Genomic DNA, 57,671 nt, shown 5'->3' with positions numbered 1-57,671 from the left:
TATTATTATTTGGCAGATATCCCTGGTGATAAATTACCGATAATAAAAACGTATAATAATTTATCAGACGCTATGAAACCGTGATTTAGTATAATCAGCAGCGCAACGTTAATCATTGTGCAAGCGCTCATTAAACATGCGTTATGAAAATAATGTTTTGGGCATATGCACACATGCATGGGCGCTAATCCACACATTTACGTATTGCTACCCCTGCTGGTGCGGTCTTGCTGAGTTTAAGTGATCATTGTCACATTTTTCACGATAAACTCCTGACATTCTTATTTCACGATACCGAATCTTTATTACTGATAATGAGATTCGAAATATAAATATCCACACTATTATCACCACTTGTTGGAGAATACTGGACAATGGCCGACATCGAAATTAGACAAGAATCGCCAACGGCGTTTTATATTAAAGTTCACGACACAGATAATGTGGCGATTATTGTCAATGACAATGGTCTGAAAGCCGGGACGCGTTTTCCGGATGGACTGGAGCTAATTGAACATATTCCCCAGGGACATAAAGTGGCGCTCGTGGATATTCCTGTTCACGGTGAAATCGTACGTTATGGCGAAGTGATAGGCTATGCCGTTCGCGATATCCCACGCGGCAGCTGGATCGATGAATCGATGGTTGAACTGCCAAAAGCCCCGCCGCTGGAAACATTACCGCTGGCAACCAAAGTCCCGGAACCGCTGCCGCCGCTGGAGGGGTATACCTTCGAAGGGTACCGCAATGCTGACGGCAGCGTCGGCACCAAGAATCTGCTCGGCATCTCCACCAGCGTGCACTGCGTGGCGGGAGTGGTGGACTATGTAGTGAAAATCATTGAGCGCGACCTGCTGCCCAAATATCCGAATGTCGACGGCGTAGTCGGGCTCAATCATCTGTACGGCTGCGGCGTAGCGATTAACGCGCCAGCCGCCATCGTGCCGATTCGTACAATCCACAATATTGCGCTGAACCCGAACTTCGGCGGTGAAGTAATGGTCATCGGCCTCGGCTGCGAAAAACTCCAGCCTGAGCGTCTGCTGGAGGGTACTCACGATGTAAAAAGTATTCCGGTCGACAGCGCCAGCATCGTCAGCCTGCAGGATGAAAAACACGTTGGTTTTAAATCCATGGTAGAAGACATTTTGCAGGTCGCTGAGCGCCACCTGGCAAAGCTCAATCAGCGCCAGCGTGAAACCTGCCCGGCATCTGAACTGGTGGTCGGCATGCAATGCGGCGGCAGCGATGCGTTTTCTGGCGTAACGGCCAACCCGGCGGTAGGTTATGCCTCCGACCTGTTAGTTCGCTGCGGTGCGACCGTAATGTTCTCGGAAGTGACCGAAGTCCGCGATGCGATCCATCTTCTGACCCCGCGGGCAATTAACGAAGAGGTGGGCAAGCGCCTGCTCGAAGAGATGGCCTGGTACGACAACTATCTCGATATGGGGAAAACTGACCGCAGCGCTAACCCCTCTCCGGGTAACAAGAAAGGCGGTCTGGCAAACGTGGTGGAAAAAGCGCTGGGTTCTATTGCAAAGTCGGGCAAGAGCGCGATTGTCGAAGTCTTGTCGCCGGGTCAGCGTCCAACCAGGCGCGGCCTGATTTACGCAGCCACCCCGGCAAGCGATTTTGTCTGCGGCACGCAACAGGTTGCTTCCGGGATCACCGTACAAGTCTTTACCACTGGTCGCGGTACGCCGTACGGTCTGATGGCCGTGCCGGTGATAAAAATGGCGACGCGTACCGAGTTGGCCAATCGTTGGTTTGACCTGATGGATATCAACGCAGGCACCATCGCTACCGGAGAAGAAACCATTGAAGAAGTGGGGCTGAAACTGTTCGAGTTTATCCTCGACGTCGCCAGCGGACGTAAGAAAACCTTCTCAGATCAGTGGGGACTGCATAACCAGCTGGCGGTATTTAACCCGGCACCGGTAACCTGATTCCTGAAAGTTAAATTCGATTACAGGTCGGGGAAGTTCGCAAACTTCCCCGACTTTTTTATCAGATACTCACCAGAACAACCTCAATGCCATGCTTACGTAATCCTTCCAGACTCTCCTCTGGAATACCTTCATCGACAATAATCATATCAATCCGCTGTGTATCAATGATCTTATGCAGACTGGAGCGGTCAAACTTCGTCGAGTCGGTGACGACGATAATACGCTCAGCCACTTCACACATTCGGCGGTTAAGACGCGCTTCATCTTCGTTGTGCGTGCTAACACCACGCTCCAAATCAATCGCATCAACGCCAAGAAACAGCATGTCGAAGTGATAATTTTGTAGCGATTGCTCAGCCTGATCGCCATAAAAAGATTGCGACTGACGACGCAAATGGCCGCCGGTCATCAGCAGTTCAACCCCCTCGGCTTCCAGTAACGCATTGGCGACATTCATACCGTTGGTCATGGCAATGACATTGGTATGCTGGCGCATCAGACGGGCGATTTCATAGGTCGTGGTGCCGGAGTCAAGGATCACGCGGTGCCCCGGTTTTATCAACTCTGCGGCGGCCCTGGCAATACTACGTTTTACCGCCGTGTTAAGTGAGCTCTTATCTTCTACGGAAGGCTCCACAACAGGCGCATTGCCTTCGCAAATCAGTGCTCCACCATAGGCGCGTACCGCAATCCCTTGCTTTTCCAGAAAAGCGAGGTCGTTACGAATAGTGACCGTGGAGACGCCAAAAAATAAGGAAAGATCGTTAACCTGAACGCTTCCCTGCTGCCGTAACCGCTGGATGATCTGCTCACGTCTTTCGCTGGTGCCTATAACGCGCTTGTCTGCAGAAGACTCGGTGTTACTCATAAGAAATCCTTTAGTTGAATCTTTCGTTTTATTTCGTTTTTCCTATTAACGCCTTTCCTTTACGCGAATGCAAGCCCCACAAACGGGTAAGAACCGAACGAGCTTACGCTGAAACCTTTCATTATGTTTCTTTTGTGAAACAGATCGGAAAACCATTATCTTTCGTTTTATTTTTATAACACCATGATGCAATATTAAATGAAACAAAACGAAAGATTGATGTCGCAGTTATCTGACCTGGAGAGGAAAGTGAAACATCTAACTAAAATGGTCGAGCAGCATAAACGGGGGAAGGCAAACGGGATTTATGCCGTTTGTTCCGCGCATCCAATCGTACTGGAAGCCGCAATACGCTACGCCCATGCAAACCATACACCGCTGTTGATCGAAGCAACCTCTAATCAGGTTGACCAGTTTGGCGGCTATACGGGTATGACACCAGCCGATTTTCGCAGCTTTGTCTGCCGTTTAGCCGACTCGCTTAATTTTTCTCAGGATATGCTGGTTCTCGGCGGAGACCATCTCGGGCCCAACCGTTGGCAAAATCTGCCTGCAGAACAGGCAATGGCCAACGCTGACGATCTGATCAAAAGCTATGTCAGTGCAGGTTTTAAAAAAATCCACCTCGATTGCAGTATGTCGTGTGCTAACGACCCGGTTCCACTGACAGATGACATCGTCGCGGAACGCGCCGCGCGTCTGGCAAAAGTAGCCGAAGAAACCTGTATGGCACATTTTGGCGAGTCGGATCTGGTCTATGTAATTGGCACAGAAGTGCCGGTTCCAGGTGGCGCCCACGAAACGTTAACCGACCTGGCGGTAACAACGCCCGATGCCGCACGCGCAACGCTGCAGGCTCACTATCACGCCTTTGAAAAGTGCGGTCTGGAAGGTATCTGGCCGCGTATTATCGCCCTGGTGGTGCAACCTGGCGTTGAATTCGACCACACACACATCATTGATTATCAACCACAGAAAGCTGTGGCACTCAGCAAAATGGTTGAAGACTACGACACACTGGTGTTTGAAGCGCATTCTACCGATTACCAAACGCCACAGTCCTTGCGCCAACTGGTGATAGATCACTTCGCTATCCTGAAAGTGGGACCCGCGTTGACCTTCGCTCTGCGCGAAGCGCTGTTTTCACTGGCCGCGATTGAAGAAGAATTACTGCCTGCAAAAGCCTGTTCAGGCCTGCGACATGTGCTGGAAAGCGTAATGCTTGATCGACCAGAGTACTGGCAGAGCCACTATCACGGCGATGGTAATGCACGCCGTTTGGCTCGCGGATATAGCTACTCCGATCGGGTTCGTTACTACTGGCCGGACAGCCAGATTGATGAAGCATTCGAACGGCTGGTGCGCAACCTGGCTGATGACCCCATTCCCCTGCCGCTGATTAGCCAGTATTTACCCTTGCAGTACGTAAAAGTGCGCGAGGGAGATCTCAGCGCCACACCGCGAGAACTCATCATTAACCATATTCAGGACATACTGCAGCAATATCACTGCGCCTGCCAGGCGTGCTTGAGATCGTAACGCATAACAAAAAAGAGAAAAAAATACCATGCCAAACATTGTATTAAGTCGCATTGATGAACGTCTGATTCACGGTCAGGTTGGTGTGCAATGGGTTGGGTTTGCGGGGGCAAACCTGGTGCTGGTCGCGAATGATGAAGTGGCTGAAGACCCCGTGCAGCAAAACCTGATGGAAATGGTACTGGCAGAAGGGATCGCCGTACGCTTCTGGTCGCTACAAAAAGTGATCGACAATATTCACCGTGCCGCCGATCGCCAGAAAATTCTGCTGGTCTGCAAATCGCCTGCGGATTTCTTCCGTCTGGTCGAAGGCGGTGTTCCTGTTAACCGCATCAACGTTGGCAATATGCACTACGCCAACGGCAAGCAACAAATCGCCAAAACGGTTTCTGTAGACGCTGCCGATATTACGGCATTCAACGGGCTAAAAGCCGCTGGGGTGGAATGCTTCGTTCAGGGCGTTCCAACAGAACCCGCCCAGGACCTCTATAAACTTCTCTGAGGGATTCACAATGGAAATCAGTCTGTTGCAGGCTTTTGCGTTGGGTATTCTCGCCTTTATTGCTGGGCTGGATATGTTCAACGGGTTAACGCACATGCACCGCCCGGTTGTTCTCGGGCCACTGGTCGGCCTGATTCTGGGCGATCTGCATACCGGTATTTTGACAGGGGGTACGCTGGAACTGGTGTGGATGGGTCTGGCCCCGCTGGCTGGAGCTCAGCCGCCAAACGTGATTATCGGTACTATCGTAGGAACCACGTTTGCCATAACGACCGGGGTGAAACCCGAAGTTGCCGTAGGTGTGGCGGTACCGTTCGCCGTAGCGGTACAAATGGGGATCACCTTCCTGTTCTCTGTGATGTCAGGGGTGATGGCTCGGTGTGATCGCATGGCAGCGAATGCCGATACCGCAGGGATTGAGCGGGTCAACTATCTGGCGTTGCTCGCACTGGGGATCTTCTACTTCTTATGCGCGTTCCTGCCGATTTACTTTGGTGCGGAACATGCCAAAACCGCTATAGATGTTCTGCCAGCTCGTCTGATTGATGGCCTCGGTGTGGCAGGCGGCATTATGCCCGCTATCGGCTTCGCCGTACTGCTGAAAATCATGATGAAAAACGTCTATATCCCTTACTTCATTCTGGGTTTTGTGGCCGCAGCCTGGCTCAAACTCCCGGTGCTAGCGATTGCCGCAGCTGCACTGGCCATGGCGTTGATCGATTTTCTGCGTAAATCACCTGAACCTACAGCTCCTGCAGCACAAAAAGAGGAATTCGAAGATGGCATCTAATCAAACGACTCTGCCAAACGTTTCCGAAACCGAAGAAACGCTGCTGTCCGGCACAAATGAAAACGTCTACGAAGACCAGAATATCGGTGCCGAGCTGACAAAAAAAGATATCAACCGTGTCGCCTGGCGTTCAATGCTGTTACAGGCTTCTTTTAACTACGAACGTATGCAGGCGTCAGGATGGTTGTACGGCTTGTTACCTGCACTGAAAAAGATCCATACCAACAAACGCGACCTGGCGCGTTCGATGACAGGTCATATGGGCTTCTTCAACACCCACCCTTTTCTGGTCACGTTTGTTATCGGGATTATCCTGGCGATGGAACGCTCCAAGCAGGATGTGAACAGTATTCAAAGCACCAAGATTGCTGTCGGCGCGCCGCTTGGCGGCATCGGTGATGCCATGTTCTGGTTAACGTTATTGCCTATTTGCGGCGGTATCGGGGCCAGCCTGGCGCTGCAAGGTTCTATTCTTGGCGCAGTTGTCTTTATTGTTATGTTTAACGTGGTTCATCTTGGTCTGCGCTTTGGACTGGCACACTATGCTTATCGAATGGGCGTTGCTGCCATCCCGCTGATTAAAGCTAATACCAAAAAGGTTGGACATGCGGCATCCATCGTAGGGATGACGGTGATCGGCGCGTTGGTAGCAACCTATGTTCGCCTGAGCACTACCCTGGAAATCACGGCTGGTGATGCGGTTGTAAAACTGCAAACGGATGTTATAGACAAGCTGATGCCTGCTTTTTTGCCGCTGGTCTACACATTAACTATGTTCTGGCTGGTCCGTCGTGGCTGGAGTCCTTTGCGCCTTATCGCCATTACCGTGGTGCTCGGCGTCGTGGGCAAGTTCTGTCATTTCCTGTAAATACGAGGGGTTGTAGATGTTAGGTATTATTTTGACCGGCCATGGCGGGTTTGCCAGCGGAATGGAAAAAGCGATGAAACAGATTCTGGGTGAACAATCACAGTTCATCGCCATCGACTTTCCGGAAACCTCAACCACCGCCTTACTCACCTCGCAGCTTGAACTAGCGGTGAGTGAACTGGATGCGCAGCAAGACATCGTGTTTCTGACAGACCTGTTAGGCGGGACGCCGTTTCGCGTCGCTTCCACGCTAGCGATGCAAAGGCAAGGCACTGAGGTGATCACCGGCACCAATCTGCAACTACTGCTGGAAATGGTGCTCGAGCGCGATGGCCTGACCAGCGAAGCATTTCGCTTGCAGGCGCTGGAGTGCGGGCATCGTGGCTTAACTAGCCTGGTAGACGAACTGGGACGCTGTCGTGAGGAAAAGCCCGTTGAGGAAGGGATATGACACAGCTACTGCGCGCCAGACGCCTGCTGACAGAACGGGGCTGGCTGGACGATCATCAATTACATATTGAAGATGGCTTCATTGCAGAAATAGAGCCCATCCCCTCCGGCGTTATGATCCGCGACGCAGAGCTGCTTTGTCCGGCTTACATTGATATCCACGTACACGGCGGCGCGGGCGTCGATGTGATGGATGAGGCACCGGATACGCTCGATAAACTGGCGATGCACAAAGCACGTGAAGGGGTAGCCAACTGGCTACCCACCACCGTCACCGCTCCACTACCGGATATTCACAAGGCGCTGGAGCGTATTGCCCATCGCTACCATTCCGGTGGACCTGGCGCGCAGGTGCTGGGCAGTTATCTTGAAGGCCCGTACTTTACGCCGCAGAACAAAGGGGCGCATCCGCCTGAGCTTTTCAGGGAACTGGAGCTCAGTGAACTGGATGAACTGATTGCAATTTCCAGGCAAACATTACGCGTCGTTGCACTGGCACCAGAAAAACCAGGTGCATTACAAGCAATTGCGCATCTTAAGCAACACAACGTAAGGGTTATGCTGGGTCATAGCGCAGCCACCTGGGAACAAACCCGCGCGGCCTTCGATGCCGGTGCAGACGGGTTAGTGCACTGCTACAACGGGATGACCGGCTTACATCACCGGGAGCCAGGAATGGTTGGCGCTGGGTTAACAGATCCACGCGCCTGGCTGGAGCTTATCGCTGACGGGCACCATGTCCACCCGGCAGCCATGAAGCTATGCTGCTGTTGCGCAAAAAACAGACTGGTGCTGATCACCGATGCCATGCAGGCTGCTGGAATGCCAGATGGTCGCTATACGCTCTGTGGCGAGGAAGTGGAAATGTGTAGTGGTATTGTACGAACCGCCTCTGGAGGCCTGGCGGGTAGTACGCTTTCGGTTGATGCGGCCGTACGTAATATGGTCGAACTCACCGGGATAACGGCAGAAGCGGCAATTCATATGGCCTCACTCCACCCTGCGCGTCTGTTGGGTATTGATCGTCTGATGGGATCATTAGCGGTGGGCAAACGTGCCGACACGATCGCGCTTAATAGCGGGCTGCATTTACAACAGATCTGGATTCAGGGTCAGGTTCCCCCCCTTTAGACCTTTCATTTTATCTCCTGTTGGCCTGCGGTCTTCGATCGCAAGGCCTTTCTTTTCCTTTCGTTTGTGGAAATACCGATCCATATTGCAATCAATCTCTTCATTATAGATCAATAAGATAACTGCAACCTTCGTTCTAACGATCACAATTTTCGTTTTATTTCATTTTGGATTATTGATCTTTCGATTTCTTTTCTATAGATTTTAATCAATCGACAAGATGAACAAGTGAAACGAAACGAAAGATAGCGACATTTTCGCCAGCGTCTTATGTGGAATTTACGAGACTAAGGACTTAAGTTATGCCAGAAACCTATACCCCTGTTACTGCGGTAACAGGCACCTGGACCGAAGAAGAGATCCGTCAACAGCCAGCCAGTTGGATCCGCTCCCTCACCAATATCGACAACATTCGATCTGCCATTGACAACTTTCTCGCGCCATTGCTGCGCAAAAACGATCTGCGGATCGTACTGACCGGGGCCGGAACCTCAGCATTCATTGGCGACATCATTGCCCCCTGGCTGGCAAGCTATACCGGAAAAAACATCAGCGCTGTGCCGACCACCGACCTGGTGACCAATCCGATGGATTATCTGAATCCCTCACATCCGCTGTTGCTAGTCTCTTTCGCTCGCTCAGGTAACAGCCCGGAAAGCGTTGCGGCAGTGGAGCTGGCTAATCAGTTTGTACCTGAGTGCTATCACCTGCCAATCACCTGCAACGAAGCAGGTAGCCTGTATCAAAACGCAGTCGCAAGCGACAACGCTTTTGCTCTGTTAATGCCCGCTGAAACACATGACCGCGGTTTTGCCATGACCAGCAGCGTTACCACCATGATGGCCAGCTGTCTGGCAGTATTCGCCCCGGAGAAAATCAGCAGTCAGACCTTCCGCGATGTGGCCGATCGGTGCCAGGCGATCCTGACTTCACTTGGCGATTTCAGCGACGGTGTGTTTGGCAATGAGCCCTGGAAACGGATCGTCTACCTCGGTAGCGGTGGATTACAGGGAGCTGCGCGAGAATCGGCACTGAAAGTCCTGGAGCTGACAGCGGGCAAACTGGCTGCATTCTATGACTCCCCGACCGGTTTTCGTCACGGTCCAAAGTCGCTGGTTGATAACGAAACGCTGGTCGTGGTCTTTGTTTCCAGTCATCCCTATACACGTCAATACGATCTCGATTTGCTGGCAGAATTACGCCGCGATCGGCAGGCGCTGCGGGTGGTCGCGATTGCCGCACAAACCCATGAGGTGATTGAAGCGGGTCCACATATTTTGCTGCCGCCAGCACGCTCTTTCATCGATATGGAATTGGCGTTCTGCTTCCTGATCTACGCCCAGGTCTTTGCTTTGACGCAATCCATCAATATCGGTAATACGCCGGATACACCTTCCGCCAGTGGCACAGTGAACCGTGTTGTACAGGGCGTTGTTATTCACCCCTGGAACGCCTAAGAGGATCGTTTTATGAGCATCATTTCCACAAAATACCTTCTGCTGGATGCGCAAAAAAAGGGCTACGCCGTACCCGCCTTCAACATCCACAACGCCGAGACGATCCAGGCAATCCTTGAGGTGTGCCATGAAATGCGATCGCCAGTGATCCTCGCCGGAACGCCTGGCACCTTTAAGCATATTGCACTGGAAGAGATCTATGCGCTGTGCAGCGCGTATTCCACCAGCTACGACATGCCGCTGGCGTTACATCTCGATCATCATGAGTCGCTGGACGATATCCGCCGCAAAGTGAATGCTGGCGTTCGTAGCGCAATGATCGACGGTAGCCACTTCCCGTTTGAAGAAAACGTAAAGCTGGTGAAATCTGTCGTCGATTTTTGCCATGCCAAAGATTGCAGCGTGGAAGCAGAGTTAGGTCGCCTCGGTGGTGTTGAAGATGACATGAGCGTGGATGCTGAAAGCGCCTTCCTCACCGACCCACTAGAAGCCAAACGGTTTGTTGAGCGTACCGGCGTAGATAGCCTTGCCGTTGCCATCGGCACTGCGCACGGCCTGTACACCAAAACGCCTAAAATCGATTTCCAGCGCCTGGGTGAAATTCGTGAAGTGGTGGATATTCCGCTGGTGCTGCATGGCGCAAGCGATGTCCCTGACGAATACGTTCGCCGCACGATCGAGCTTGGTGTGTGCAAAGTTAACGTCGCCACGGAGCTGAAAATTGCCTTTGCCGACGCGGTCAAAGCATGGTTTGCAGAAAATCCGCAGGGCAACGATCCTCGCTACTACATGCGGGTTGGTATGGATGCAATGAAAGAAGTGGTGCGCAGCAAAATCAATGTATGTGGCTCGGCAAATAAATTGATGGCTACCTGCGAATTATCGTGACCGTCGTTAGATTTCAATTTTTATTCACGAGTGCTATCTGCGTAATGTCAGGTAGTGCTCATTGTTCAAATAAAATAGAGGTATGATTTTTAAATCATGCTGAATAAATTTATGAATTCAATGCTGCAAAAATAATATATTTCAATCATCTATGTCATTCAATCTTTTTATGGTGAGGATTTAAGTATGAGCAGTCCAAATATTCTATTAACCCGCATTGATAACAGATTAGTCCATGGACAGGTTGGCGTGACATGGACATCAACAATTGGAGCTAACCTGTTAGTCGTTGTTGATGATGACGTTGCTCAGGATGAGATCCAGCAGAAATTAATGGGCATCACCGCTGAAACCTATGGCTTTGGCATCCGTTTCTTTTCTATAGAAAAAACCATCAACGTTATCGGTAAGGCCGCACCACACCAGAAAATATTCCTGATTTGCCGAACACCACAAACGGTCAGAAAACTGCTTGAAGGAGGCATTACGCTGAAGGATGTCAATGTAGGCAATATGCATTTTTCAGAAGGTAAAAAGCAGATCAGTAGCAAAGTTTACGTTAACGATCAGGATCTTGAAAATCTTCAATTTATTAAGAAACAAGGCGTTAATATTTTTATTCAGGATGTCCCTGGCGATCAAAAAGAACAGATCCCTGAGTAAGGGATAAATCAGATTTTTCATAATAAAAGGATTTATTTATTTGAGGTATCCGACATGCATGAAATAACACTACTTCAGGGCATATCCCTGGCTGCATTAGTCTTCTTCCTTGGAATAGATTTTTGGCTGGAAGCCTTGTTTTTATTTCGGCCAATCATTGTATGTACTCTAACCGGCGCTATTCTCGGCGATATTCATATTGGCCTGATAACGGGTGGTCTGACAGAACTGGCCTTTGCCGGTTTGACACCCGCAGGTGGTGTACAGCCGCCGAACCCCATCATGGCCGGTTTAATGACCACGGTGATCGCATGGTCTACCGGTGTGGATGCTAAAACAGCTATCGGTCTTGGCTTACCTTTCAGCCTCTTGATGCAGTACGTCATATTGTTCTTTTACTCAGCATTCTCTTTATTCATGGCGAAAGCAGATAGCTGTGCGAAAGAAGCAAACACAGGCGCATTTACACGTTTGAACTGGCTGACAACGCTGATAGTGGCTTCTTCTTACGCCATCATCGCCTTCCTGTGTACGTATCTGGCACAAGGCGCTATGCAGTCTCTGGTAAAAGCCATGCCTGCCTGGTTAACACATGGATTTGAAGTGGCCGGTGGCATTTTGCCCGCAGTCGGTTTTGGTTTGTTGCTCCGCGTGATGTTTAAAGCACAGTACATTCCATACCTGATTGCTGGCTTCCTTTTCGTTTGCTACATCCAGGTTAATAACCTTTTGCCCGTCGCCGTATTAGGCGCAGGCTTCGCCGTATATGAGTTTTTCAATGCGAAAGCCAAACAGCAGGCTCAACCTCAGCCTGTCGCCAATAAGAACAATGAAGAAGAGGACTACAGCAATGGGATCTGAAATCAGTAAAAAAGACATTACTCGCCTGGGGTTTCGATCGTCCCTTCTTCAGGCCAGCTTTAACTATGAAAGGATGCAGGCAGGTGGTTTTACCTGGGCGATGCTCCCGATCCTGAGAAAAATCTATAAAGATGATAAAGCCGGTCTGAGCGCGGCGATGAAAGATCATTTGGAATTTATCAATACCCACCCGAACCTGGTAGGCTTCCTGATGGGACTGCTAATCTCAATGGAGGAGAAGGGAGAAAATCGCGACACGATTAAAGGCTTGAAAGTAGCATTGTTTGGACCCATCGCCGGGATCGGCGATGCCATTTTCTGGTTCACCTTGCTGCCCATTATGGCGGGGATCTGCTCCTCTTTCGCCAGTCAGGGGAACATCCTGGGGCCAATTCTGTTTTTCGCCGTTTATTTGATGATCTTTTTCCTACGTGTCGGTTGGACGCACGTTGGTTACTCGGTCGGAGTTAAAGCTATCGATAAAGTACGGGAAAACTCGCAGATGATTGCCCGCTCAGCGACGATCCTCGGGATAACCGTTATCGGTGGGCTCATCGCCTCCTATGTGCATATCAATGTTGTAACTTCCTTCGCGATCGACAGTACCCACAGCGTGGCCTTACAGCAGGATTTTTTCGATAAAGTATTCCCGAATATTTTACCTATGGGCTACACGCTGCTGATGTACTACCTGTTGCGGGTGAAAAAAGCACATCCAGTACTGTTAATCGGCGTAACGTTTGTACTGTCAATTATCTCGTCAGCACTTGGCATTCTTTAAACGAAAAGAGGATGAAGCTGCCTGCAACATCCTCCTTCAAAAGGACTCGATAAATGCAATATACCCAGTACTGCGACAATTATGACGTATTGAGCGAACGCGCCAGCGAGCAGTTAATTACGCTGATACAGAAGAAACCTGATGCCACCATCTGTCTGGCAACCGGAGGCTCGCCGCTTCTCACCTATCGCTACTTTGTCGAGAAAATTAACCAGCGTCAGATCGATATTGAGCGGGTAGTTTTCGTGAAACTGGACGAGTGGGTTGGCATTCCCCTGAACTCTCCAGCAACGTGCGAATCTTTCCTGCAACAACACATCGTTCAACCATTGGGTTTACGAGCAGAACAGCTGGTCGGTTTTCAATCCGAAAACATTGATGAGCAAGAGTGCGAGCGCATCACAGATATTATTGCCAGCCGGGGCGGCCTCGATTTATGTCTGCTTGGAATCGGCAAAAATGGTCATTTGGGGTTGAATGAACCTGCCGAGTCACTGGAACCGTTTTGCCATATCAGCGTACTTGATGAGAAAACGCGCCATCATGACATGTTAAAAACGGCCGCTAATCCTGTAACTCGCGGCATTACGCTCGGGTTGAAGGACATTCTGAATGCAAAAGAGATCTTGTTGTTGATAGCAGGTGAAGGGAAGCATGATGCGGTAGAAAAATACCTGGCCGCCACCGTTACAACAGCTATTCCTGCTTCATTTTTATGGCTGCACAGCAATGTGGGTTGCCTGATTGACGGCTCACAATACTCTGATAAATAAAATTTACAGCACCCGCCACATCCCTCCTTTCGTCGCGCCAACGCGTTGCAGTTTACCTTTTAGCTGCAACGCTTTCAGATAGCGTTCAACTGTTCGGGGTGAGATTTCACACTCATCAGCGATACTTTTGGCAGATCTACCAGGCTGATGCGACAAGATTCGTAGAATGCGTTTTTCTATATCCAGTAAATCAGACGCCATTTCTTCCGACATTTCTTCCGACATTTCTTCCGACATTTCTTCCGACATTTCTTCCGACAGGGTTGCTGATTTTCCTAATCCCTCTTGCAAAGCAGAGATAATATTTTCCAGAATAAATTCTATAAATGGCGTGCAGTTGCTTTGCCGATCGCACACTCCTAGTACCTGATAATAGCGATCCTGCTGGTAGTGGATCAGCGTTTCCACCGGCAACCAGGCTAATTCTGAACGCCACTCACGCAGGATTAATGTCTGCCACAATCGCCCCATCCGTCCATTGCCGTCGGCAAAAGGATGAATAAATTCGAACTCATAATGGAATACAGCACCCGCGATAAGCGGGTGAAGTTCTGTCGTCTTTAACCAGTCCAGTAAGTCATTCATCAAACGAAGAACTTGTGAAGCCGGTGGGGCCATATGAATAAGCTGCTTTTCCCTGTAAACACCGACATTGCCGGCTCGCAATTGGCCCGGGTTATCGACAAGCCCCATCATCAGGATTTGATGTGCCTGTAAAAGATCGGAGAGTTTTTCACTTTTCCACTCCGACATTTTTTCATAGGCCAGAATCGCATTTCTGACTTCCTGTATATCTTTAGCCGGAGCCAAAATACGCTTACCGTCCATCAGGGCTGTAACCTGATCCGTCGTCAACGAATTATGCTCAATCGCTAAAGAAGCCTGGATAGTACGAATACGGTTCTCTTTACGCAACAGAGGAGATGTCCTGCCCGCCATCGCCGCCCAATGCCCCATCAGCTCACCAATCTCAATGACTTGATTGAGGATCAATGGCGTAACGGTAAAAGGCGGTTGGTAGGTGCTCACGTTTACTCTCCCTGCTGTTCCAGCGCGTGTTTGTACAACGCATTCTTCTTCACGCCATGGATTTCAGCGGCCAGCGCGGCGGCCTTTTTCAGCGGCAGTTCGGCCTGCAGCAGCGCCAGGGTTCGCAGCGCATCGGCAGGCAGATCGTCTTCTTGCGCTTTATGCCCTTCAACAATCAGCACCATTTCGCCTTTGCGACGGTTTTCATCTTCCTTGATCCACGCCAGCAGTTCGCCGACCGGTGCGCCGTGAATGGTTTCCCAGGTTTTGGTCAGCTCGCGCGCCAGCACCACGTAACGGGATTCGCCCCAGACGGCAACCATGTCTTCCAGGCTATCCAGCAAGCGGTGGGTAGATTCATAAAAAATAAGCGTACGCGGCTCTGCCTCAATGGCTTTCATCGCATCACGACGCCCTTTCGATTTGGCAGGCAGAAAACCTTCATAGCAAAAACGGTCTGAAGGCAGACCAGCAGCGCTCAGCGCGGCAATGGCGGCGCAAGGGCCCGGCAGAGGAACAACGCGGATCCCCGCTTCGCGACAGGTGCGCACCAGATGGTAGCCAGGATCGTTAATCAGCGGCGTTCCGGCATCGGAAACCAGCGCAATGTTTTGCCCTTCTTTGAGTTTCGCCACCAGCGTTTCCGCTTTTTGTTGCTCATTGTGATCGTGCAACGCAAACAAACGGGCGTTTATCGCGAAATGTTGTAACAACAATCCGGTATGACGGGTGTCTTCAGCGGCAATCAAATCAACGGCTTGTAAAACTTCGAGCGCTCGTTGGGTAATATCAGCCAAATTTCCTATAGGAGTAGGTACAATAAAGAGTTGGCCTTGAGAATTATCCGCCGATTCGTGTTGTTTCATTGTGTCGTCCGTATTGCCGATTTAATATTGAGCATTGAGTAAAAAAATATCACTGGATACAGTATGGTACCCTCAACATTTTCTCGTTTGAAAGCCGCGCGCGCGCTGCCAGTCATTCTGGCTGCACTGATTTTCGCAGGCTGTGGCACCCAGGCGCCAGACCAGAGTGCAGCCCATATGCAGGGCACTGCGCAGGCTGATTCCGGCTTTTATCTGCAACAAATGCAGCAAAGCTCAGATGATAGCAAGACCAACTGGCAATTACTCGCCATTCGTGCACTGCTGAAAGAAGGCAAGAGCCAGCAGGCTACCGAGCTGTTCAACCAGCTACCGCAGAAACTCAGCGATACTCAGCGTCGTGAGCAGTCTCTGCTGGCCGTCGAGATCAAGCTCGCGCAGAAAGATATCGCTGGCGCTCAGGCCCTGCTGGATAAACTCACTCCTGCCGATTTCGATCAAAACCAGCAGGCCAGATACTGGCAGGCGCAAATCGACGTCAACCAGGGTCGCCCATCACTGACGCTACTGCGCGCCCTGATCGCTCAGGAACCGCTGCTGGCCGCGAATGCTAAGCAGAAAAACATCGATGCCACCTGGCAGGCGCTGTCATCCATGACCCAGGAGCAAGCGCAGGCGCTGGTCATCAATGCAGATGAAAACGTGCTGCAAGGCTGGCTGGATCTCCAGCGCGTCTGGTTCGATAACCGTAACGATCCGGACATGATGAAAGCCGGTATTGCTGACTGGCAGAAACGTTATCCGCAAAATCCTGGCGCAAAAATGCTGCCAACGCAGTTGGTTAACGTGCAGAGCTTTAAGCCCGCCTCCACCAGCAAAATTGCGCTGCTACTGCCGCTGAACGGTCAGGCCGCTGTATTTGGCCGTACTATTCAGCAAGGCTTTGAAGCGGCGAAAAATATGGGTACTCAACCCGTAGCGGCCCCTGCTGTAGCTGCGCCTGCTGTGGATACAACAGCTGCAACGACCATGGAACAGCCGCAAACGACTGACGGCGTTGCCAGCCCTTCTCAGGCGTCAGTCAACGATCTGACCAACGAGACGCCAGCACAGCCGGAAGCTGCGCCTGCACAGCCAACGACCGCCAGCGCGCCGGCGAATCCGTCCGCAGAGCTGAAAATCTACGACACGTCATCACAACCGCTGAACCAGATCCTGACTCAGGTCCAGCAGGATGGCGCCAGCATCGTGGTTGGTCCGCTGTTGAAAAACAATGTTGAAGAGCTGATGAAAAGCAACACTCCATTAAACGTGCTGGCGCTTAATCAGCCGGAGTCGGTGAAAAACCTGCCGAACGTCTGCTACTTCGCTTTGTCGCCAGAAGATGAAGCACGCGATGCCGCGCGTCACATCCACGACCAGGGCAAACAAACGCCACTGCTGCTGATCCCGCGCAGTTCGTTAGGCGATCGCGTGGCCAATGCCTTTGCTCAGGAATGGCAAAAACTGGGCGGCGGCGTAGTGTTGCAGCAGAAGTTCGGCTCCACCGCCGAGCTGAAAATGGGCGTCAACGGCGGCTCGGGGATTTCCCTGACGGGCAGCCCGATGGCGTCCTCTGTACCTGCGCAACCTGGCGTGACGATTGGCGGCCTGACGATACCGGCTGCGCCAACCGATGCCCAAATCACTGGCGGCAGCGGTCGTGTTGATGCCGTGTATATTCTGGCAACGCCGGAAGAAATTGCGTTTATTAAACCGATGATCGCCATGCGTAACGGCAGCCAGAGCGGTGCGACGCTGTACGCCAGCTCCCGCAGCGCGCAGGGTACCGCTGGTCCTGATTTCCGTCTGGAGATGGAAGGCCTGCAGTACAGCGAAATACCGATGCTGGCAGGCGCTAACGCTCCTCTCATGCAGCAAGCGCTTGGCGCGGTTCGTAACGACTACTCGCTGGCGCGTATGTACGCGATGGGCGTCGATGCCTGGTCGCTTGCCAACCACTTCTCGCAGATGCGTCAGGTGCAGGGTTTCGAAATTAACGGCAACACCGGGGCCTTAACCGCAACGCCGGATTGTGTGATTAACAGGAAGTTATCATGGCTCAAATACCAGCAAGGACAAGTCGTCCCCGCCAGTTAACAAGTAAACAGACCGGTGACGCGTGGGAATCCACCGCGCGTGACTGGCTGCAGAGCAAGGGATTGCATTTTATCGCCGCCAACGTGCGTGAGCGTGGCGGCGAAATCGACCTGATAATGTGTGAAGGCAACACCACCGTATTTGTTGAAGTCCGCTTTCGACGCTCGACCCAGTTTGGCGGTGCAGCGGCAAGTGTGACCCGGAGCAAACAACACAAATTATTACAGACCGCCCGCTTGTGGCTTGCGCGCCACAATGGGAGTTTTGATACTGTGGATTGCCGGTTCGATGTGTTAGCCTTCACCGGAAATGATGTTGAGTGGTTTAAGGACGCGTTCAACGACCGCTCATAGTTGAAGATTCAGAGCCTGGTTCTTAAGGATTAGCGTGTTAGATAGAATTAAAGTCTGCTTTACTGAAAGCATTCAAACGCAGATAGCTGCGGCTGAAGCACTTCCGGATGCGATCTCCCGTGCAGCCATGACGCTGGTTCAGTCCTTGCTCAATGGCAACAAAATTCTCTGTTGTGGTAATGGGACGTCCGCTGCCAACGCACAGCATTTTGCTGCCAGCATGATCAATCGTTTTGAAACAGAACGCCCAAGTTTACCTGCGATTGCACTAAATACTGATAATGTGGTCTTAACTGCGATTGCCAACGATCGCCTGCACGATGAAGTTTATGCAAAACAAGTCCGTGCGCTGGGACATGCAGGTGATGTTCTACTGGCAATCTCTACGCGTGGTAATAGCCGTGATATCGTAAAAGCCGTTGAAGCCGCCGTGACACGCGACATGACAATCGTCGCGCTGACCGGGTATGACGGAGGAGAGCTGGCCGGATTACTGGGGCCGCAGGATGTTGAAATCCGTATCCCCTCGCACCATAGCGCCCGCGTTCAGGAAATGCATATGCTAACGGTCAACTGCCTTTGCGATCTCATCGACAACACGCTTTTCCCTCACCAGGATGATTAAGGAGTACACATGAAGGCATTTTCGCCGCTTGCTGTGATTATCGCTGCACTGCTGCTGCAAGGCTGTGTCGCTGCTGCCGTTGTCGGAACTGCTGCTGTCGGCACCAAAGCCGCGACGGACCCTCGCAGTGTCGGCACCCAGGTAGATGATGGAACCCTGGAGTTACGTGTCAATACGGCGTTGTCGAAAGATGCCCAGATCAAGAAAGAAACGCGAATCAACGTCAGCGCGTATCAGGGTAAAGTGCTGCTGGTCGGTCAGTCGCCAAATAGCGAACTGTCTGCGCGGGCAAAACAAATTGCGATGGGCGTAGAAGGTACGACTGAGGTCTTTAATGAGATCCGTCAGGGCCAGCCAATCGGCCTGGGCGAAGCATCCAACGATACCTGGATCACCACCAAAGTACGTTCCCAGTTGCTGACCAGCGATCAGGTGAAATCCTCTAACGTGAAAGTCACGACCGAGAATGGAGAAGTCTTCCTGCTGGGTCTGGTGACCGAGCGCGAAGCGAAAGCGGCGGCGGACATCGCCAGCCGGGTAAGCGGCGTGAAACGCGTCACGACGGCCTTTACGTTTATTAAATAATATTGATGCCGGATGGCGACGCATGAGCGTCTTATCCGGCCTACAGGACGTAATCGTTTGTAGGTCGGATAAGCGTCAGCGCCATCCGGCATTTTATTTCGCCCTTTCGCGCAGCTCGGAAGAGGTCAGTACCGTCACGCCCTCCGGTCCAGGCGCCAGCGCCTCTGCCAGCATAGCCCGCGCCACATCGCGCGCTTCAATCGACTTCCAGTTACCCGGCAGCAACCGAAATAATGGCGCTAAAAACATTTCATTCGCCCGCTGTTTATCCCGATCGCCCAGTAGCATAGAAGGCCGGGCAATCGTCAGCCGAGGCCAATTCTGCGCGATCAGCGCCTGCTCCATTTCACCTTTCACCCGGTTATAAAAAAACGGCGAATTGGCATTAGCGCCCATCGAACTCACCACCAGCATATGCTGTGCCCCCAGCCGACGCCCTGTCAGGGCCGTATCCACTACCAGCGTATAGTCAGCGTGGATAAATGCTTCTTTGCTGCCCGCTTCACGTCGGGTCGTTCCCAGACAACAAAAGACAATATCGACCGGATCGGTAACCTGTGCCAGAGCATCGGTTAGCTGCGGATCGTGGGGATTATAGATGCCAACCGTATCAGCCAGCGGTCGACGCGTCGGCGCCGTAATGGCATTGATCCGGGGTTCATTCAGTAGCATCCGCAATAAATGTCCACCCACCAGACCCGTTGCACCGGTTATTAACACCTGGCTCATCGTTTATTTTCCCCTGACGCTTCAATCACTCTTTTAACTATAGATCACGTAGCCAGTGCATCTTTTTACCGAAGCCCAGCGTATTGTCCGTGAATTTGACTTCATCCAGTCGAATCTCCCACACGGGCGCTGGCAACATTCTGGCGACAGGGAAACGGCGGTTGTAAGCGTTACGCGCGGCTTCACTCTCCTGCCCTTCAAGGCGGCGAATCTCCCCCTTAAACTGCACGCCACGAATCAGGGCGACCGTTTTGGGCTGACCATTTACCGTGCCGGCAATCGGCGCGCGCGGCCCCGACATCTGCGCATGGCGCGTTTTATCTTCGGTCAGCACATAGAATGCCATCTTCTGCGCATCAAACAGGTAAAACGCATTGGCGCACCACAATTCACCTTCATGATGAACGCACCAGGTCACGACGTGCTGCTTTGCCAGCCAGCGGGTCACCGCAGTCAGTGTTTCCATGTCTGTTCTCTTTTATACTGTAGGCCTGAAAATTATCACGTCGATGGTGACAATGACACCCTGGTATCTGTACCTGATCCGTACCGCGGACAACGCCTTATACACCGGTATAACCACCGATGTGCAGCGCCGCTATAAGCAGCATCAAAGTGGGAAAGGTGCGAAGGCGCTACGCGGAAAGGGGGAACTCACGTTGGCATTTACGGCGCAGATCGGCGATCGTTCGCTGGCTCTGCGCATAGAGTATCGCGTCAAACAGCTCACCAAGCGGCAGAAAGAGCGCCTTGTAGAAGGCGAAGGGTTTGAGGCGCTACTGAGCAGCCTGCAAACCCCGGAGCTTAAAAACGATTGAAGTGATCGTGGTATTCCACAAGACCCGTCACGCCTTCCAGCGCGTCATCCGCCAGGCGATGGACCTGGAACGCGCTTTCGGTGCCTGGCCAGCGGCAATGCAGATCGTGATGCGCAGCCAGCTCAAAGCCAAAACGGCTGTACAGAGCCGGATCGCCCAGCGTCACCACCGCGGCGTAGCCAAACTCGTTCAGGGAATCGAGCCCTTCATAGACCAGTTGACGCGCCAGACCCTGCCCACGGTAGTTTTCATCTACCGCCAGCGGCGCCATGCCGACCCATTGCAGATCTTCGCCCTGGACATCGACAGGACTGAACGCGACATAACCCACGACCTGACCTTCGTCATCGGTAGCAACCAGACCCAGCGTCAAGAACCCGTCTTCACGCAGGTCGTGTACTAGTTTAGCTTCCGCATCGCTTTCAAACGAACGGCGCAGCAGTGCATCAATACCAGGGGCATCAATGGGAATTTCAACTCGAATCAGCATGGCTCACCTACCGAAGTCTGTTTGGTTTCTGGCGTAGTTTTCATTCCCGCCTCAACAAAATCCGCCAACTGCATCAGCATGATGCGCAGCGCCTTAGGCATCTGCTCCAGTTCGATGGCGTCCATTAGATTTTTTACATACAGCCCTAATTCTGTATCACCTTCAATCACCAGGCGACGTTGGAAGAAAAGCGTATCCGGATCCTGCTTACGCGCCGCGATCATCAGAAGATCGCTGGCATCGGCGCTAAAACTGACATCCGCATCTGCATTCTGGCTGACGATCAGTTTATCGTTTTCAACAGAGGTATACCATTTAAGGCCAATGTCACGTACATGAATGCTCAGCCAGCGACCGTCGAGAAACTCCAGCTCCCCATCGGCCAGCGCCTGACTAAACTGCCAGCTCAGGACCTGTTCCAGAACCTGGCGCTTCAGCGCAAAGGGCGTCAGTTTAACCGGTACACTCATCAGAGAAGGACCAAAATGTACTAAGCGTGAACGCAGTTTATCCAACACGAGCTTTACTCCCTGTTTCAATAGTCCTGCTATTTTGCCATATCAAATAAACGACATAGCGGCATAAATCAACAATTCGCTACGAAATTGTTACCTCTTTATTGGTGTCATCAATACGACTTTAACTGCCTCAAATCAAAAATTGTCTCAGCAAGGTTAACTAAAATCCCTCTTCGTTAACATTTCTGCGCCCTACATGGCGCAACGTTCAGGATAAATTATGGAGCTGCTCTGCCCTGCCGGAAACCTCCCGGCGCTTAAGGCGGCCATCGAGAACGGCGCTGATGCTGTCTACATCGGGCTGAAAGATGATACCAACGCCCGTCATTTCGCCGGCCTTAATTTTACCGAGAAAAAATTGCAGGAAGCGGTGAATTTTGTCCATCAGCACCGCCGTAAGCTGCACATCGCAATTAACACCTTTGCGCATCCGGATGGTTACGCGCGCTGGCAACGTGCCGTAGATATGGCGGCGCAACTGGGTGCGGATGCGCTGATCCTCGCCGACCTCGCCATGCTTGAGTATGCCGCAGAGCGCTACCCGCATATTGAGCGCCATGTCTCTGTTCAGGCATCTGCAACCAATGAAGAGGCGATTAATTTCTACCATCGCAACTTTGACGTTGCCCGCGTGGTGTTGCCGCGCGTGCTGTCTATTCATCAGGTGAAGCAGCTTGCTCGCGTCACGCCAGTTCCCCTGGAAGTGTTCGCCTTTGGCAGCCTGTGCATTATGGCGGAAGGCCGTTGCTATCTTTCGTCCTATCTGACGGGCGAGTCTCCTAACACGGTGGGGGCCTGCTCCCCTGCTCGCTTTGTGCGCTGGCAACAGACCCCGCAGGGACTGGAGTCACGGTTAAACGAAGTCCTGATCGATCGCTATCAGGACGGAGAAAACGCCGGTTATCCGACGCTGTGTAAAGGCCGCTATCTGGTTGATGGCGAGCGCTACCATGCACTGGAAGAACCCACCAGCCTGAATACGCTGGAGCTGCTACCAGAACTGCTGGCGGCCAATATTGCTTCGGTAAAAATCGAAGGGCGCCAGCGTAGCCCGGCCTATGTCAGCCAGGTAGCGAAAGTGTGGCGCCAGGCAATCGACCGCTGTATGGCCGACCCGCAAAACTACACCCCGCAGGACGCGTGGATGGAAACGCTCGGTTCAATGTCCGAAGGCACGCAAACCACGCTTGGCGCGTATCACCGTAAATGGCAGTGAGAGAAGCAATGAAATATTCCTTAGGGCCGGTGCTGTGGTACTGGCCGAAAGAAACGCTGGAAGATTTTTATCAGCAGGCCGCCGTAAGCCAGGCCGACGTTATCTATCTTGGCGAGGCGGTATGCAGTAAACGCCGCGCCACCAAAGTGGGTGACTGGCTGGATATGGCGAAATCACTCGCTGGCAGCGGTAAACAGGTGGTGCTGTCGACGCTGGCGCTGGTGCAAGCCTCCTCTGAGCTGGGAGAACTGAAGCGCTATGTTGAAAACGGCGACTTCCTGCTGGAAGCCAGCGATCTCGGCGTGGTAAACATGTGCGCCGAGCGTAAGCTGCCGTTTGTCGCCGGGCATGCGCTCAACTGCTACAACGCGGTAACCCTGCGTTTGCTGCTCAAGCATGGCATGACGCGCTGGTGTATGCCGGTAGAGCTGTCCCGCGACTGGCTGGTAAACCTGCTCAATCAGTGTGATGAGTTGGGTATTCGCAATCAGTTTGAAGTCGAGGTGCTGAGCTACGGGCATCTGCCACTGGCATACTCCGCCCGCTGCTTTACCGCACGCTCTGAAGATCGACCAAAAGACGAATGTGAAACCTGCTGTATCAAATACCCGAACGGGCGCGATGTGCTGTCGCAGGAGAATCAGCAGGTCTTTGTGCTCAACGGGATCCAGACCATGAGCGGCTATGTTTACAACCTCGGCAACGAGCTGACATCCATGCAGGGGCTGGTTGATATTGTGCGCCTTTCCCCGCTGGGGACAGAGACATTCGCCATGCTTGACGCCTTCCGTGCCAACGAGAATGGCAGTGCTCCATTACCGCTTGCCGCCCACAGTGACTGCAACGGCTACTGGAAGCGACTGGCTGGTCTGGAGCTGCAGGCCTAGCCGGATGGCGGCAAATTGCCTTATCCGGCCTACAAATAGCGATCCCGTAGGCCCGATAAGCGCAGCGCCATCGGGCATTGTTTTTGCCGTCAGTCTCATAAAGCTCACTTTGTTAACAACGGTAATCAAATTTTAATGCAGTATTAAAAGATTAACCGGTAACAAAGTGAGCCGTTATGACTGACAAAACTATTCCGTTCTCGGTGCTGGATCTGGCGCCGATCCCTGAAGGTTCTTCGGCAAAAGAGGCCTTCACGCACTCGCTTGATCTCGCCCGACTGGCCGAAAAGCGCGGCTACCACCGCTACTGGCTGGCAGAACATCACAACATGGTCGGTATCGCCAGCGCCGCAACTTCAGTGCTGATTGGCTATCTGGCTGCCAATACCACCACGCTGCATCTCGGTTCCGGTGGCGTTATGCTGCCCAACCATTCGCCGCTGGTAATCGCCGAGCAGTTCGGTACCCTGAATACGCTGTATCCGGGACGCATCGATCTTGGGCTTGGCCGCGCGCCGGGGAGCGATCAGCCAACGATGCGTGCGCTGCGCCGCCACATGAGCGGTGATATCGATAACTTCCCGCGCGACGTCGCTGAACTGGTGGACTGGTTCGACGCACGCGATCCTAACCCTCATGTGCGCCCGGTTCCCGGCTACGGCGAACAGATCCCGGTCTGGTTATTAGGCTCCAGCCTGTACAGCGCACAGCTGGCAGCCCAGCTTGGCCTGCCGTTTGCCTTCGCCTCACACTTTGCTCCGGATATGCTGCATCAGGCGCTGCACCTGTATCGCACCCAGTTCAAACCCTCAGCGCGGCTGGCAAAACCGTACGCGATGGTGTGCATCAACATCATTGCCGCCGACAGCAATCGCGATGCCGAATTTCTTTTCACCTCGATGCAGCAGGCGTTTGTGAAACTGCGTCGTGGCGAAACCGGCCAGCTACCACCGCCGGTAGAGAATATGCATCAGCTGTGGTCCGCTTCTGAGCAATACGGCGTACAACAGGCGCTGAGCATGTCGCTCGTCGGCGATAAGACGAAAGTCCGTCACGGCCTCGACGCTATTTTGCGCGAAACCCAGGCTGATGAAATTATGGTTAACGGCCAGATTTTCGATCATCAGGCACGACTACATTCGTTTGATTTGGCGATGGATGTGAAGCAGGAATTATTAGGGTAGTGCGATTTATGCCGGATGGCGGCTACGCCTTATCCGGCCTACACGGTACTGTAGGCCTGGTAAGCGCAGCGCCACCGGGCAACGGTTTTACTGATAAACCGGTAACAGATTAAAGCTCGACAGAATATGGATAATCGCGTTGCCGATACCAAATACCAGGATCAGCGCAATCATCGGCTTGCCACCCCAGACGCGGAATTTCGGGCTACCGAAACGCTCGCGGGATTTACGCGCCAGCAGCGCCGGAACAATGGCGGCCCAGATGGTTGCCGCGAGTCCTGCATAACCAATGGCGTACAGGAAACCGTTCGGCCACAGCAAGCCACCCACAATTGGCGGGACAAACGTCAGCAATGCCGTTTTAAAACGCCCCATCGCCGAGTCATCAAAGCCAAACAGATCCGCCAGGTAGTCAAACAGACCGAGCGTGACGCCAAGGAATGAACTCGCCACCGCAAAGTTGGAGAACACCACTAACAGTAGATCCAGGCTGCGGCTGTTCAGTACGCCGCTCAGCGCCTGTACCAACACATCAATGTTGCCGCCCTGCTGCGCAATACCGATAAACTCCGGACGTGGAATGTTGCCCATCGTTCCCAGCAACCATACGGTATACAGCACCAGCGCCAGCAGCGTGCCATACACCAGACACTTAACAATGGTCTTCGGATCTTTGCCGTAGTACTTCATCAGGCTTGGGACATTACCGTGATAGCCGAATGAGGCCAGGCAAAACGGCAGCGTCATCAGCAGATACGGCGTATACGAAGCGTTGCTCTGCGCCACGTTAAACAGCGTCGTGGGCGTAACATGTCCCAGCAGACTGCCGAAGGTCAGGAAAAAGGTAATCACCTTCGCGCCCAGCACAATCGCCGTCATGCGGCTAACCGCTTTGGTGCTTAACCACACCACAAATGCCACCAGCAACGCAAAGCCAAGACCCGCCGCGCGCGCCGGAACATTCAGCGACATCTCGGAGAAGGTGTGATGCAGGATCGACCCGCTCGCTGAAATATACGCGTAGGTCAGAATATAGAGAACGAAGGCGATCGAGATACCGTTCACCACGTTCCAACCTTTGCCCAGCAGATCTTTCGTGATGGTGTCAAAGCTGGAACCAATGCGGTAATTGAGGTTAGCTTCGAGGATCATCAGCCCGGAATGCAGCATACAGAACCAGGTGAAGATCAGCGCCGCCATTGACCAGAAGAACCACGCCCCGGACATGACCACTGGCAGAGAAAACATCCCCGCGCCAATAATGGTGCCGCCGATAATCACCACACCGCCGAGCAGCGAAGGTGACGTTTGGGTGGTGGTTAGTGTTGCCATTTAGCCATCTCTCCAGTCATTTATATTGTGACTACATCTCAATGTGCTGCACTGTACCAGTACACGAGTACGAATGAAATAAAAAAAGCCCCGATTGTTGAGATCGGGGCTGTATATATTACTTTACGCAGTGAAACTTATGCGTCACCGCCGAAACGACGGCGACCAGCGGAGTCATCACGGCGCGGAGCAGAAGAATCGTCACGACGCGGACCACGGTTGCCTTCACGACGTTCGCCGCTGAAACGACGACCATCGCCACGACCGCCTTCACGACGCTCACCGCTGAAATTACGACCTTCGCCACGACCGCCTTCACGACGCTCGCCGCTGAAACGGCCACCGCCACGACGCTCACCACCGGTGTGCGGAACTGCATCGCCAACCAGCTGCATGTTCATCGGCTTGTTGAGGATGCGAGTACGGGTAAAGTGCTGCAGCACGTCGCCCGGCATACCTTTCGGCAGCTCGATGGTGGAGTGGGAAGCAAACAGCTTGATGTTACCGATGTAACGGCTGCTGATATCGCCTTCGTTAGCAATCGCGCCAACGATATGACGAACTTCAACACCGTCATCACGGCCCACTTCAATGCGGTACAGCTGCATATCGCCAACGTCACGACGTTCACGACGCGGACGGTCTTCACCACCACGGTCATTACGCGGGCCACGATCGTTGCGGTCACGCGGACCACGATCGTCACGGTCGCGGAATTCGCGTTTCGGACGCATCGGCGCATCTGGCGGCAGAATCAGCGGACGTTCGCCCTGAGCCATTTTCAGCAGTGCGGCTGCCAGAGTTTCGATATCCAGCTCTTCTTCCGGCTGCATTTTCGCCAGCAGAGCACGATACTGATCCAGATCGCTGCTTTCCAGCTGCTGCTGTACTTTCGCGGCGAATTTTTCCAGACGGCGTTTGCCCAGCAGGTCTGCGTTCGGCAGTTCTACTTCCGGAATCGTCAGTTTCATGGTGCGTTCGATGTTACGCAGCAGACGACGCTCGCGGTTCTCAACGAACAGCAGCGCGCGGCCAGCGCGACCCGCACGACCAGTACGGCCGATACGGTGAACGTAAGACTCGGAATCCATCGGGATGTCGTAGTTAACAACCAGGCTGATACGCTCAACGTCCAGGCCACGGGCCGCAACGTCGGTTGCAATCAGAATGTCCAGACGGCCATCTTTCAGACGCTCCAGAGTCTGCTCACGCAGGGACTGGTTCATGTCGCCGTTTAGTGCAGCGCTGCTATAACCGCTACGCTCCAGCGCTTCTGCCACTTCCAGGGTCGCATTTTTGGTACGAACGAAGATAATCGCCGCATCAAAATCTTCTGCTTCCAGGAAACGCACCAGCGCTTCATTTTTACGCATGCCCCAGACAGTCCAGTAGCTCTGGCTGATGTCAGGACGCGTGGTAACGCTGGACTGAATGCGTACTTCCTGCGGCTCTTTCATAAAGCGGCGGGTAATACGACGAATCGCTTCCGGCATAGTCGCGGAGAACAGAGCGGTCTGATGACCTTCCGGGATCTGCGCCATGATGGTTTCAACGTCTTCGATGAAGCCCATACGCAGCATTTCGTCTGCTTCGTCCAGTACCAGACCGCTCAGTTTAGAGAGATCCAGAGTCCCGCGCTTCAGGTGATCCAGCAGACGGCCCGGCGTACCGACGACGATCTGTGGTCCCTGACGCAGGGCACGTAATTGCACGTCATAACGCTGGCCGCCGTACAGGGCAACCACGTTCACGCCGCGCATGTGTTTAGAGAAATCCGTCATGGCTTCTGCAACCTGAACCGCCAGTTCGCGGGTCGGTGCCAGCACCAGAATCTGAGGTGCCTTCAGCTCAGGATCAAGATTGTTGAGCAGCGGTAAAGAGAACGCTGCAGTTTTGCCGCTACCTGTCTGGGCCATACCCAGAACATCGCGACCGCCCAGCAGATGCGGAATGCACTCTGCCTGGATTGGAGATGGTTTTTCGTAACCCAGATCGTTAAGGGCTTCAAGGATAGGAGCCTTCAGGCCCAGATCTGCAAAAGTGGTTTCGAATTCAGCCATGTAGTACGTGTGCCTCAAAATTAATGGCGGCCAGTCTACATAACTCATCATGAAATTGATCTGCAATTTTCATTGAAAAGTGTGAACCGGCTCAAAGTAGGTGTATTAACGAACAACAACGCCCTCACCCGTGAAGGTGATGGCAATCAAAAAAGATTACGGGCTGATGTGTACGTCAGCTATTGCTGGTCCGATTCTGCCAGGTCATCTTGGTCCTGGCCCAGGAGCGATAATTCCAACAATGCGTATCGGTGCTCAACAAAGTTATGAACGTTGTTAGCCACCGCCAGTTTGAACAATGCCGTAGCGTTGTCCAAATCCCCCAGACTTAGGTAGTACTTACCTAAATAGAAGTTGGTTTCACTGAGATGCTCAGCGAGCGAGGTGTTATCCGTTGCGTCCGCCTTCAGGCGTTCCATCAGCGTTGCTTCGCTAATGTTGCCCAGGTAGAACTCGACAATGTTCCATCCCCATTGCTCTTTATCCGATTTCTCAAAGCGTTGCTTTAACGCTTCTTTAGCCTGCTTCTCATCGAGCTTCTGCTCGGCGAGATAAAGCCACAGACTACGGAAAGGATCATTGGGATCGTCTTGATAAAACGCTAGCAGATCATCTTGCGCTAACTTGTCGCGACCGCCGTAATACAATGCGATACCGCGATTTAAGTGCGCGTAGTTGTAAGTTGGATCAAGCTCAAGTACAGAATCAAACGCTTCATAGGCAGCATCAAAATTGCCTGCCTGCGTTAAATATATACCTAAGTAATTGAATACTTCAGGCATATCTGGTCGGATTGCCAGCGCTTGTGAAAAATCATTTCGCGCCAGTGCCCTCAGACCGAGACTATCATACAACACTCCGCGCTCATATAAAAGCTGTGCGCGTTCGTCATCGGTTAAAGCCCGACTGGCAAGAATTTGTTCCATACGTGCCAGAATCACTTCCTGCTGCAAAGTCGGTTGCAATGGTACTGCGAGGACTTCACTTTTACGCCAGGTGGAATTACTGCATCCAGCCAGCGTGAGTGCTGTCGCAACGAAACACCAGCGCAAAAAAGGCTTCATTTCCCACTCCCGAAGACAACGATTGAATGAACGTCCAGGTTCCCCGGTTGCTAACAAGGCGTCCTGCCGGGTTAAACGCCCTCCGCTTTCACGGAGGGCAATGGCAACCTTACTCGCCCTGTTGGCTTACCGGAGCTTCCGGTTCGCCTGCAGGTTGAGACTGCTCAGTTGCTTCTTTAATGCTCAGACGTACACGGCCCTGGCGATCAACTTCCAGAACTTTGACCGGTACTTCCTGACCCATCTGCAGGTAATCGGTCACTTTCTCAACGCGCTTATCAGCGATCTGAGAGATGTGCACCAGACCTTCTTTACCGCCACCGATGGCAACGAATGCGCCAAAGTCAACGATACGGGTCACTTTACCATTGTAGATACGGCCTACTTCGATCTCTGCGGTGATCTCTTCGATACGACGGATAGCATATTTCGCTTTTTCGCCGTCGGTCGCAGCAATCTTCACGGTACCATCATCTTCGATTTCAATGGTGGTGCCGGTTTCTTCGGTCAGAGCACGGATAACAGAACCGCCTTTACCGATAACGTCTTTGATCTTGTCCGGGCTGATCTTGATGGTGTGGATACGCGGAGCAAATTCAGAGATATCGCCACGCGGTGCGTTGATCGCTTGTTCCATCACACCCAGGATGTGCAGACGCGCACCTTTAGCCTGGTTCAGAGCAACCTGCATGATCTCTTTGGTGATACCTTCAATTTTGATATCCATCTGCAGTGCAGAGATACCGTCGCGGGAACCCGCCACTTTGAAGTCCATATCGCCCAGGTGGTCTTCGTCGCCCAGGATGTCAGACAGCACAACATAGTTGTCGCCTTCTTTCACCAGACCCATCGCGATACCCGCAACGGCGGCTTTGATCGGCACGCCTGCGTCCATCAGCGCCAGGGAAGCGCCACATACGGAAGCCATGGAAGAAGAACCGTTAGATTCGGTGATTTCAGAAACCACGCGCACGGTGTACGGGAATTTATCCAGTTCCGGCATCACTGCCAGTACGCCACGTTTCGCCAGACGACCGTGACCAATCTCACGACGCTTCGGAGAACCGACCATACCGGTTTCACCTACGCAGTACGGAGGGAAGTTGTAGTGGAACAGGAAGTTGTCAGTACGTTCGCCCATCAGTTCGTCGAGGTTCTGCGCATCACGGGTGGTGCCCAGGGTCGCGGTAACCAGCGCCTGAGTTTCGCCACGGGTGAACAGTGCGGAACCGTGGGTACGCGGCAGAACGCCAGTACGCACGTCCAGACCACGGATCATGTCTTTTTCACGGCCATCGATGCGCGGCTCGCCTGCCAGTACGCGGCTGCGAACAACGTTTTTCTCGATAGCGTGCAGGATTTCACCCAGTTCGTTAGCGTCCAGGGTTTCGTCTTCAGCCACCAGAGTCGCGATGGTTTCAGATTTGATCACGTCAACCTGAGCGTAACGCTCTTGTTTGTCGGTGATGCGGTAAGCATCGCTCAGGCGAGCTTCTGCCAGTGCGGCAACGCGCGCGTTCAGCGCTTCGTTGACGGCTTCTGGCTGCCAGTCCCAACGCGGTTTGCCAGCTTCTTTCGCCAGCTCGTTGATCGCCTGAATAACAACCTGCTGCTGTTCGTGACCGAATACTACAGCGCCCAGCATCTGGTCTTCGCTCAGCAGTTCAGCTTCAGATTCAACCATCAGTACGGCTGCTTCTGTACCGGCAACCACCAGGTCCAGTTTGCTTTCTTTCAGTTCGTCCTGAGTCGGGTTCAGTACGTACTGGTCATTGATGTAACCAACACGTGCAGCACCGATCGGGCCGTTGAATGGGATGCCAGACAGCGTCAGCGCAGCAGATGCACCAATCATGGCCACGATGTCCGGGTTAACCTGCGGGTTAACGGAAACAACGGTGGCGATAACCTGAACTTCGTTAACGAAGCCTTCCGGGAACAGCGGACGAACCGGGCGGTCAATCAGACGCGCAATCAGGGTTTCGCCTTCGCTCGGACGGCCTTCACGACGGAAGAAGCTACCCGGGATACGGCCAGCAGCGTAGGTACGCTCCTGATAGTTAACGGTCAGCGGGAAGAAATCCTGGCCTGGTTTCGCTTTTTTCTGGCCAACAACGGTAACGAATACCGCAGTGTCATCCATGCTAACCATAACAGCGGCAGTCGCCTGACGCGCCATCATGCCGGTTTCCAGCGTAACGGTATGCTGACCGTACTGGAATTTACGAACGATCGGATTAAGCAAAATAATATCCTTTCTCTATTTTTTGACGGCACATTTTTGCGCCATCGTTAATACCCGATCTTCTGCGCATCCTCGCGACTAATGACAACCCTAACCCATAAGCATGAGTAAAGCCTCTCATTAGCCGCGCGAACCTCTGCAACGGAAGATCATTCATAGCAACAATACATTAGTTTCCAGCGAATTGCTGCCATCTGCTGGAAAAAAGGGGCCATGAAGGCCCCCTCTTTCTGAAACTCGAAAGAATTAGCGACGCAGACCCAGACGCTCGATCAGCGCGGTGTAACGTGCAACATCTTTACGTTTCAGGTAGTCGAGCAGTTTACGACGCTGAGAAACCATGCGCAGCAGACCACGACGGCTGTGGTGATCTTTTTTGTGCTCTGCAAAGTGGCCCTGCAGGTGGTTAATCTGTGCAGTCAACAGAGCAACCTGAACATCGGTAGAACCGGTGTCGTTTGCATCACGACCAAACTCAGAAACGATTTTTGCGGTAGCTTCAGTACTTAGAGACATTGTAAAACTCCAAAGTGTTAAGAATGAAAGGATGCCGATCTCTAATTCAGCTATCCCAGTGTATACACTTTATCCTTCAAACTGACTCTGCGTTGGCTGCGTCCGCTCACCTCAGTCACTTACCTAAGTAAGCCCCTGAGGATTCTCAGACTTGCCGCCTTGATGCAGCTCGAATGATTTTGTGTATACGCCACGCAGATTGTTAAACAATTCACGCGACGTTAAGCGGCAGTATTCTACTCGCAGCGCCCTTTTATCGCAAGACAGAGAGCGCTATGCAGGATACTCAACCACCAGGCGGCGGGGAGCAACACGACCTTCATCGTCCATTTCCCCCATGCCGATAAACTTGCCTTCATCACCTTCCGTCACGCGCACCAGTCCTTCCAGCGGCGCACCTGACGTCCGTACCGGATTACCATTTTTAAAGTAAACCGACGATGTTAAAGGTAAATTAACCACCGGATAGTCCGATGCCGGACTGTCCATTGACATCAGCAAAGGATCAAGCAACTGCGCCGCCGGAATATTTTGCTGTTCGGCCTGTTCAACCAGTTCACGCAGATGTTCCAGCGTCACCATTCGATCCACCGGATACTTGCTGACCGTCAGACGACGCAGATACGTTACGTGTGCGCCGCAGCCCAGCTTCTCACCCAGATCGTCAACGATGGTGCGAATATAGGTGCCTTTAGAACAGTGAACTTCCAGCTCCAGCTCGTTACCTTCGTGGCGAATAAACAGCAGCTCATAGACGGTAATCGGACGCGCTTCACGCGGCACTTCAATGCCCTGACGCGCATATTCGTACAGCTTCTTACCCTGATACTTCAGCGCTGAATACATCGACGGGATCTGCTCGATATCGCCGCGGAAAGTCTCCAGCGCGCTTGCAAGCTGCTCAGCGGTGAAGGTTACCGGACGTTCCTGCACGATTTGCCCATCGGCATCAGAGGTATCCGTACGTTGTCCCAGACGGGCAACCACACGATAGCGTTTATCAGAATCCAGCAAATACTGTGAAAACTTCGTCGCTTCACCAAGGCAGATAGGCAGCATGCCTGTCGCCAGCGGATCCAGCGCGCCGGTATGTCCCGCGCGGTTGGCATTGTAGATGCGCTTTACTTTTTGCAGTACGTCATTGCTGGACATGCCCTGCGGCTTATCCAGCAGCAGGACACCGTGAATATCGCGACCACGACGACGAGGACGACTCATCAGTCCTCCTTGCTGTCGTCCGCTGGGTTCACACGACGCTCATCGTCATGTTTCACCACGCTGGTCACCAGGTTGGACATGCGCATCCCTTCTACCAACGAGTTGTCGTAAAAGAAGGTCAACTCAGGCACGATACGCAGACGCATGGCTTTACCCAGCAGAGAGCGGATAAAACCAGAGGCTTCCTGCAGTGCCTTAATGCCGTTTTTCACGGCAGCTTCGTCCTGGTCGTTAAGGAAAGTCACGAACACTTTGGCATACGCCAGATCACGGGACATCTCAACGCCAGACACGGTAGTCATCATGCCCACGCGTGGGTCTTTGATTTCGCGTTGCAGGATGAGTGCGATTTCTTTCTGCATCTCCTGCGCGACGCGCTGCGGGCGACCAAATTCTTTCGCCATAATAAATTCTCCAGAATAAAGACAAAAAAGGGGCAATAAGCCCCTTTTTAAATTTCTTGCCGGGTGGCGCTTTAAAGCCTGATGGCGCTACGCTTATCAGGCCTACAACCCGGCTAACAATCCTAACGTAGGCCCGGTAAACGAAGTGCCACCGGGCATTACGAAGATTAAGCGATGGTACGTTTGATCTCGATGATCTCGAACACTTCGATCATATCGCCAACGCGAACGTCGTTGTAGTTCTTCACGCCGATACCACATTCCATACCGTTACGGACTTCGTTGACGTCATCTTTGAAGCGGCGCAGGGATTCCAGCTCGCCTTCATAGATAACCACGTTGTCGCGCAGTACGCGGATTGGGTTGTGACGTTTAATCGTGCCTTCGGTAACCATACAGCCTGCGATAGCGCCGAATTTCGGTGATTTGAACACATCACGAACTTCAGCCAGACCAATGATCTGCTGTTTCAGTTCCGGAGACAGCATGCCGCTCATCGCTGCTTTCACTTCGTCGATCAGATGATAGATGACGGAGTAGTAACGCAGATCCAGGCTTTCTGATTCGATAACTTTACGTGCAGAGGCATCAGCACGTACGTTGAAGCCAACCAGAATCGCGTTGGATGCCGCAGCCAGGGTCGCGTCGGTTTCGGTGATACCACCTACGCCAGAACCGATGATCTTCACTTTGACTTCGTCGGTAGACAGTTTCAGTAAAGAGTCGGAAATCGCTTCTACAGAACCCTGAACGTCAGCCTTCAGGACGACGTTCACTTCGTGAACTTCGCCTTCGGTCATGTTAGCGAACATGTTCTCGAGTTTAGATTTCTGCTGACGAGCCAGTTTAACTTCACGGAATTTGCCCTGACGGTATAGTGCAACTTCACGGGCTTTCTTCTCGTCACGAACAACGGTAACTTCGTCACCTGCAGCCGGAACACCGGACAGACCGAGGATTTCCACCGGAATGGACGGACCTGCTTCCAGTACTTCCTGACCCAGTTCGTTACGCATCGCACGAACACGACCGTATTCGAAGCCACACAGTACGATGTCGCCTTTGTGCAGCGTACCTTCACGCACCAGGACGGTAGCAACCGGACCACGACCTTTATCCAGGAAGGATTCGATAACCGCGCCGCTAGCCATACCTTTACGTACAGCTTTCAGCTCCAGTACTTCGGCCTGCAGCAGGATAGCGTCCAGCAGCTCGTCGATACCGGTACCCGCTTTCGCAGAAACGTGAACGAACTGGCTCTCGCCGCCCCACTCTTCCGGCATGATGCCGTACTGGGACAGTTCGTTTTTAACGCGATCCGGATCCGCTTCCGGCTTATCGATTTTGTTGACTGCAACTACGACCGGCACGCCTGCCGCTTTCGCGTGCTGGATTGCTTCGATAGTCTGCGGCATCACGCCGTCATCTGCAGCAACAACCAGAACAACGATATCCGTTGCCTGAGCGCCACGAGCACGCATGGAGGTAAACGCGGCGTGACCCGGGGTATCCAGGAAGGTGATCATACCGTTGTCAGTTTCAACGTGGTACGCACCGATGTGCTGAGTAATGCCGCCTGCTTCGCCAGAGGCCACTTTCGTAGAACGAATGTAGTCCAGCAGAGACGTTTTACCGTGGTCAACGTGACCCATGATGGTGACTACCGGTGCACGCGGTTCAGCCGCAGCGCCAGTGTCACGGTCGCTCATTACTGCTTCTTCCAGCTCGTTTTCACGACGCAGGATAACTTTGTGGCCCATCTCTTCGGCAACCAGCTGTGCGGTTTCCTGGTCGATGACCTGGTTGATGGTCGCCATTGCGCCCAGTTTCATCATCGCTTTGATGACCTGAGAGCCTTTAACTGCCATCTTGTTCGCCAGATCGCCAACGGTGATGGTTTCGCCGATCACAACGTCACGGTTAACGGCCTGAGCTGGCTTCTGGAAGCCCTGCTGCAGAGCGGAACCTTTACGCTGCTTACCGCCTTTACCGCCGCGAACCGCTGCACGTGCTTCTTCACGGTCAGCTTTAGATTCAGCGTGTTTGTTGCCTTTCTTCGCCGGACGCGCTGCTTTCGTGCTGCGAGTACGACCACGGCCGCCTTCGACTTCACGATCGTTCTCGTCTTCAGCCTGGCGAGCGTGCTGGGAAGTGGTGACGTGATAATCGCTGGTATCTTCAACAGGTTCAGCGTTATTCACACCATTTTTCTCGTTTTCTTCCGCCATACGGCGAGCTTCTTCCGCTACGCGGCGCGCTTCTTCTTCAAGCTTGCGACGTGCTTCTTCTTCCGCTTTACGCTTCAGTTCTGCGGCTTCATTTTCACGGCGGGCTTTTTCGGCCTGGGCGGTTTTAGTCATATCGTCGGTCTGTTGATTGCTCACTTTGTCTTTTTCCGCAGCTTCACGTTTCGCTTTATCAGCGGCTTCACGCTTAGCTTGTTCTGCGGCCTCACGTTCGGCTTTTTGTTGCGCCTCGCGTTTGGCAGCTTCTTCTGCCTCACGACGGGCTTGCTCTTCCGCTTCACGCTGCGCCTGCTCTTCCGCGGCCAGGCGTTCAGCCTCTTGCGGATCGCGTTTCACAAAGGTGCGTGTCTTGCGGACTTCGATTTGTACCGATTTGCTTTTTCCACCGGTACCTGGAATATTGAGAGTACTGCGCGTTTTACGCTGCAATGTCAACTTATCCGGCGCTGAGCCGTTTTCACGGTTCAGGTGCGCCAGTAAGGTTTGTTTCTCTTGTGCGGACACAGAGTCGTCAGCAGACTTCGGGATACCGGCATCAGCAAATTGCTGTACCAGGCGATCCACGGAGGTCTGTATCTCTGCAGCCAGCGTTTTTACGGTTACATCTGTCATACTGTTCCTTCCTGCTACAGTTTATTACGCTTCGTCGCCGAACCAGCAAATATTACGGGCAGCCATAATCAGCTCACCGGCTTTTTCGTCGGTCAACCCTTCGATATCAGCCAGATCATCAATGCCCTGTTCAGCGAGATCTTCCAGCGTACAAACACCACGGGCCGCCAGTTTGAAGGCCATCTCACGATCCAATCCTTCCAGATTCAGCAGATCGTCAGCCGGTTTGTTATCACCGAGACTTTCTTCCTGGGCCAGTGCCAGAGTGGTCAGTGCGTTTTTAGCACGCTCGCGCAGCGCTTCAACGGTCTGTTCATCCAGGCCGTCAATTTCCAGCAGTTCTTTCATTGGCACATAGGCCAGTTCTTCCAGCGTCGCAAAACCTTCTTCCACCAGAACTGTCGCGAAATCTTCATCGATATCGAGATATTTGGTGAAGGTATCAATGGCTGCATGTGCTTCAGCCTGATGCTTCGCTTGCAGGTCATCAACGGTCATCACGTTGAGTTCCCAACCGCTCAGTTGTGAAGCCAGGCGGACGTTCTGACCATTACGTCCAATCGCCTGCGCCAGGTTACCGGCTTCAACCGCGATATCCATGGTGTGTTTGTCTTCATCCACCACGATAGAAGCGACGTCTGCTGGCGCCATTGCGTTAATCACGAACTGCGCCGGGTTATCATCCCACAGGACAATATCAATACGCTCGCCGCCCAGTTCGGTAGAAACCGCCTGAACGCGCGCACCGCGCATCCCAACACACGCGCCGACCGGATCAATACGCTTGTCGTTGGTCTTAACGGCGATTTTCGCACGAGAACCCGGATCGCGAGCTGCCGCTTTAATTTCGATCACTTCTTCGCCAATTTCTGGCACTTCAATGCGGAACAGTTCAATCAGCATTTCCGGCTTGGAACGCGTCACAAACAGCTGCGCACCACGCGCTTCCGGGCGCACAGAGTACAAAACACCACGAATACGGTCACCAGGACGGAAGTTTTCACGCGGCAGCATATCTTCACGCATGATCACGGCTTCAGCATTACTGCCCAGATCCAGAGAAATGTTGTCACGGTTGACTTTCTTCACCACGCCAGTGACGATTTCGCCTTCGTGTTCACGGAATTGATCGACAACCATCGCACGTTCAGCTTCACGTACTTTCTGTACGATAACCTGTTTCGCGGTCTGAGTAGTGATACGGTCAAAGGTGACAGATTCGATCTGATCTTCAACATATTCGCCCACGTTCAGACTTTCGTCTTCAAAGCGCGCCGCTTCCAGCGTAATTTCTTTAGTTGGCTGAGTGACTTCTTCTACGATAACCCAACGACGGAAGGTATCGAAATCACCGCTTTTACGATCGATCTCCACGCGGACATCGATCTCTTGTTCATATTTTTTCTTTGTTGCTGTCGCCAGCGCACTTTCCAGCGCTTCAAAAATTTTCTCGCGTGGCAGCGCTTTCTCGTTGGATACGGCTTCAACAACAGCCAAAATTTCTTTGTTCATCGCGGGCTTTTCACCTCAATCCAGACTGTTAAAAGTGGGGAACCAGGTTCGCCTTCTGGATATTACTCAGCGCGAACACTTCATCTTTACCTTCGACTGTGACCGTGATCATCTCACCGTCCACCGCTTTGATAACGCCCTGCCATTTACGACGGTTTTGTACCGCCATACGAAGAACCAGCGTGACTTCTTCACCCAGGAAACGCACGTAGTGTTCAGCCGTGAACAGAGGACGGTCGAGACCCGGAGAGGAGACTTCCAGGTTGTAGGCAACAGTGATTGGGTCTTCGACATCCATCACCGCGCTTACCTGATGGCTCACATCAGCACAATCATCAACATTGATGCCATCTTCACTATCAATATAGATGCGCAGTGTGGATGTGCGACCGCGAATAAATTCGATGCCGACCAGTTCGTAGCCCAGAGCTTCAACTGGTGCTGTAATCATCTCTGTTAATTTTTGCTCTAATGTGGACAAGCCCACCCCCAAGACATAAAAAAAGGGCCTAAAGCCCAGTTATTCTGTAGTCAGATAACAAAAAACCCCGATAAATCGGGGCTTTAGATAACTGAACCCTATAACCGCACCTGCGGTTCGGAGAACCTTCCGAAAGAATTTTTTTCAAATCCAGCTACGAAGGCCTAAGTCTTCACAGTATATTTGAAAAAGAACTCTAAGGGAAAGTGGTTGCGGGGGCCGGATTTGAACCGACGACCTTCGGGTTATGAGCCCGACGAGCTACCAGGCTGCTCCACCCCGCGCCTGAAACGTGGCAAATTTTACGCGTTTTGGGTAAAAAATGCAAATACTGCTGGGATTTGGTACCGAGGACGGGACGTAAAATCTGCGCACAGTATATTGATTCCCTATGCGTTATGTCAACCTTGTTACGACTATGCAAATCAATGAATGCTGGCCCGCGGATGATCAGCAAGATAAATATGCCATCTACGCCGTTATTTAACGAAATTATCACTAAACTCTTCCTGTCATCCAGAAAAGATGATTAAATGAAAACTCATTTATTTTGCATAAAAATGCAATTAGTATAATAAGCCGACCTCTTCACCAGTCTATCAAGCAGGGTTTTATTTTATGACGACGATTCTCAAGCATCTCCCGGTAGGTCAACGTATTGGTATCGCTTTTTCCGGCGGCCTGGACACCAGTGCAGCACTGCTGTGGATGCGACAAAAAGGGGCTGTCCCATATGCATATACTGCGAATTTGGGCCAGCCGGATGAGGATGACTATGACGCCATCCCTCGCCGTGCAATGGAATATGGTGCTGAGAATGCTCGCCTGGTTGATTGCCGCAAGCAGCTGGTTGCCGAAGGGATCGCTGCCATTCAGTGTGGTGCGTTCCATAACACCACCGGCGGACTGACCTATTTCAATACCACCCCACTGGGCCGCGCAGTCACCGGCACCATGTTGGTTGCCGCCATGAAAGAAGATGGCGTGAACATTTGGGGTGACGGTAGTACCTATAAAGGCAACGATATTGAACGTTTCTATCGTTATGGTCTGTTAACCAACGCTGAACTGCAGATTTATAAACCCTGGCTGGATACCGATTTTATCGACGAACTCGGTGGTCGCCATGAGATGTCCGAATTTATGATCGCCTGCGGCTTCGACTACAAAATGTCTGTCGAAAAAGCGTATTCCACCGACTCCAATATGCTCGGCGCGACTCATGAAGCAAAAGATCTGGAATTCCTGAACTCCAGCGTCAAAATCGTCAACCCGATTATGGGCGTGAAGTTCTGGGATGAGAGTGTGAAGATCCCGGCTGAAGAAGTGACCGTACGCTTTGAACAAGGCCATCCGGTTGCCCTGAACGGTAAGACCTTCAGTGACGACGTTGAGATGATGCTGGAAGCCAACCGTATCGGCGGTCGTCATGGTCTGGGTATGAGCGATCAGATTGAAAACCGTATTATTGAAGCGAAGAGCCGCGGCATTTACGAAGCCCCGGGGATGGCGTTGCTGCATATCGCTTACGAGCGTCTGCTGACCGGTATTCACAACGAAGACACCATCGAGCAGTATCACGCGCACGGTCGCCAGTTGGGTCGTCTGCTGTATCAGGGCCGCTGGTTCGACTCTCAGGCGCTGATGCTGCGTGACGGTCTACAGCGCTGGGTTGCCAGCCAGATTACGGGTGAAGTCACGCTGGAACTGCGTCGCGGTAATGACTATTCAATCCTCAATACCGTGTCTGACAATCTGACGTACAAACCAGAACGTTTGACCATGGAGAAAGGTGATTCCGTATTCTCGCCGGACGATCGTATCGGTCAGTTGACCATGCGTAACCTGGATATTACCGATACTCGTGAGAAGCTGTTCGGCTATGCGCAGTCTGGCCTGTTGACCGCCTCTTCCGCAACCGGCCTGCCACAGGTTGAGAATCTGGAAAATAAGGCGAAGTAAATATTCACCATCTTATTAAGGCCGCGCAAGCGGCCTTTTTTATGCGCGGAATAGAGGGTGTCTGTAGGTCGGATAAGGCGTTTACGCCGCCATCCGACATTATTACAGCGCCTGATGGCGCTACGCTTATCAGGCCTACTGGACAGCCACAAATAACAGTGACTAGTCCTGATATAAGTTGACAGTTTTCTGTCTGTAAAACGCCTGATGAACATCATCGGGCGTTTTGTATTTCAGGGCCAGGTGCGGCCGCTCATGGTTATAGATTGCCACGGATTCTTTTACCATTTCCCGCGCCTGCGCCAGGTCTGCAGGGCGCGAGAGTAAAAATTCATTTTTCAGGATCCCGTTTACCCGCTCAGCCAGCGCATTCTGGTAGCAGTCATAACCATCGGTCATTGAACAGGTTATTCCGTTTCTTTCATGAACTGACTGATAAAGTACCGAACAGTATTGCAGTCCTCTGTCAGAGTGATGTACCAGCGGACCTGTCGTTTTTCTCCGCCTCAGCGCCTGTCTGAACGCTTTTACCACGTTTTCTGTCTGCAGGTTTTCCCCGACATGGTAACCCATGATTTTTCTGGAACAGGCATCCGTGACCAGACTCAGATAAGCTGTACCGCTGCGCAGAGGAAGGTAAGTAATATCGGCGACCCAGACCTGCTCTGGCTCAAGGGCAGTAACCTGTTCACGACCGGGTTTCAGCAGATTAGGATGCCGGTAAAAGCGATGATGGCTGTTAGTGGTTTTGTGATATGCCCGTTTCACTGGCACCAGAAGCCGGTATTCATCCAGCAGGTTAAACAGACGGTCTCGTCCGATATTCAGCCGTTTATCGGCCTGAGTGTTCAGCAGATAGTGCAGTTTACGCGTGCCGATTCGCGGCTGACGACACCTGACGCGGGCAACAAAATCAAGAATCTGAGCATGATTTTCCTGTCGTTTTCTGCGCCTTGTGTTGTCCTGATACCATGCCTGTCTGCTGTGCCCCAGGAACTGGCACACGCGTGTAACGGTTATTTTTGGGGCCGGACTTTGCGCGAGGACTTGCCGGGCCGCTTTTTTACGAGACTCACCCCGTAATCATTTTTCAGGACATTGATAACCGACTCAAAAAAATCAGCTTTCTGGTTTGCCAGCTCAAGCTGTTCTTCAAGTTCCCTGATTCTTTGCTCGGGTGTAAGTGGGACAGTCGTCTGAGCCACAGGCAGTTTCCTCTTCACCAGGTCAGGAAGTCCGGGGCTCCAGTCAAGGTGGCCATATTTACGCAGCCAGACAAGAACGGTGGAACGCCCCTGAATGCCATACCGCTGCTGGGCCTGCCTGTAGGTCATCTCGCCTTTTTCAACCTGCTCAACAACAGCTATTTTAAAGGATAGAGGATAATCGCGTTGGGTGCGTTTGAACTCAGTCATCATCACGTTCTCCGTATTTAAGTCAGGAACGTGTCAACGTTATTCAGGACGGGTCACAGACGAAAAAAAAGACGCTTTGCAGCGTCTTTTTTTTGGAATTTGGTACCGAGGATGGGACTCGAACCCACAAGCCCGTTAGGGCACTACCACCTCAAGGTAGCGTGTCTACCAATTCCACCACCTCGGTACAGAATACTTAGCGTGGGATATCGCTGGTCGGCTGAGCCGGAGCAGCTGGCTGAGTTTGCTCGGTTTTCGCCGGTGCACTCAGATTTTCCCACTCACTTCCTTTATTGGTCTTATTGCTGTTCATGTTACCCAGCACCAGACTGATAATGAAGAACAGAGTCCCTAACACAGCTGTCATACGGGTCATGAAGTTACCAGAACCACTTGAACCAAACAGTGTACCAGAAGCGCCTGCGCCAAAAGAGGCTCCCATATCAGCGCCTTTACCTTGCTGCAGCATGATCAAGCCGACAAGGCCAATTGCTACAATAAGGAAAACTACCAAAAGAGCTTCGTGCATAATCAACCTGTTCCTTGCGGATTTGCCGCGTACCAATGCTTCGACCAATAAAGCGGGAATTTCAATTATTTCCCACTGAAGCGGGTGTGAATACTAACCAAAGCGAATAACCTTCGCAAGGGCAATTTGTTAGCATTGTATCAAGTGCGGAAAAAATCGCCACATCAATCAAAAACGCAGCAACTTATCCCAGCATCGCTGCATTACTGACCGCTGATCGTCAAGGTTTGCCCAAACAACAATAGGGATTTCACAAACCAGATCCGAATTTTCTGGCCAACACTGAATGATCTCCTGATTCACCAACTCCTCAGCCACCATTGATTCAGGTAACCACGCCATTCCCATATGGCGCAGTACCATTTCTCGTATTGTTTCGCTTAGCCCAGTCTCAAACACTTTTTTCAACCGTGGGCGCACTCGTTGTTCTGCCGGATCAATAATACGTCTGACAAAGGTATAGTCGCTGTAGCATAGCCAGGGGATCGCGGTATGCGGATCATCCAGTCTGTCCGCGAGTTGCGCAGAAACCACCGGGATAAAACGCTCATATCGCCATAAAGAACGTTTCAGCCCTCCGGCAATCTCCAGCCCCGGTTGTGAGGAGGGTAAATCGTAAGTCACCAGCATATCAATTTGCCGGTTTATCAGGGCATTAAAGTGATTATCAATCCCCTGGATGCTGGCATTTACCGTGAAATTTAACTGCGGTTCACTTTGTCGCAGATAGTTGATCATATCTGGCAAGATATTCACCGATAGCGTATGCAGACTCACCATTACCAGCGTATTGTCCGTCGCTGGCATCATCGCCGACAGCTCGTGGCGCGCCTCTGTTAACGTACTGAGGACTTGCCTGGCATAAGGTTCAAAACGTTCGCCATAACAGGTTAGCGTAACGGGCGTCGTGGTGCGGTCAAACAGCGGGACCCCCAACATCTCCTCCAGCGCCTTTATACGTCGGCTTAGCGCGGGTTGGGTGATATGCCGTTGTATCGCTGCCTGGGAGTAATTCCCATACTGACTCAACGCCAGAAAATCTTCTAACCACTTCGAATCCACGTCTCATTCCCCATCATGCCATAACCGTATCCACCGATAACAAATCGGCAATAGTCACAGTTATAGTAATGGCTTTAATGTGGACATCATAACAACAATATTTCCGTTTCACCTGCCGACTCTCACCCTCGACGTTTGACAGGATCGTTATGTTTACTTTATTGACCAATGCCCGTGTTTTTTCTCCGGAGGATTTAGGCCTCTGCTCCTTGCTCATTCATGCCGACCGCATTGTTGCGGTGGAAAAAGATATTGCACTCTTTGATGGCGTCAAAGAGGTCATCGATTGCCGCGGTAAGTGGGTAATTCCCGGAATTATCGATCAGCATGTCCATCTTACCGGTGGCGGTGGCGAAGCCGGATTTGCCAGTCGGACACCCGCCGTCAAGCTGCGCGATCTGATTCAAGCGGGTATTACCACGGTGGTTGGCGTGTTAGGCACCGATGCCATTTCTCGTTCGCCCAAAGATCTCTACGCCAAAATGCAATCGCTCAATATTGAGGGATTACGCGCGTTTATGCATACGGGAGCCTACGAGGTACCCAGCCCGACCATTACACGATCCATCCGCGATGATATGGCCTTCATTCCGGCGATCCTGGGTGTCAAAATCGCCCTCGCCGATCACCGTGGCTCTTACCCCTCTTTCCAGGAGTTGCTGAGGATTGTCAGTGATATCCGCGTGGCTTCCCTGCTGGCAGGGAAAAAAGGGTTGCTGCACGTACACCTGGGCAATCTGCCGGAAGGGATGTCACAGCTGATGGAACTGTGCGATGCCGGTATTCCGATTCACCACATTTCGCCGACGCATGTCGCGAGGACAGAAGCATTGTTCGAACAGGCTATCGCTTTTGCACATCGCGGTGGACATATCGACGTGACGTCTGGCGGCAGTCGATTTATGCCCCAGGAGCAAGCAATTCTCCACGCACTGGAATCACAGGTTCCGGCCGATCGCATCACCATTAGCTCTGATGGCAATGGCAGCGTGCCGCGCTTTAATGCGCAAGGCATCGTAGAAGGATTAAGCGCCGCGCCGGTAGCTGGCAACCTCAACCTGTTGCCTCGTCTGATTGATGTGGGGATCCCGGTGCCACAGGCGATTGCGATGTTGACGGCAAACGTGGCGCGCTCGCTGGGTATTTCTGGCGGCGTACTCTGCGCAGAAGAACGTGCTGATATTTGCGTGCTTAATGACGACCTCTCACTGGCCCACCTGTTTGCCGCCGGAAAGCCGTTACTGCGTGATGGTGAGTGTCTGGTTACCGGCAACTTCGAGTAAGGGGGCGAGAATGTCATTATTACTGGCGCTACTCGCCATCATTTTTGCCGGACGTCTGATCCTCAAAAAATATCACCCCCAGTCGGTACTGCTCCTGACCGGGATTGTGCTGCTGCTCATCGCGCATTTTAGCGGGATGACTACGCTCAGCAGCCTGGTGAAAAAGAGCACCGGATTTGGTCCCTTTGACGCCTTTGAGTTTATCCGCGATACCCTGAGCGTGCGCCTCGGCGGTCTCGGACTACAAATCATGCTGATAGGTGGGTTCGCCACCTATATGTCGGCCATTGGCGCAAGCCAGGTGCTGGTTCGGGTAACATCTCGTCCTTTGCAGCGTCTGAACTCACCGTACCTGCTGTTGGGACTGGCGCTGTTACTGGGTCAATTCCTGTCGCTGTTTATCAGTAGCGCCACCGGGCTGGGTCTGCTATTGATGGCAACGCTTTACCCGTTGCTGACCCGTCTTGGCTGCAGCCGCGCCGCCGTTGCCGCCGTTATCGCCAGTACCTGTGCGGTTGAATTTGGTCCGGGTTCCGGCAACTCAGTTCTCGCCGCGAAAACGGCGGGTATCGAGGTAGTTAACTATTTTGTTCAGGATCAGTTACCGATTGTCGTTCCGGTTATTCTTTTCATCGCTCTGCTGCATATTGTTGTACAACGCTTTTTCGATCGTCGGGAAAGTGGTGACAATGCCGCGCAGCAAATGCAGACATTAACCTCAACCGAAGAAGCCGAAGCGCCGGTTGCCTGGCTATTCCTGCCGATGTTACCGCTGGTGTTGATGCTGGCGTGCAGTGATTTGCTGTTCAGCTCACTCAAAATTACGCTCGATACCGCCGTACTGATAAGCCTGGCCATTACCCTGGTATGTGAGTATTGTCGCCACCGTAAGGCTCGCGACGTGATGGCTGGTGTACAAAAAGTTTTCGACAGTATGGGCAGTGTGTTTGCCACCGTGGTGACGCTGATTATCGCCGGTGAGGTTTTTTCTGCCGGACTGAAAGCCATTGGCGCCGTCGACGCGCTGCTGTCGCTTTCCGGTGAATTTGGCCTCAGCGCGGCTTCCATAATCTTGCTGATGACGCTAATCACCTTTGCGATTTCAGCGTTGATGGGCTCCGGGAATGCAGCATTTTTCTCCTTCGCCCCGATGGTGCCGGATATCAGCCGCCATATCGGCAGCGACGTGGCGGTTATGATGCTGCCGATTCAGATCTCAGCGGGCATTGGACGGACGTTGTCGCCTATTGCCGGCGTGATTATCGCCATCGCCGGGATCGCAGGTGTATCACCGGTGGATATCGTTAAACGCACCGCAATTCCGATGCTGGGAGGATGGCTGCTGATGATTGCGCTGACATTCGCCCGATCCGGGCATTTGCTGGCAGTTCTGCCGTGGCTGGCAGTCCTTGTACTGCTGATGGTCGGCGGTTACTTCTGGCAGCGCCGACGTAAACAGCCGCTGGCAGTGCAGTAAAAAAAACCGGAGTCTCTCAGACTCCGGCTCTTACGCTGTACGGAAAGGGTTAAACGGCTTTCACTGCATCCGCAATGCGGTGCGCAAACTCCGTAACCTGTGCTTCGTCTTCACCTTCAACCATCACACGGATTAATGGCTCAGTGCCCGACTTACGCAGCAGTACGCGTCCACGGTTACCCAGTGTCGCTTCAACCTCTGCCATCACCGCCTTCACGCTTTCATGTTCCAGCGGATCGCCGCTACCCGCGGTGTAACGTACGTTAACCAGCAGTTGCGGGAACATTTTCATGCCGCTGCACAGGTCGTGCAAACTCATATGGTTGCGCACCATCGCTGCCAGTACCTGCAGACCCGCCACGATGCCGTCACCGGTGGTGGTTTTGTCCAGCAGGATCACATGGCCTGAGTTTTCGGCACCGATACGCCAGCCTTTTTCCTGCATTTTTTCCAGCACATAACGGTCGCCAACTTTCGCGCGGGCAAACGGAATACCCAGCTGTTTCAGCGCCAGCTCGAGGCCCATGTTGCTCATCAGCGTGCCGACTGCGCCACCGCGCAGCTGCCCCTGACGCAGGGCTTCACGAGCGATGATGTACATGATCTGGTCGCCGTCAACTTTATTACCTTCGTGATCAACCATAATGACGCGGTCGCCGTCGCCGTCCAGCGCAATCCCCAGATCGGCTTTTTCCGCGATTACGCGCGCCTGCAGCGCACGGACGTCGGTGGCGCCGACTTCTTCATTGATGTTCACGCCGTTTGGCTCACAACCAATGGCAATCACGTTTGCACCCAGCTCACGCAGTACATTTGGCGCAATGTGGTACGTCGCGCCGTTGGCACAATCCACCACGATTTTCAGCTCACTCAGGCTTAGCTCATTCGGGAAGGTGCCTTTGCAAAACTCGATATAGCGACCGGCAGCATCAACAATACGGGTAGCTTTACCCAGTTCAGCCGAGTCCACGCAGGTGAGCGTTTTTTCCATTTCAGCTTCGATAGCTTCTTCAACCGCATCTGGCAGTTTTGTCCCGTCGATGGAGAAGAATTTAATCCCGTTGTCATAAAATGGGTTGTGCGAAGCGGAGATAACAATCCCGGCCTCAGCCCGGAAAGCACGCGTCAGATAAGCAACAGCAGGGGTTGGCATTGGGCCCGTGAAAGAAGCTGACAGTCCGGCGGCAGCCAGACCCGCTTCCAGCGCGGACTCCAGCATATAACCGGAAATACGCGTATCTTTACCGATAATGATTTTGCGTGAACCATGACGTGCCAGCACTTTTCCTGCCGCCCAGCCCAGCTTAAGGACAAAGTCAGGAGTGATTGGAGCGTCGCCTACACGACCACGAATCCCATCGGTGCCAAAATATTTACGATTACTCATAGCGTTTGTTTTCCTTTGCAGACAATGTGGCTTCCACCACACGCATCGCTTCTACGGTTTCTTTGACGTCATGGACACGAACAATCTGCGCACCCTGCATTGCGGCAATGACCGCGCATGCAAGGCTGCCGCTCAAACGCTCAGATGGCCCCACATTGAGCAATTGGCCAACCATTGATTTTCGTGACATCCCTACCAGCAGCGGCAGATTAAAATGATGAAATTCCGCCAGACGTGCCAGCAATGTGTAGTTGTGGGTAAGATTTTTACCGAATCCGAATCCTGGGTCGAGTAGCAATTTATCTTTTGTGATTCCGGCCCGTTCACAACGTGCTATTTGCTCAACAAAGTAACGATTTACCTCAGCAAAAACATCCTCGTATTTTGGCGCTTCCTGCATGTTTTTCGGCTGCCCCTGCATATGCATCAGGCAAACGGGCAATCCGGTTTCCGCTGCGGCTTCCAGCGCCCCAGGCTCCGAGAGTGAGCGAATGTCATTAATGATATGTGCGCCGACTCTGGCGCATTCGCGAATCACTTCCGGTTTTGAGGTATCTACCGAAATCCACACTTCAAAACGTTGAGCAATTGCCTCCACCACCGGGATCACTCGCTGCAACTCTTCTTCCACGCTCACATCGGCAGCACCGGGACGCGTGGATTCACCACCCACATCAATGATAGTCGCCCCGGCGTTAATCATCAGGTTTGCGTGTTTTACCGCCTCAACCAGAGAGTTGTGCGCCCCGCCATCGGAAAAAGAATCTGGCGTGACGTTCAAAATCCCCATGACGTGCGGATGACTGAGATCCAGTGAAGAACCCTGAGCAAAGAGTTTCATAGCTTTATCCCTGAAAAAAATCTTGAATATGCAGATAAGAAAAACCCCGGAGCAAGCCCCAGGGTTTTCAATTAAAACACGGTCATCATCAACGATAACTTATTTGTCGCCCAGTTGCTCTGACATGGTGCCAGAGTCCGGCGCACGCGGTTCATCAACCGGACGCGGCGCGCTCGGCTTGCCGGTGCTGCCAGAGTTGTTGTTAGAAGAACCCGGTTCTTCCCAACCCGCTGGCGGACGCACGTCGCGACGAGCCATTAAATCGTCAATCTGCGGTGCATCGATGGTCTCATATTTCATGAGCGCATCTTTCATCGAGTGCAGAATATCCATGTTTTCATTCAACAGACGACGCGCACGGTCATAGTTACGTTCAATCAGCAGTTTAACTTCCTGATCGATAATGCGCGCGGTTTCATCGGACATATGTTTAGCTTTCGCCACAGAACGTCCCAGGAACACTTCGCCTTCTTCTTCCGCATACAGCAACGGCCCCAGTTTGTCAGAGAAGCCCCACTGAGTGACCATGTTACGCGCCAGGTTTGTCGCGACTTTAATGTCGTTGGACGCACCGGTAGAAACATGTTCAGCACCGTAGATGATCTCTTCCGCCAGACGACCGCCGTACAGCGTGGAGATCTGGCTTTCCAGTTTCTGACGGCTGGCGCTAATTGCGTCGCCTTCAGGCAGGAAGAAGGTGACACCCAGCGCACGGCCGCGCGGAATAATCGTCACTTTGTGCACCGGATCGTGCTCCGGTACCAGGCGACCGATAATCGCGTGGCCAGCTTCGTGATACGCGGTAGATTCTTTCTGCGCTTCCGTCATCACCATGGAGCGACGTTCCGCACCCATCATGATTTTGTCTTTCGCTTTCTCGAACTCAACCATCGATACAACACGCTTGTTGCCACGCGCTGCAAACAGTGCCGCTTCGTTCACCAGGTTCGCCAGGTCCGCACCGGAGAAACCAGGCGTACCACGAGCAATGATTGCCGCATCGATATCCGGAGACAGCGGTACGCGACGCATATGCACTTTCAGAATCTGTTCACGACCGCGAACGTCTGGCAGCCCCACCACAACCTGACGGTCAAAACGGCCTGGGCGCAGCAGCGCAGGGTCAAGAACGTCCGGACGGTTAGTTGCCGCGATAACGATAATACCTTCGTTACCTTCGAAGCCGTCCATCTCAACCAGCATCTGGTTCAGCGTCTGTTCACGTTCATCGTGACCGCCACCCAGACCCGCGCCACGCTGGCGACCTACGGCGTCGATTTCATCGATGAAAATGATGCACGGTGCCGCTTTCTTGGCTTGTTCGAACATGTCACGCACACGAGATGCACCCACACCGACGAACATTTCCACGAAATCAGAACCGGAAATTGTGAAGAATGGAACCTTCGCTTCACCCGCGATGGCTTTTGCCAGCAGGGTTTTACCTGTACCCGGAGGACCAACCATCAGGACGCCTTTCGGGATCTTACCGCCCAGTTTCTGGAAACGGCTCGGTTCACGCAGGTATTCAACCAGTTCAGCGACCTCTTCTTTTGCTTCGTCACAACCAGCGACGTCAGCAAAAGTGGTTTTGATCTGATCTTCGGTCAACATGCGCGCTTTGCTCTTACCGAACGACATGGCACCTTTGCCACCACCGCCCTGCATTTGACGCATAAAGAAGATCCAGACACCAATCAGCAGCAGCATTGGGAACCAGGAAATGAAGATAGAAGCCAGCAGGCTCGGCTCTTCAGGCGGCTCGCCAACAACCTTGACGTTTTTGGTCAGCAGGTTATCAAGCAGCTTCGGATCGTTAACCGGAATGTAGGTCGTGTAACGGTTACTATCTTTCTTGGTAACGTTAATCTCACGTCCGTTGATACGCGCTTCACGAACCTGGTCCTGATTGACCTCTTGCAGGAAGGTAGAGTAATCAACCTTACGGCCATTAGACTCGCTGGGCCCAAAGCTCTGGAATACTGACATCAGCACAACGGCAATGACCAGCCAGAGTATTAGGTTTTTCGCCATGTCACTCAAGGGATTAACCTCATATTACAACTGTGTTAAAAACAGCGTCAGGATACTCTATATCCAGTTTCTTTCAAACTTTCGTTTGAAATCTACCGGTTATGGTTTACGCCCGGTCGCTACAATGTACACTTCACGCGAACGGGCGCGAGAAGAGTCCGGCTTACGAACTTTGACCTTCGTAAACAGGGAGCGAATCTCTCTTAGATACTCATCGAAGCCTTCGCCCTGGAACACCTTCACTACAAAACTACCACCTGGCGCTAATACATCACGAGCCATTCCAAGTGCCAGTTCAACCAGATACATGGCCCGGGGAATATCCACCGCCGGTGTTCCACACATATTTGGCGCCATATCAGACATGACAACTTGTACTTTACTGTCACCTACACGCTCAAGTAACGCTTTCAGGACTAATTCATCACGAAAGTCGCCCTGAAGGAAGTCCACACCAACGATTGGATCCATAGGTAAAAGATCGCAAGCGATAATGCGGCCGCTGTTTCCGATCTGCGTAACCGCATATTGCGACCAGCCACCGGGTGCAGCGCCGAGGTCAACAATCGTCATCCCCGGTTTAAAAATTTTGTCACTTTGCTGTATTTCATCAAGTTTAAACCAGGCACGGGAACGTAACCCCTTTTTCTGTGCCTGTTGAACATATTTATCGCTAAAGTGTTCCTGAAGCCAGCGACTCGAGCTGGCAGAACGCTTTTTACCTGTCATTTCACTTTCCCATCGGGCAGTTCATCGTAACCAATGGTGTAAATATCTACACAGCTATTTGGCGATATATGGGAGATGGCGGTAGAATGACCCGTTTTCAATCCCAACGTAAGCAAAAATATACGATGAATCTGAGTACTAAACAAAAACAGCACCTGAAAGGTCTGGCACATCCGCTCAAGCCTGTAGTTATGCTTGGCAATAATGGTTTGACCGAAGGGGTACTGGCCGAGATTGAACAAGCGTTAGAGCACCATGAGCTTATCAAGGTGAAAATCGCCTCGGAAGATCGCGATACTAAAACCTTGATCGTGGAAGCTATCGTACGCGAAACCGGCGCCTGCAATGTACAGGTCATCGGCAAAACGCTGGTACTGTATCGCCCGACTAAAGAACGTAAAATCTCGCTGCCACGCTAAGAATATCCCAAAGTTGCACACGAAGTTTGTGTAAAACGCGGGAATTTCCGCTAGCAGGAGAGCAAAATGCCACGCTCTCTTCGTTGATAAAAGGCCGCTATGCGGCCTTTTTCCTTTCTTTACAATGTATCAACATCTTAACCAAGATGCGAATTACAGGTATTCTACCTTCGTCACTTCATATTCAACTTCACCGCCCGGCGTTTTGATAACCACCACATCATCCTGCTCTTTGCCAATCAGGCCACGAGCGATAGGCGAGTTCACCGAAATCAAATTCTGTTTAAAATCGGCTTCATCATCGCCGACAATACGCCAGGTCTGCTCTTCGTCGTTATCGAGATTCAGCACGGTAACCGTCGCGCCGAAAACGACGCGGCCATTGTTCGGCATTTTAGTGACGTCGATAACCTGCGCGTTGGACAGTTTGGCTTCGATATCTTTAATGCGCCCTTCGCAGAAACCCTGCTGTTCACGCGCCGCGTGATACTCCGCGTTCTCTTTCAGGTCACCGTGTTCACGCGCTTCCGCGATCGCGGCAATAATTTCAGGGCGACGTACAGATTTGAGAAAATCCAGTTCTTCGCGCAGTTTTTCAGCACCACGTAAGGTCATCGGGATAGCTTGCATTTGTTATACCTCTTGAACATTCCTGTAGGGGGCGGTTGTCCTCACCCCGGCTGCTAAGCCCACCCTGGCATACGCCATGCCAGAGTCAGAAGCAAAAAAATACCGACCCGGGGCACGAGGTCCCAGGTCAGCTACAATTCTCTATTTGATGTTCATTTTACCCTGGAGTTCCCTATGGGTCATCGTTTACTTTTTAGGGCGTTGCGCCGTAGTATGACGGCCTGTTTCCAGGTTGTTAGCGCGAGATTATGCGATTTCCCAGATTTGCCATTGGATTAACTGCCAGTATAGCGTTCAGCGTTCAGTCGGCGAATGTCGACGAGTACATCAGCCAGCTTCCTGCCGGGGCCAACCTAGCCCTTATGGTACAGAAGGTTGGCGCGCCTGCGCCCGCGATTGATTACCATAGCCAGCAGATGGCGCTGCCGGCCAGTACCCAGAAAGTGATCACCGCGCTGGCGGCATTGATTCAACTCGGACCTGATTTCCGTTTTACCACGACGCTTGAGACAAAAGGCAACGTAGAAAATGGGATATTGAAAGGTGACTTAGTTGCGAGATTTGGTGCCGATCCGACGTTAAAACGTCAGGATATTCGCAATATGGTAGCAACTCTGAAAAAATCAGGGGTGACGCAAATTGCCGGAAATGTCCTGATCGACACCTCCATTTTTGCCAGTCATGATAAAGCGCCCGGCTGGCCCTGGAACGACATGACGCAATGTTTTAGCGCTCCGCCAGCAGCGGCGATTGTCGACCGAAATTGCTTCTCTGTATCGCTCTACAGCGCACAAAAAGCCAACGATTTGGCGTATATTCGCGTGGCGTCTTACTACCCGGTGACCATGTTCAGCCAGGTTCGCACCCTCGCACGTGGTTCTGCCGAAGCGCAATATTGTGAACTGGACGTGGTGCCCGGCGATTTGAACCGCTATACGCTGACCGGATGCCTGCCGCAGCGCGCCGAACCTCTGCCACTGGCGTTTGCTATTCAGGACGGCGCCAGCTATGCCGGAGCCATTCTTAAAGATGAGCTAAAACAAGCGGGGATCACTTACAGTGGCACGCTGCTGCGTCAGACGCAGGTCAACACTCCGGGAACCGTGGTCGCCAGTAAGCAGTCAGCGCCGCTGCATGACCTGCTTAAGATTATGCTGAAAAAATCGGACAACATGATTGCCGACACCGTTTTTCGCATGATTGGCCATGCGCGATTTAACGTACCGGGCACCTGGCGGGCAGGTTCAGATGCCGTACGTCAGATCCTGCGTCAGCAGGCGGGCGTCGATATCGGCAACACGATCATTGCCGATGGCTCTGGCCTCTCTCGCCATAACCTGATTGCCCCCGCCACCATGATGCAGGTGCTGCAATACATCGCGCAGCATGACAATGAGCTGAACTTTATCACCATGCTGCCGCTGGCGGGCCACGATGGCTCCCTGCAATACCGTGCAGGCCTGCATCAGGCTGGTGTTGATGGCAAGGTTTCAGCGAAAACAGGCTCACTGCAAGGGGTGTACAACCTCGCGGGATTCATCACCACGGCAAGCGGTCAGCGTATGGCATTTGTGCAGTATCTGTCTGGCTATGCGGTAGAGCCGGCTGATCAGCGTAATCGCCGTATTCCGCTGGTGCGCTTCGAAAGCCGGTTGTACAAGGATATTTATCAGAATAACTAGATGTTGAAGATGCCGGATGACGCTTACGCTTATCCGGCCTACACCAACTGGAAACAAAAACCCCGGCAGCATGGCCGGGGTTTTTAATGCGATTAACGCTTGTAGATGAACTCAACGCCTTCTTCGTCGTCTTCGTCCCAATCGTCATCCCAGTCATCTTCCGCTTCGTCTTCGACTTCAGCGAGCTGCTGACGGTGATAATCATCCCACATGAACTCAACTTTCTCCGGCTGTTTCGCTTCTTCAGCCTGAACGATTGGGTTCTCAATGATAAAGGTCATCACATCCCAGCAAAGATCCTTCACACCCAGCTGACTGGCGGCAGAGATCAGGTAATATTTACCTTCCCAGCCCAGCGCTTCGGCGATGGCTTTCGCTTTTTCTTCCGCTTCAGCTTTGTCCATCAAATCAATTTTGTTGAACACTAACCAACGCGGTTTAGACGCCAGATCCTGACTGTATTTTTCCAGTTCGCCAATAATGATACGGGCGTTTTCTACCGGATCGGAACCGTCAATCGGATCGATATCAATGAGGTGCAGCAACACGCGGCAACGTTCCAGATGTTTCAGGAAACGAATACCCAGACCAGCGCCTTCAGCCGCGCCTTCAATCAGACCCGGGATATCGGCAACCACGAAGCTCTTCTCGTTGTCCATACGCACCACGCCCAGGCTCGGTACCAGGGTGGTGAACGGATAATCAGCGACTTTCGGCTTCGCCGCAGATACTGCACGGATAAACGTCGATTTACCGGCGTTTGGCATACCCAGCATACCCACGTCTGCCAGCAGCATTAGCTCCAGCATCAGATCGCGCTTATCGCCAGGTGTACCCATCGTTTTCTGACGCGGGGTACGGTTGACCGACGATTTAAAACGGGTGTTACCCAGACCGTGCCAGCCGCCTTTAGCGACCATCAGACGCTGACCATGTTTAGTCATGTCGCCCATGGTTTCGCCCGTGCCCTGATCGATAACACGCGTACCGACAGGCACTTTAATCGTGACATCTTTACCACGCTTGCCGGTGCAATCACGGCTCGCGCCATTCTGACCACGTTCCGCACGGAATGATTTTTCAAAACGGTAATCGATCAGCGTGTTCAGGTTTTCGTCGGCTTCCAGCCAGACGTCACCGCCATCACCACCGTCACCACCGTCCGGACCGCCTTTTGGGATGTATTTTTCGCGGCGGAAGCTGACGCAACCATTACCGCCATCACCTGCAACGACCAGAATCGATGCTTCATCAACAAACTTCATTTTACTCTCCGTAAATCATTCGCCTGAGCGGGGTTGCGAAACCACCGTTTCATGCTTACGTAAACCGCCCCAAATTCGATGACCAATGGCGGAATACATCGCGCCCGCAACCACGATAAACGCACCGAGATAACCTAATAGGTTTAGCATCGGTCTGGCGAAGAAATCGGGCCAGGCCAGTGATAATAAATCTGAAAATAACAACGTAAACAGCGGCGTGAGCGTGATAATGGCGCTCACCTGCGCCGCCTGCCAACGCGCCATCGCTTCCGCGAGAGCGCCGTATCCTACCAGCGTATTCAGGCCGCAGAATACCAGGCATGCCAGCTGCCAGTCGCTGAGCTGCGTGATGACACCGGGTTTAGCCAGCGGCAATAACGCAATCGTACACAAAGTGTACAGTAAAAACAGGATCTGCGGTGATGCCAGCCGACGCAATAACACCTTTTGCGCGACCCCATAGCTCACCCAAACCGTCGCGGCACCGACACCAAAGATAACGCCCCAGGTGTAATCGGTGAGCCGGGTAAAAATTTCGATCAGACTGGTATTAAAAAACAACACCAGCCCGCTCAGAAGCATAATAGCGCCAATAATCTGCGTGCCGCGCATCTTCTCCTTCAGGATAAAGACGCTGGCGATCATCATGCCAACAGGTGACAGTTGACCGATAACCTGCGAAGCCGTTGGGCTCAAATATTGTAAAGACGAACTAAACAGAATGAAGTTACCGAACAGTCCACCAGTGGCAATAGCCAACAGCACCAGCCAACGCGCTTTGCGAAAAATACGCAATGGAGGGAGCTTTTTTTTAACCGCAAGAATAGCGCCAAGGCCAATGCTTGCCATTAAAAAACGGTAGAACACGACGGTAGGAGGTTCCATCACCTCCAGCACTTGCTTCATCGCTATTGGTAAAGCCCCCCAACAGACAGCTGTCGTGAGCGCTAAAAGAATACCAATACCTGCCTGCTGCTTCATGCCGTATTTCCTGCAAGGGCTCGTTTCCGGGTTATCACGGCGCGACGAGCGTATTTACCGGTCGTCGAATGTAAAAAGCCCCGCAACGTGTTGCGGGGCTTTTATCCGTTACCGGGACGCGAAAAACTTATTCAGCAACAATGCTGATGAATTTACGGTTTTTCGGGCCTTTCACTTCAAATTTCACTTTACCGTCTGCTTTAGCAAACAGAGTGTGGTCTTTGCCGCAACCAACGTTGGAGCCAGCGTGGAATTTAGTACCACGTTGACGAACGATGATGCTACCAGCCAGAACTGTTTCACCGCCGAAACGTTTTACGCCCAGACGTTTAGCTTCTGAATCGCGACCGTTACGAGTCGAGCCGCCAGCCTTTTTATGTGCCATTTAATCTGCTCCCCTTAACTTAAGCGCTGATGCCAGTGATTTTCACATCAGTGAACCACTGACGATGGCCCTGCTGCTTACGGTAGTGTTTACGACGACGAAACTTAACAATTTTAACTTTCTCGCCACGACCGTGAGCAACGACTTCAGCTTTGATAACGCCGCCATCAACGAAAGGAACGCCGATTTTGACTTCTTCACCGTTTGCGATCATCAGAACTTCTGCGAACTCAACAGATTCGCCAGTTGCGATGTCCAGCTTTTCCAGGCGAACGGTCTGACCTTCGCTTACTCGGTGTTGTTTACCACCACTTTGGAAAACCGCGTACATAAAAAACTCCGCTTCCGCGCACACCTTTTTGATGATTCAGAGTGCGCTATAAATATTCACAATAGGGCGCGAATATTACGCAAAACGCGAGCCTTTGACAAGTGCTACCGTCAATACATGAAGAAAAAAAACACAACGTGTACCGTAACGTTTATCTGCGGCGTTTTTTCAGTACAATCAGCATATATTTCTAACCCTAAACCCGACGTTACCTTCTTAAATAGTGAGGTAATCGGGGCGAGAAGCCCGGCTTTTGCGATGAATTTAGAAAAAATCAATGAGTTAACCGCGCAAGATATGGCGGGGGTCAATGCGACAATCCTTGAACAGCTCAATTCCGACGTCCAGTTGATCAATCAATTGGGGTACTACATCGTGAGCGGAGGCGGAAAACGCATTCGCCCAATGATCGCTGTACTCGCGGCGCGCGCTGTTGGTTATCAGGAAAATGCCCACGTCACGATCGCGGCCTTAATCGAGTTTATCCACACCGCGACCCTGCTTCATGACGATGTAGTGGATGAATCCGATATGCGCCGTGGGAAAGCCACGGCAAACGCAGCGTTTGGCAATGCTGCCAGCGTTCTGGTCGGCGATTTTATCTATACCCGCGCCTTTCAGATGATGACCAGCCTCGGCTCCCTGAAAGTGC

At 52.3% G+C, this 57,671-nt stretch carries 57 protein-coding genes and 2 tRNA genes (1 of these 59 only partly in view); 27 read left to right on the top strand and 32 right to left on the bottom strand.

Annotated features, from left to right (window positions below; genetic code table 11):
• Window positions 1-374 precede the first annotated feature (374 nt).
• Window positions 375-1,946 (top strand): galactarate dehydratase, encoded by a 1,572-nt coding sequence (gene garD, locus IB196_RS02870; protein ID WP_149692150.1) that lies wholly within the window; start codon window positions 375-377, stop codon window positions 1,944-1,946.
• Window positions 1,947-2,007: 61 nt separating this feature from the next.
• Here garD and IB196_RS02865 read toward each other — a convergent pair whose 3' ends face one another.
• Window positions 2,008-2,817: a DeoR family transcriptional regulator gene (locus IB196_RS02865; protein WP_005131736.1), complete on the bottom strand. Its 810-nt coding sequence runs from the start codon at window positions 2,815-2,817 to the stop codon at window positions 2,008-2,010.
• 267 nt (window positions 2,818-3,084) lie between these two features.
• Between IB196_RS02865 and kbaZ the strand changes: the two genes are divergently transcribed.
• The 12 genes from kbaZ to IB196_RS02805 all read left to right on the top strand — a co-directional run bounded on the left by kbaZ (window position 3,085) and on the right by IB196_RS02805 (window position 13,520).
• Complete coding sequence (gene kbaZ / locus IB196_RS02860; RefSeq protein ID WP_255504746.1) at window positions 3,085-4,356, top strand: tagatose-bisphosphate aldolase subunit KbaZ; 1,272 nt, start codon at window positions 3,085-3,087, stop codon at window positions 4,354-4,356.
• A 28-nt stretch (window positions 4,357-4,384) separates the two neighbouring features.
• Window positions 4,385-4,858, top strand: coding sequence for a PTS N-acetylgalactosamine transporter subunit IIB (gene agaV, locus IB196_RS02855; RefSeq protein WP_003024925.1), 474 nt, complete (start codon window positions 4,385-4,387; stop codon window positions 4,856-4,858).
• Window positions 4,859-4,868: 10 nt separating this feature from the next.
• Window positions 4,869-5,648, top strand: a complete 780-nt coding sequence (agaW, locus tag IB196_RS02850; RefSeq protein ID WP_005131744.1) for a PTS N-acetylgalactosamine transporter subunit IIC — start codon at window positions 4,869-4,871, stop codon at window positions 5,646-5,648.
• Entirely contained in the window at window positions 5,638-6,516 is an 879-nt protein-coding gene (agaE, locus tag IB196_RS02845) for a PTS N-acetylgalactosamine transporter subunit IID (protein ID WP_149692148.1), read from the top strand. Before agaW ends, agaE begins: the two co-directional genes overlap by 11 nt.
• Before the next feature lie 16 nt (window positions 6,517-6,532).
• Window positions 6,533-6,967: a PTS galactosamine/N-acetylgalactosamine transporter subunit IIA gene (agaF, locus tag IB196_RS02840; protein WP_188231867.1), complete on the top strand. Its 435-nt coding sequence runs from the start codon at window positions 6,533-6,535 to the stop codon at window positions 6,965-6,967.
• The gene (gene nagA, locus IB196_RS02835) at window positions 6,964-8,097 is read left to right on the top strand and encodes an N-acetylglucosamine-6-phosphate deacetylase (RefSeq protein WP_188231866.1); all 1,134 of its coding nucleotides are present in this window, start codon (window positions 6,964-6,966) and stop codon (window positions 8,095-8,097) included. The genes agaF and nagA overlap by 4 nt, the downstream gene beginning before the upstream one ends.
• Before the next feature lie 302 nt (window positions 8,098-8,399).
• Window positions 8,400-9,554, top strand: a complete 1,155-nt coding sequence (locus tag IB196_RS02830; RefSeq protein ID WP_149692145.1) for an AgaS family sugar isomerase — start codon at window positions 8,400-8,402, stop codon at window positions 9,552-9,554.
• A gap of 12 nt (window positions 9,555-9,566) precedes the next feature.
• Complete coding sequence (gene kbaY, locus IB196_RS02825) at window positions 9,567-10,442, top strand: tagatose-bisphosphate aldolase subunit KbaY (RefSeq protein WP_005131756.1); 876 nt, start codon at window positions 9,567-9,569, stop codon at window positions 10,440-10,442.
• Window positions 10,443-10,628: 186 nt separating this feature from the next.
• Window positions 10,629-11,105 (top strand): PTS galactosamine transporter subunit IIB, encoded by a 477-nt coding sequence (agaB, locus tag IB196_RS02820; protein ID WP_005131757.1) that lies wholly within the window; start codon window positions 10,629-10,631, stop codon window positions 11,103-11,105.
• 54 nt (window positions 11,106-11,159) lie between these two features.
• Window positions 11,160-11,966 (top strand): PTS galactosamine transporter subunit IIC, encoded by an 807-nt coding sequence (gene agaC, locus IB196_RS02815; RefSeq protein WP_005131760.1) that lies wholly within the window; start codon window positions 11,160-11,162, stop codon window positions 11,964-11,966.
• The gene (gene agaD / locus IB196_RS02810) at window positions 11,956-12,747 is read left to right on the top strand and encodes a PTS galactosamine transporter subunit IID (protein WP_005131762.1); all 792 of its coding nucleotides are present in this window, start codon (window positions 11,956-11,958) and stop codon (window positions 12,745-12,747) included. The genes agaC and agaD overlap by 11 nt, the downstream gene beginning before the upstream one ends.
• Window positions 12,748-12,800: 53 nt before the next feature.
• The gene (locus tag IB196_RS02805) at window positions 12,801-13,520 is read left to right on the top strand and encodes a galactosamine-6-phosphate isomerase (protein WP_188231865.1); all 720 of its coding nucleotides are present in this window, start codon (window positions 12,801-12,803) and stop codon (window positions 13,518-13,520) included.
• A 3-nt stretch (window positions 13,521-13,523) separates the two neighbouring features.
• Here the strand turns inward: IB196_RS02805 and IB196_RS02800 are convergent, their stop codons facing one another.
• Together IB196_RS02800 and rsmI are read right to left on the bottom strand one after the other, a co-directional pair.
• On the bottom strand, window positions 13,524-14,549 hold the full coding sequence (locus IB196_RS02800; RefSeq protein ID WP_188231864.1) for a Fic family protein: 1,026 nt from the start codon (window positions 14,547-14,549) through the stop codon (window positions 13,524-13,526).
• 2 nt (window positions 14,550-14,551) lie between these two features.
• Window positions 14,552-15,415: a 16S rRNA (cytidine(1402)-2'-O)-methyltransferase gene (rsmI, locus tag IB196_RS02795; protein ID WP_188231863.1), complete on the bottom strand. Its 864-nt coding sequence runs from the start codon at window positions 15,413-15,415 to the stop codon at window positions 14,552-14,554.
• A gap of 63 nt (window positions 15,416-15,478) precedes the next feature.
• On the opposite strand from rsmI, the gene IB196_RS02790 reads away from it, so the two are divergent.
• From IB196_RS02790 to dolP, 4 genes are read left to right on the top strand one after another with little or no spacing between them, the layout of a single operon-like run.
• On the top strand, window positions 15,479-17,512 hold the full coding sequence (locus tag IB196_RS02790; RefSeq protein WP_005131771.1) for a penicillin-binding protein activator: 2,034 nt from the start codon (window positions 15,479-15,481) through the stop codon (window positions 17,510-17,512).
• Window positions 17,470-17,865 (top strand): YraN family protein, encoded by a 396-nt coding sequence (locus IB196_RS02785; RefSeq protein ID WP_040234114.1) that lies wholly within the window; start codon window positions 17,470-17,472, stop codon window positions 17,863-17,865. The genes IB196_RS02790 and IB196_RS02785 overlap by 43 nt, the downstream gene beginning before the upstream one ends.
• 34 nt (window positions 17,866-17,899) lie before the next feature.
• Window positions 17,900-18,490, top strand: a complete 591-nt coding sequence (gene diaA / locus IB196_RS02780) for a DnaA initiator-associating protein DiaA (RefSeq protein WP_003024948.1) — start codon at window positions 17,900-17,902, stop codon at window positions 18,488-18,490.
• 9 nt (window positions 18,491-18,499) lie between these two features.
• A complete protein-coding gene (gene dolP, locus IB196_RS02775; protein WP_005131783.1) occupies window positions 18,500-19,075 on the top strand; it encodes a division/outer membrane stress-associated lipid-binding lipoprotein in 576 nt (191 codons plus the stop codon).
• Between the two features lie 93 nt (window positions 19,076-19,168).
• On the opposite strand, the gene IB196_RS02770 is transcribed toward dolP, so the two are convergent.
• Both IB196_RS02770 and IB196_RS02765 read right to left on the bottom strand, forming a co-directional pair.
• A complete protein-coding gene (locus tag IB196_RS02770) occupies window positions 19,169-19,804 on the bottom strand; it encodes an NAD(P)H-binding protein (RefSeq protein ID WP_040234117.1) in 636 nt (211 codons plus the stop codon).
• 37 nt (window positions 19,805-19,841) lie between these two features.
• Window positions 19,842-20,270, bottom strand: coding sequence for a YhbP family protein (locus IB196_RS02765; RefSeq protein WP_005131790.1), 429 nt, complete (start codon window positions 20,268-20,270; stop codon window positions 19,842-19,844).
• A gap of 52 nt (window positions 20,271-20,322) precedes the next feature.
• On the opposite strand from IB196_RS02765, the gene IB196_RS02760 reads away from it, so the two are divergent.
• Window positions 20,323-20,622 carry a GIY-YIG nuclease family protein gene (locus IB196_RS02760; RefSeq protein WP_005131792.1) on the top strand — a complete coding sequence of 100 codons (300 nt, stop codon included), beginning with the start codon at window positions 20,323-20,325 and terminating at the stop codon, window positions 20,620-20,622.
• Here the strand turns inward: IB196_RS02760 and IB196_RS02755 are convergent.
• Complete coding sequence (locus IB196_RS02755) at window positions 20,609-21,112, bottom strand: N-acetyltransferase (protein WP_003844854.1); 504 nt, start codon at window positions 21,110-21,112, stop codon at window positions 20,609-20,611. The genes IB196_RS02760 and IB196_RS02755 overlap by 14 nt on opposite strands.
• The gene (locus IB196_RS02750; protein WP_005131796.1) at window positions 21,106-21,630 is read right to left on the bottom strand and encodes an SCP2 domain-containing protein; all 525 of its coding nucleotides are present in this window, start codon (window positions 21,628-21,630) and stop codon (window positions 21,106-21,108) included. The genes IB196_RS02755 and IB196_RS02750 overlap by 7 nt, the downstream gene beginning before the upstream one ends.
• 220 nt (window positions 21,631-21,850) lie before the next feature.
• Between IB196_RS02750 and IB196_RS02745 the strand changes: the two genes are divergently transcribed.
• The 3 genes from IB196_RS02745 (at window position 21,851) to IB196_RS02735 (ending at window position 24,917) form a co-directional block, all read left to right on the top strand.
• Window positions 21,851-22,846: a peptidase U32 family protein gene (locus tag IB196_RS02745; protein WP_005131798.1), complete on the top strand. Its 996-nt coding sequence runs from the start codon at window positions 21,851-21,853 to the stop codon at window positions 22,844-22,846.
• Window positions 22,837-23,733 (top strand): U32 family peptidase, encoded by an 897-nt coding sequence (locus IB196_RS02740; protein WP_182289779.1) that lies wholly within the window; start codon window positions 22,837-22,839, stop codon window positions 23,731-23,733. Before IB196_RS02745 ends, IB196_RS02740 begins: the two co-directional genes overlap by 10 nt.
• A gap of 176 nt (window positions 23,734-23,909) precedes the next feature.
• Window positions 23,910-24,917, top strand: coding sequence for an LLM class flavin-dependent oxidoreductase (locus tag IB196_RS02735; protein WP_005131802.1), 1,008 nt, complete (start codon window positions 23,910-23,912; stop codon window positions 24,915-24,917).
• Window positions 24,918-25,004: 87 nt separating this feature from the next.
• On the opposite strand, the gene mtr is transcribed toward IB196_RS02735, so the two are convergent.
• From mtr to IB196_RS02675, 12 genes are all read right to left on the bottom strand, one after another.
• Window positions 25,005-26,249, bottom strand: coding sequence for a tryptophan permease (gene mtr / locus IB196_RS02730; RefSeq protein WP_005131807.1), 1,245 nt, complete (start codon window positions 26,247-26,249; stop codon window positions 25,005-25,007).
• A gap of 137 nt (window positions 26,250-26,386) precedes the next feature.
• Window positions 26,387-28,309, bottom strand: a complete 1,923-nt coding sequence (gene deaD, locus IB196_RS02725) for an ATP-dependent RNA helicase DeaD (protein WP_005131809.1) — start codon at window positions 28,307-28,309, stop codon at window positions 26,387-26,389.
• Complete coding sequence (yrbN, locus tag IB196_RS02720; protein WP_010723222.1) at window positions 28,302-28,382, bottom strand: protein YrbN; 81 nt, start codon at window positions 28,380-28,382, stop codon at window positions 28,302-28,304. Before yrbN ends, deaD begins: the two co-directional genes overlap by 8 nt.
• 106 nt (window positions 28,383-28,488) lie before the next feature.
• Entirely contained in the window at window positions 28,489-29,373 is an 885-nt protein-coding gene (gene nlpI, locus IB196_RS02715; RefSeq protein WP_040234121.1) for a lipoprotein NlpI, read from the bottom strand.
• Window positions 29,374-29,482: 109 nt separating this feature from the next.
• On the bottom strand, window positions 29,483-31,618 hold the full coding sequence (pnp, locus tag IB196_RS02710) for a polyribonucleotide nucleotidyltransferase (RefSeq protein ID WP_005131812.1): 2,136 nt from the start codon (window positions 31,616-31,618) through the stop codon (window positions 29,483-29,485).
• A gap of 246 nt (window positions 31,619-31,864) precedes the next feature.
• On the bottom strand, window positions 31,865-32,134 hold the full coding sequence (gene rpsO, locus IB196_RS02705) for a 30S ribosomal protein S15 (protein WP_000059465.1): 270 nt from the start codon (window positions 32,132-32,134) through the stop codon (window positions 31,865-31,867).
• 273 nt (window positions 32,135-32,407) lie between these two features.
• Window positions 32,408-33,352, bottom strand: a complete 945-nt coding sequence (gene truB / locus IB196_RS02700; RefSeq protein ID WP_005131829.1) for a tRNA pseudouridine(55) synthase TruB — start codon at window positions 33,350-33,352, stop codon at window positions 32,408-32,410.
• On the bottom strand, window positions 33,352-33,756 hold the full coding sequence (gene rbfA, locus IB196_RS02695) for a 30S ribosome-binding factor RbfA (protein WP_003024988.1): 405 nt from the start codon (window positions 33,754-33,756) through the stop codon (window positions 33,352-33,354). Before rbfA ends, truB begins: the two co-directional genes overlap by 1 nt.
• 167 nt (window positions 33,757-33,923) lie before the next feature.
• Window positions 33,924-36,614, bottom strand: a complete 2,691-nt coding sequence (infB, locus tag IB196_RS02690) for a translation initiation factor IF-2 (protein ID WP_005131831.1) — start codon at window positions 36,612-36,614, stop codon at window positions 33,924-33,926.
• A 24-nt stretch (window positions 36,615-36,638) separates the two neighbouring features.
• The gene (nusA, locus tag IB196_RS02685; protein WP_005131833.1) at window positions 36,639-38,126 is read right to left on the bottom strand and encodes a transcription termination factor NusA; all 1,488 of its coding nucleotides are present in this window, start codon (window positions 38,124-38,126) and stop codon (window positions 36,639-36,641) included.
• Window positions 38,127-38,154: 28 nt separating this feature from the next.
• Window positions 38,155-38,607 (bottom strand): ribosome maturation factor RimP, encoded by a 453-nt coding sequence (gene rimP / locus IB196_RS02680; RefSeq protein WP_003024996.1) that lies wholly within the window; start codon window positions 38,605-38,607, stop codon window positions 38,155-38,157.
• Window positions 38,608-38,814: 207 nt separating this feature from the next.
• Window positions 38,815-38,891 (bottom strand) — tRNA-Met (locus IB196_RS02675).
• A gap of 334 nt (window positions 38,892-39,225) precedes the next feature.
• On the opposite strand from IB196_RS02675, the gene argG reads away from it, so the two are divergent.
• Window positions 39,226-40,569 (top strand): argininosuccinate synthase, encoded by a 1,344-nt coding sequence (argG, locus tag IB196_RS02670; RefSeq protein WP_005131837.1) that lies wholly within the window; start codon window positions 39,226-39,228, stop codon window positions 40,567-40,569.
• Between the two features lie 162 nt (window positions 40,570-40,731).
• Here the strand turns inward: argG and IB196_RS02665 are convergent.
• The 4 genes from IB196_RS02665 to IB196_RS02650 all read right to left on the bottom strand — a co-directional run bounded on the left by IB196_RS02665 (window position 40,732) and on the right by IB196_RS02650 (window position 43,575).
• Window positions 40,732-41,987, bottom strand: a protein-coding gene (locus IB196_RS02665) for an IS3 family transposase (protein WP_188231862.1) whose coding sequence is annotated in 2 segments (ribosomal slippage) — window positions 40,732-41,636 and window positions 41,636-41,987 — 1,257 coding nt in all. Because the reading frame shifts where the segments join, the coding sequence is not laid out codon by codon here.
• 97 nt (window positions 41,988-42,084) lie between these two features.
• A tRNA-Leu gene (locus tag IB196_RS02660) sits at window positions 42,085-42,171 on the bottom strand.
• 9 nt (window positions 42,172-42,180) lie between these two features.
• Window positions 42,181-42,513: a preprotein translocase subunit SecG gene (gene secG / locus IB196_RS02655; protein WP_003025000.1), complete on the bottom strand. Its 333-nt coding sequence runs from the start codon at window positions 42,511-42,513 to the stop codon at window positions 42,181-42,183.
• Window positions 42,514-42,681: 168 nt separating this feature from the next.
• Window positions 42,682-43,575, bottom strand: a complete 894-nt coding sequence (locus IB196_RS02650; protein WP_005121301.1) for a LysR family transcriptional regulator — start codon at window positions 43,573-43,575, stop codon at window positions 42,682-42,684.
• Window positions 43,576-43,724: 149 nt separating this feature from the next.
• On the opposite strand from IB196_RS02650, the gene iadA reads away from it, so the two are divergent.
• Window positions 43,725-44,858 (top strand): beta-aspartyl-peptidase, encoded by a 1,134-nt coding sequence (gene iadA, locus IB196_RS02645; protein ID WP_005121302.1) that lies wholly within the window; start codon window positions 43,725-43,727, stop codon window positions 44,856-44,858.
• Between the two features lie 10 nt (window positions 44,859-44,868).
• Window positions 44,869-46,335, top strand: a complete 1,467-nt coding sequence (dcuC, locus tag IB196_RS02640) for a C4-dicarboxylate transporter DcuC (RefSeq protein WP_005121303.1) — start codon at window positions 44,869-44,871, stop codon at window positions 46,333-46,335.
• Window positions 46,336-46,384: 49 nt separating this feature from the next.
• Here the strand turns inward: dcuC and glmM are convergent, their stop codons facing one another.
• The 4 genes from glmM to rlmE form a co-directional block, all read right to left on the bottom strand.
• Window positions 46,385-47,722 carry a phosphoglucosamine mutase gene (gene glmM, locus IB196_RS02635; RefSeq protein ID WP_005121304.1) on the bottom strand — a complete coding sequence of 446 codons (1,338 nt, stop codon included), beginning with the start codon at window positions 47,720-47,722 and terminating at the stop codon, window positions 46,385-46,387.
• Complete coding sequence (gene folP, locus IB196_RS02630; RefSeq protein ID WP_188231861.1) at window positions 47,715-48,563, bottom strand: dihydropteroate synthase; 849 nt, start codon at window positions 48,561-48,563, stop codon at window positions 47,715-47,717. Before folP ends, glmM begins: the two co-directional genes overlap by 8 nt.
• Before the next feature lie 99 nt (window positions 48,564-48,662).
• A complete protein-coding gene (gene ftsH, locus IB196_RS02625) occupies window positions 48,663-50,597 on the bottom strand; it encodes an ATP-dependent zinc metalloprotease FtsH (RefSeq protein WP_005121306.1) in 1,935 nt (644 codons plus the stop codon).
• Between the two features lie 99 nt (window positions 50,598-50,696).
• A complete protein-coding gene (rlmE, locus tag IB196_RS02620) occupies window positions 50,697-51,326 on the bottom strand; it encodes a 23S rRNA (uridine(2552)-2'-O)-methyltransferase RlmE (RefSeq protein ID WP_004106110.1) in 630 nt (209 codons plus the stop codon).
• Between the two features lie 125 nt (window positions 51,327-51,451).
• On the opposite strand from rlmE, the gene yhbY reads away from it, so the two are divergent.
• Window positions 51,452-51,745, top strand: a complete 294-nt coding sequence (yhbY, locus tag IB196_RS02615; protein WP_003025016.1) for a ribosome assembly RNA-binding protein YhbY — start codon at window positions 51,452-51,454, stop codon at window positions 51,743-51,745.
• Between the two features lie 153 nt (window positions 51,746-51,898).
• On the opposite strand, the gene greA is transcribed toward yhbY, so the two are convergent.
• Complete coding sequence (gene greA / locus IB196_RS02610) at window positions 51,899-52,375, bottom strand: transcription elongation factor GreA (protein ID WP_003025019.1); 477 nt, start codon at window positions 52,373-52,375, stop codon at window positions 51,899-51,901.
• Window positions 52,376-52,623: 248 nt separating this feature from the next.
• On the opposite strand from greA, the gene dacB reads away from it, so the two are divergent.
• Complete coding sequence (dacB, locus tag IB196_RS02605) at window positions 52,624-54,057, top strand: serine-type D-Ala-D-Ala carboxypeptidase (protein WP_188231860.1); 1,434 nt, start codon at window positions 52,624-52,626, stop codon at window positions 54,055-54,057.
• 92 nt (window positions 54,058-54,149) lie between these two features.
• Here the strand turns inward: dacB and cgtA are convergent, their stop codons facing one another.
• The 4 genes from cgtA to rplU form a co-directional block, all read right to left on the bottom strand.
• Window positions 54,150-55,322, bottom strand: coding sequence for an Obg family GTPase CgtA (gene cgtA / locus IB196_RS02600; protein ID WP_003828732.1), 1,173 nt, complete (start codon window positions 55,320-55,322; stop codon window positions 54,150-54,152).
• Between the two features lie 15 nt (window positions 55,323-55,337).
• Window positions 55,338-56,303 carry a DMT family transporter gene (locus IB196_RS02595; protein WP_040234128.1) on the bottom strand — a complete coding sequence of 322 codons (966 nt, stop codon included), beginning with the start codon at window positions 56,301-56,303 and terminating at the stop codon, window positions 55,338-55,340.
• Window positions 56,304-56,430: 127 nt separating this feature from the next.
• Complete coding sequence (rpmA, locus tag IB196_RS02590) at window positions 56,431-56,688, bottom strand: 50S ribosomal protein L27 (protein WP_003025030.1); 258 nt, start codon at window positions 56,686-56,688, stop codon at window positions 56,431-56,433.
• A gap of 19 nt (window positions 56,689-56,707) precedes the next feature.
• Complete coding sequence (rplU, locus tag IB196_RS02585; protein ID WP_003025032.1) at window positions 56,708-57,019, bottom strand: 50S ribosomal protein L21; 312 nt, start codon at window positions 57,017-57,019, stop codon at window positions 56,708-56,710.
• Window positions 57,020-57,277: 258 nt separating this feature from the next.
• On the opposite strand from rplU, the gene ispB reads away from it, so the two are divergent.
• Window positions 57,278-57,671: the 5' end (the start) of an octaprenyl diphosphate synthase gene (gene ispB, locus IB196_RS02580; protein ID WP_005121312.1), read on the top strand. It continues 578 nt past the right edge of the window; 394 of the gene's 972 nt are visible here — the first part of the coding sequence; the start codon lies at window positions 57,278-57,280; its stop codon lies beyond the right edge, outside the window.

Origin of the sequence: Citrobacter sp. C6_1 (genome assembly GCF_014596835.2) — a bacterium.
Classification (GTDB): Bacteria; Pseudomonadota; Gammaproteobacteria; order Enterobacterales; family Enterobacteriaceae; genus Citrobacter; species Citrobacter pasteurii.
This window is presented reverse-complemented; position numbering and strand designations above follow the sequence as displayed.

Bases quoted from the DNA above. Each gene is read 5' to 3' on its own strand.
- garD (WP_149692150.1), top strand. From the start codon at position 375: ATGGCCGACATCGAAATTAGACAAGAATCGCCAACGGCGTTTTATATT.
- IB196_RS02865 (WP_005131736.1), bottom strand. From the start codon at position 2,817: ATGAGTAACACCGAGTCTTCTGCAGACAAGCGCGTTATAGGCACCAGC.
- kbaZ (WP_255504746.1), top strand. From the start codon at position 3,085: ATGGTCGAGCAGCATAAACGGGGGAAGGCAAACGGGATTTATGCCGTT.
- agaV (WP_003024925.1), top strand. From the start codon at position 4,385: ATGCCAAACATTGTATTAAGTCGCATTGATGAACGTCTGATTCACGGT.
- agaW (WP_005131744.1), top strand. From the start codon at position 4,869: ATGGAAATCAGTCTGTTGCAGGCTTTTGCGTTGGGTATTCTCGCCTTT.
- agaE (WP_149692148.1), top strand. From the start codon at position 5,638: ATGGCATCTAATCAAACGACTCTGCCAAACGTTTCCGAAACCGAAGAA.
- agaF (WP_188231867.1), top strand. From the start codon at position 6,533: ATGTTAGGTATTATTTTGACCGGCCATGGCGGGTTTGCCAGCGGAATG.
- nagA (WP_188231866.1), top strand. From the start codon at position 6,964: ATGACACAGCTACTGCGCGCCAGACGCCTGCTGACAGAACGGGGCTGG.
- IB196_RS02830 (WP_149692145.1), top strand. From the start codon at position 8,400: ATGCCAGAAACCTATACCCCTGTTACTGCGGTAACAGGCACCTGGACC.
- kbaY (WP_005131756.1), top strand. From the start codon at position 9,567: ATGAGCATCATTTCCACAAAATACCTTCTGCTGGATGCGCAAAAAAAG.
- agaB (WP_005131757.1), top strand. From the start codon at position 10,629: ATGAGCAGTCCAAATATTCTATTAACCCGCATTGATAACAGATTAGTC.
- agaC (WP_005131760.1), top strand. From the start codon at position 11,160: ATGCATGAAATAACACTACTTCAGGGCATATCCCTGGCTGCATTAGTC.
- agaD (WP_005131762.1), top strand. From the start codon at position 11,956: ATGGGATCTGAAATCAGTAAAAAAGACATTACTCGCCTGGGGTTTCGA.
- IB196_RS02805 (WP_188231865.1), top strand. From the start codon at position 12,801: ATGCAATATACCCAGTACTGCGACAATTATGACGTATTGAGCGAACGC.
- rsmI (WP_188231863.1), bottom strand. From the start codon at position 15,415: ATGAAACAACACGAATCGGCGGATAATTCTCAAGGCCAACTCTTTATT.
- IB196_RS02790 (WP_005131771.1), top strand. From the start codon at position 15,479: ATGGTACCCTCAACATTTTCTCGTTTGAAAGCCGCGCGCGCGCTGCCA.
- IB196_RS02785 (WP_040234114.1), top strand. From the start codon at position 17,470: ATGGCTCAAATACCAGCAAGGACAAGTCGTCCCCGCCAGTTAACAAGT.
- dolP (WP_005131783.1), top strand. From the start codon at position 18,500: ATGAAGGCATTTTCGCCGCTTGCTGTGATTATCGCTGCACTGCTGCTG.
- IB196_RS02770 (WP_040234117.1), bottom strand. From the start codon at position 19,804: ATGAGCCAGGTGTTAATAACCGGTGCAACGGGTCTGGTGGGTGGACAT.
- IB196_RS02765 (WP_005131790.1), bottom strand. From the start codon at position 20,270: ATGGAAACACTGACTGCGGTGACCCGCTGGCTGGCAAAGCAGCACGTC.
- IB196_RS02760 (WP_005131792.1), top strand. From the start codon at position 20,323: ATGACACCCTGGTATCTGTACCTGATCCGTACCGCGGACAACGCCTTA.
- IB196_RS02755 (WP_003844854.1), bottom strand. From the start codon at position 21,112: ATGCTGATTCGAGTTGAAATTCCCATTGATGCCCCTGGTATTGATGCA.
- IB196_RS02745 (WP_005131798.1), top strand. From the start codon at position 21,851: ATGGAGCTGCTCTGCCCTGCCGGAAACCTCCCGGCGCTTAAGGCGGCC.
- IB196_RS02740 (WP_182289779.1), top strand. From the start codon at position 22,837: ATGGCAGTGAGAGAAGCAATGAAATATTCCTTAGGGCCGGTGCTGTGG.
- IB196_RS02735 (WP_005131802.1), top strand. From the start codon at position 23,910: ATGACTGACAAAACTATTCCGTTCTCGGTGCTGGATCTGGCGCCGATC.
- mtr (WP_005131807.1), bottom strand. From the start codon at position 26,249: ATGGCAACACTAACCACCACCCAAACGTCACCTTCGCTGCTCGGCGGT.
- deaD (WP_005131809.1), bottom strand. From the start codon at position 28,309: ATGGCTGAATTCGAAACCACTTTTGCAGATCTGGGCCTGAAGGCTCCT.
- yrbN (WP_010723222.1), bottom strand. From the start codon at position 28,382: ATGAAAATTGCAGATCAATTTCATGATGAGTTATGTAGACTGGCCGCC.
- nlpI (WP_040234121.1), bottom strand. From the start codon at position 29,373: ATGAAGCCTTTTTTGCGCTGGTGTTTCGTTGCGACAGCACTCACGCTG.
- rpsO (WP_000059465.1), bottom strand. From the start codon at position 32,134: ATGTCTCTAAGTACTGAAGCTACCGCAAAAATCGTTTCTGAGTTTGGT.
- truB (WP_005131829.1), bottom strand. From the start codon at position 33,352: ATGAGTCGTCCTCGTCGTCGTGGTCGCGATATTCACGGTGTCCTGCTG.
- rbfA (WP_003024988.1), bottom strand. From the start codon at position 33,756: ATGGCGAAAGAATTTGGTCGCCCGCAGCGCGTCGCGCAGGAGATGCAG.
- infB (WP_005131831.1), bottom strand. From the start codon at position 36,614: ATGACAGATGTAACCGTAAAAACGCTGGCTGCAGAGATACAGACCTCC.
- nusA (WP_005131833.1), bottom strand. From the start codon at position 38,126: ATGAACAAAGAAATTTTGGCTGTTGTTGAAGCCGTATCCAACGAGAAA.
- argG (WP_005131837.1), top strand. From the start codon at position 39,226: ATGACGACGATTCTCAAGCATCTCCCGGTAGGTCAACGTATTGGTATC.
- secG (WP_003025000.1), bottom strand. From the start codon at position 42,513: ATGCACGAAGCTCTTTTGGTAGTTTTCCTTATTGTAGCAATTGGCCTT.
- iadA (WP_005121302.1), top strand. From the start codon at position 43,725: ATGTTTACTTTATTGACCAATGCCCGTGTTTTTTCTCCGGAGGATTTA.
- dcuC (WP_005121303.1), top strand. From the start codon at position 44,869: ATGTCATTATTACTGGCGCTACTCGCCATCATTTTTGCCGGACGTCTG.
- glmM (WP_005121304.1), bottom strand. From the start codon at position 47,722: ATGAGTAATCGTAAATATTTTGGCACCGATGGGATTCGTGGTCGTGTA.
- folP (WP_188231861.1), bottom strand. From the start codon at position 48,563: ATGAAACTCTTTGCTCAGGGTTCTTCACTGGATCTCAGTCATCCGCAC.
- ftsH (WP_005121306.1), bottom strand. From the start codon at position 50,597: ATGGCGAAAAACCTAATACTCTGGCTGGTCATTGCCGTTGTGCTGATG.
- rlmE (WP_004106110.1), bottom strand. From the start codon at position 51,326: ATGACAGGTAAAAAGCGTTCTGCCAGCTCGAGTCGCTGGCTTCAGGAA.
- yhbY (WP_003025016.1), top strand. From the start codon at position 51,452: ATGAATCTGAGTACTAAACAAAAACAGCACCTGAAAGGTCTGGCACAT.
- greA (WP_003025019.1), bottom strand. From the start codon at position 52,375: ATGCAAGCTATCCCGATGACCTTACGTGGTGCTGAAAAACTGCGCGAA.
- dacB (WP_188231860.1), top strand. From the start codon at position 52,624: ATGCGATTTCCCAGATTTGCCATTGGATTAACTGCCAGTATAGCGTTC.
- cgtA (WP_003828732.1), bottom strand. From the start codon at position 55,322: ATGAAGTTTGTTGATGAAGCATCGATTCTGGTCGTTGCAGGTGATGGC.
- IB196_RS02595 (WP_040234128.1), bottom strand. From the start codon at position 56,303: ATGAAGCAGCAGGCAGGTATTGGTATTCTTTTAGCGCTCACGACAGCT.
- rpmA (WP_003025030.1), bottom strand. From the start codon at position 56,688: ATGGCACATAAAAAGGCTGGCGGCTCGACTCGTAACGGTCGCGATTCA.
- rplU (WP_003025032.1), bottom strand. From the start codon at position 57,019: ATGTACGCGGTTTTCCAAAGTGGTGGTAAACAACACCGAGTAAGCGAA.